At 60.4% G+C, this 51,509-nt stretch carries 48 protein-coding genes and 1 pseudogene (1 of these 49 running past the window's edge); 21 read left to right on the forward strand and 28 right to left on the reverse strand.

Annotation, left to right across the window (positions count from 1 at the left end; genetic code table 11):
* A protein-coding gene (locus tag JQF37_RS22580) for an EAL domain-containing protein (protein ID WP_130208004.1) crosses the window boundary here: on the forward strand, positions 1 to 1,534 show its 3' portion. It extends 80 nt beyond the left edge of the window; only the last 1,534 of its 1,614 coding nucleotides appear in the window; its start codon lies beyond the left edge, outside the window; it ends in the stop codon at positions 1,532 to 1,534.
* Positions 1,535 to 1,540: 6 nt separating this feature from the next.
* Here the strand turns inward: JQF37_RS22580 and JQF37_RS22585 are convergent, their stop codons facing one another.
* Together JQF37_RS22585 and algB are read right to left on the reverse strand one after the other, a co-directional pair.
* Entirely contained in the window at positions 1,541 to 3,331 is a 1,791-nt protein-coding gene (locus tag JQF37_RS22585; protein WP_130208006.1) for a KinB sensor domain-containing domain, read from the reverse strand.
* Between the two features lie 10 nt (positions 3,332 to 3,341).
* On the reverse strand, positions 3,342 to 4,688 hold the full coding sequence (gene algB, locus JQF37_RS22590) for a sigma-54-dependent response regulator transcription factor AlgB (protein ID WP_130208008.1): 1,347 nt from the start codon (positions 4,686 to 4,688) through the stop codon (positions 3,342 to 3,344).
* A gap of 381 nt (positions 4,689 to 5,069) precedes the next feature.
* Between algB and JQF37_RS22595 the strand changes: the two genes are divergently transcribed.
* The 5 genes and pseudogenes from JQF37_RS22595 to JQF37_RS31855 form a co-directional block, all read left to right on the forward strand.
* Entirely contained in the window at positions 5,070 to 5,357 is a 288-nt protein-coding gene (locus JQF37_RS22595) for a hypothetical protein (protein WP_130208010.1), read from the forward strand.
* Between the two features lie 72 nt (positions 5,358 to 5,429).
* A complete protein-coding gene (locus JQF37_RS22600) occupies positions 5,430 to 5,594 on the forward strand; it encodes a DUF1328 domain-containing protein (RefSeq protein ID WP_003170804.1) in 165 nt (54 codons plus the stop codon).
* A gap of 865 nt (positions 5,595 to 6,459) precedes the next feature.
* Positions 6,460 to 7,791, forward strand: coding sequence for a glutamate/aspartate:proton symporter GltP (gene gltP / locus JQF37_RS22605; protein ID WP_130208012.1), 1,332 nt, complete (start codon positions 6,460 to 6,462; stop codon positions 7,789 to 7,791).
* A 226-nt stretch (positions 7,792 to 8,017) separates the two neighbouring features.
* The gene (locus tag JQF37_RS22610; protein WP_130208014.1) at positions 8,018 to 9,247 is read left to right on the forward strand and encodes a spore maturation protein; all 1,230 of its coding nucleotides are present in this window, start codon (positions 8,018 to 8,020) and stop codon (positions 9,245 to 9,247) included.
* A pseudogene (locus tag JQF37_RS31855) lies at positions 9,232 to 9,354 on the forward strand (outer membrane lipoprotein carrier protein LolA); the annotation flags it as partial. The gene JQF37_RS22610 and the pseudogene JQF37_RS31855, both read left to right, overlap by 16 nt.
* Before the next feature lie 20 nt (positions 9,355 to 9,374).
* On the opposite strand, the gene JQF37_RS22615 reads toward JQF37_RS31855, so the two are convergent.
* The 9 genes from JQF37_RS22615 to JQF37_RS22655 form a co-directional block, all read right to left on the reverse strand.
* On the reverse strand, positions 9,375 to 10,001 hold the full coding sequence (locus JQF37_RS22615) for an ABC-type transport auxiliary lipoprotein family protein (RefSeq protein ID WP_130208018.1): 627 nt from the start codon (positions 9,999 to 10,001) through the stop codon (positions 9,375 to 9,377).
* Positions 9,998 to 10,936: an MlaD family protein gene (locus JQF37_RS22620; protein WP_130208020.1), complete on the reverse strand. Its 939-nt coding sequence runs from the start codon at positions 10,934 to 10,936 to the stop codon at positions 9,998 to 10,000. The genes JQF37_RS22615 and JQF37_RS22620 overlap by 4 nt, the downstream gene beginning before the upstream one ends.
* Position 10,937: 1 nt before the next feature.
* The gene (locus tag JQF37_RS22625) at positions 10,938 to 11,741 is read right to left on the reverse strand and encodes an ATP-binding cassette domain-containing protein (protein WP_130208022.1); all 804 of its coding nucleotides are present in this window, start codon (positions 11,739 to 11,741) and stop codon (positions 10,938 to 10,940) included.
* Positions 11,738 to 12,886 carry an ABC transporter permease gene (locus JQF37_RS22630; RefSeq protein ID WP_130208024.1) on the reverse strand — a complete coding sequence of 383 codons (1,149 nt, stop codon included), beginning with the start codon at positions 12,884 to 12,886 and terminating at the stop codon, positions 11,738 to 11,740. Before JQF37_RS22630 ends, JQF37_RS22625 begins: the two co-directional genes overlap by 4 nt.
* A 54-nt stretch (positions 12,887 to 12,940) precedes the next feature.
* The gene (locus JQF37_RS22635) at positions 12,941 to 13,969 is read right to left on the reverse strand and encodes a DUF5924 family protein (protein ID WP_103405354.1); all 1,029 of its coding nucleotides are present in this window, start codon (positions 13,967 to 13,969) and stop codon (positions 12,941 to 12,943) included.
* A gap of 111 nt (positions 13,970 to 14,080) precedes the next feature.
* Entirely contained in the window at positions 14,081 to 15,457 is a 1,377-nt protein-coding gene (locus JQF37_RS22640; RefSeq protein ID WP_130208026.1) for an insulinase family protein, read from the reverse strand.
* A gap of 102 nt (positions 15,458 to 15,559) precedes the next feature.
* A complete protein-coding gene (locus JQF37_RS22645; RefSeq protein ID WP_130208028.1) occupies positions 15,560 to 17,218 on the reverse strand; it encodes a Na/Pi cotransporter family protein in 1,659 nt (552 codons plus the stop codon).
* Positions 17,219 to 17,506: 288 nt separating this feature from the next.
* Positions 17,507 to 18,274, reverse strand: coding sequence for a TerC family protein (locus tag JQF37_RS22650; protein WP_130208030.1), 768 nt, complete (start codon positions 18,272 to 18,274; stop codon positions 17,507 to 17,509).
* A gap of 85 nt (positions 18,275 to 18,359) precedes the next feature.
* Positions 18,360 to 19,667: a CitMHS family transporter gene (locus JQF37_RS22655; protein WP_130208032.1), complete on the reverse strand. Its 1,308-nt coding sequence runs from the start codon at positions 19,665 to 19,667 to the stop codon at positions 18,360 to 18,362.
* Between the two features lie 322 nt (positions 19,668 to 19,989).
* On the opposite strand from JQF37_RS22655, the gene JQF37_RS22660 reads away from it, so the two are divergent.
* Positions 19,990 to 20,391 (forward strand): GFA family protein, encoded by a 402-nt coding sequence (locus tag JQF37_RS22660; protein WP_130208034.1) that lies wholly within the window; start codon positions 19,990 to 19,992, stop codon positions 20,389 to 20,391.
* Here the strand turns inward: JQF37_RS22660 and JQF37_RS22665 are convergent, their stop codons facing one another.
* Positions 20,392 to 20,718 carry a DOPA 4,5-dioxygenase family protein gene (locus tag JQF37_RS22665; protein ID WP_130208036.1) on the reverse strand — a complete coding sequence of 109 codons (327 nt, stop codon included), beginning with the start codon at positions 20,716 to 20,718 and terminating at the stop codon, positions 20,392 to 20,394.
* 84 nt (positions 20,719 to 20,802) lie between these two features.
* On the opposite strand from JQF37_RS22665, the gene JQF37_RS22670 reads away from it, so the two are divergent.
* A complete protein-coding gene (locus JQF37_RS22670; protein WP_130208038.1) occupies positions 20,803 to 21,465 on the forward strand; it encodes an NAD(P)H-binding protein in 663 nt (220 codons plus the stop codon).
* Here the strand turns inward: JQF37_RS22670 and JQF37_RS22675 are convergent.
* Positions 21,462 to 22,412: a LysR family transcriptional regulator gene (locus tag JQF37_RS22675; protein WP_130208040.1), complete on the reverse strand. Its 951-nt coding sequence runs from the start codon at positions 22,410 to 22,412 to the stop codon at positions 21,462 to 21,464. The genes JQF37_RS22670 and JQF37_RS22675 overlap by 4 nt on opposite strands.
* A gap of 114 nt (positions 22,413 to 22,526) precedes the next feature.
* On the opposite strand from JQF37_RS22675, the gene betC reads away from it, so the two are divergent.
* From betC to JQF37_RS22690, 3 genes are all read left to right on the forward strand, one after another.
* Positions 22,527 to 24,041: a choline-sulfatase gene (gene betC / locus JQF37_RS22680; protein WP_130208042.1), complete on the forward strand. Its 1,515-nt coding sequence runs from the start codon at positions 22,527 to 22,529 to the stop codon at positions 24,039 to 24,041.
* 16 nt (positions 24,042 to 24,057) lie between these two features.
* Complete coding sequence (gene choX, locus JQF37_RS22685) at positions 24,058 to 24,978, forward strand: choline ABC transporter substrate-binding protein (RefSeq protein WP_130208044.1); 921 nt, start codon at positions 24,058 to 24,060, stop codon at positions 24,976 to 24,978.
* A gap of 107 nt (positions 24,979 to 25,085) precedes the next feature.
* Entirely contained in the window at positions 25,086 to 26,654 is a 1,569-nt protein-coding gene (locus JQF37_RS22690) for a SulP family inorganic anion transporter (protein ID WP_130208046.1), read from the forward strand.
* A gap of 63 nt (positions 26,655 to 26,717) precedes the next feature.
* Here JQF37_RS22690 and aroE read toward each other — a convergent pair whose 3' ends face one another.
* Both aroE and hemF read right to left on the reverse strand, forming a co-directional pair.
* Positions 26,718 to 27,539 carry a shikimate dehydrogenase gene (aroE, locus tag JQF37_RS22695; protein ID WP_130208048.1) on the reverse strand — a complete coding sequence of 274 codons (822 nt, stop codon included), beginning with the start codon at positions 27,537 to 27,539 and terminating at the stop codon, positions 26,718 to 26,720.
* A 13-nt stretch (positions 27,540 to 27,552) separates the two neighbouring features.
* Positions 27,553 to 28,467, reverse strand: a complete 915-nt coding sequence (gene hemF, locus JQF37_RS22700; RefSeq protein WP_047535713.1) for an oxygen-dependent coproporphyrinogen oxidase — start codon at positions 28,465 to 28,467, stop codon at positions 27,553 to 27,555.
* A 166-nt stretch (positions 28,468 to 28,633) separates the two neighbouring features.
* On the opposite strand from hemF, the gene JQF37_RS22705 reads away from it, so the two are divergent.
* Positions 28,634 to 29,611 carry an NADPH:quinone reductase gene (locus JQF37_RS22705; RefSeq protein WP_130208050.1) on the forward strand — a complete coding sequence of 326 codons (978 nt, stop codon included), beginning with the start codon at positions 28,634 to 28,636 and terminating at the stop codon, positions 29,609 to 29,611.
* Positions 29,612 to 29,740: 129 nt separating this feature from the next.
* Here JQF37_RS22705 and JQF37_RS22710 read toward each other — a convergent pair whose 3' ends face one another.
* From JQF37_RS22710 to JQF37_RS22720, 3 genes are all read right to left on the reverse strand, one after another.
* Complete coding sequence (locus JQF37_RS22710) at positions 29,741 to 30,298, reverse strand: L-threonylcarbamoyladenylate synthase (RefSeq protein ID WP_047535709.1); 558 nt, start codon at positions 30,296 to 30,298, stop codon at positions 29,741 to 29,743.
* 54 nt (positions 30,299 to 30,352) lie between these two features.
* Positions 30,353 to 31,459: a DNA-processing protein DprA gene (gene dprA / locus JQF37_RS22715; RefSeq protein WP_130208052.1), complete on the reverse strand. Its 1,107-nt coding sequence runs from the start codon at positions 31,457 to 31,459 to the stop codon at positions 30,353 to 30,355.
* A gap of 80 nt (positions 31,460 to 31,539) precedes the next feature.
* Complete coding sequence (locus JQF37_RS22720; protein WP_130208054.1) at positions 31,540 to 32,565, reverse strand: LysM domain-containing protein; 1,026 nt, start codon at positions 32,563 to 32,565, stop codon at positions 31,540 to 31,542.
* 171 nt (positions 32,566 to 32,736) lie between these two features.
* Between JQF37_RS22720 and def the strand changes: the two genes are divergently transcribed.
* The 5 genes from def to JQF37_RS22745 all read left to right on the forward strand — a co-directional run bounded on the left by def (position 32,737) and on the right by JQF37_RS22745 (position 37,453).
* Positions 32,737 to 33,243, forward strand: a complete 507-nt coding sequence (gene def / locus JQF37_RS22725; protein ID WP_090326993.1) for a peptide deformylase — start codon at positions 32,737 to 32,739, stop codon at positions 33,241 to 33,243.
* A 70-nt stretch (positions 33,244 to 33,313) separates the two neighbouring features.
* Complete coding sequence (gene fmt / locus JQF37_RS22730; protein WP_130208056.1) at positions 33,314 to 34,273, forward strand: methionyl-tRNA formyltransferase; 960 nt, start codon at positions 33,314 to 33,316, stop codon at positions 34,271 to 34,273.
* Positions 34,270 to 35,580 carry a 16S rRNA (cytosine(967)-C(5))-methyltransferase RsmB gene (rsmB, locus tag JQF37_RS22735; RefSeq protein WP_130208058.1) on the forward strand — a complete coding sequence of 437 codons (1,311 nt, stop codon included), beginning with the start codon at positions 34,270 to 34,272 and terminating at the stop codon, positions 35,578 to 35,580. The genes fmt and rsmB overlap by 4 nt, the downstream gene beginning before the upstream one ends.
* Before the next feature lie 21 nt (positions 35,581 to 35,601).
* On the forward strand, positions 35,602 to 36,975 hold the full coding sequence (gene trkA, locus JQF37_RS22740) for a Trk system potassium transporter TrkA (RefSeq protein WP_130208060.1): 1,374 nt from the start codon (positions 35,602 to 35,604) through the stop codon (positions 36,973 to 36,975).
* Positions 36,976 to 37,135: 160 nt separating this feature from the next.
* On the forward strand, positions 37,136 to 37,453 hold the full coding sequence (locus JQF37_RS22745; RefSeq protein WP_161793959.1) for a tetratricopeptide repeat protein: 318 nt from the start codon (positions 37,136 to 37,138) through the stop codon (positions 37,451 to 37,453).
* Here JQF37_RS22745 and JQF37_RS22750 read toward each other — a convergent pair whose 3' ends face one another.
* The 3 genes from JQF37_RS22750 to tag all read right to left on the reverse strand — a co-directional run bounded on the left by JQF37_RS22750 (position 37,454) and on the right by tag (position 39,354).
* Positions 37,454 to 37,693: a PilZ domain-containing protein gene (locus tag JQF37_RS22750; protein WP_130208062.1), complete on the reverse strand. Its 240-nt coding sequence runs from the start codon at positions 37,691 to 37,693 to the stop codon at positions 37,454 to 37,456.
* A gap of 175 nt (positions 37,694 to 37,868) precedes the next feature.
* Entirely contained in the window at positions 37,869 to 38,756 is an 888-nt protein-coding gene (locus tag JQF37_RS22755; RefSeq protein WP_047535688.1) for a lysophospholipid acyltransferase, read from the reverse strand.
* Positions 38,757 to 38,796: 40 nt separating this feature from the next.
* Positions 38,797 to 39,354, reverse strand: coding sequence for a DNA-3-methyladenine glycosylase I (tag, locus tag JQF37_RS22760; RefSeq protein WP_130208063.1), 558 nt, complete (start codon positions 39,352 to 39,354; stop codon positions 38,797 to 38,799).
* An 80-nt stretch (positions 39,355 to 39,434) separates the two neighbouring features.
* On the opposite strand from tag, the gene glyQ reads away from it, so the two are divergent.
* The 4 genes from glyQ (at position 39,435) to JQF37_RS22780 (ending at position 43,856) form a co-directional block, all read left to right on the forward strand.
* A complete protein-coding gene (glyQ, locus tag JQF37_RS22765) occupies positions 39,435 to 40,388 on the forward strand; it encodes a glycine--tRNA ligase subunit alpha (RefSeq protein ID WP_003213601.1) in 954 nt (317 codons plus the stop codon).
* Positions 40,385 to 42,439, forward strand: coding sequence for a glycine--tRNA ligase subunit beta (gene glyS / locus JQF37_RS22770; protein ID WP_130208064.1), 2,055 nt, complete (start codon positions 40,385 to 40,387; stop codon positions 42,437 to 42,439). The genes glyQ and glyS overlap by 4 nt, the downstream gene beginning before the upstream one ends.
* Before the next feature lie 6 nt (positions 42,440 to 42,445).
* Positions 42,446 to 42,985: a D-glycero-beta-D-manno-heptose 1,7-bisphosphate 7-phosphatase gene (gmhB, locus tag JQF37_RS22775; protein ID WP_130208066.1), complete on the forward strand. Its 540-nt coding sequence runs from the start codon at positions 42,446 to 42,448 to the stop codon at positions 42,983 to 42,985.
* Between the two features lie 91 nt (positions 42,986 to 43,076).
* Positions 43,077 to 43,856 carry a lysophospholipid acyltransferase family protein gene (locus JQF37_RS22780; RefSeq protein ID WP_130208068.1) on the forward strand — a complete coding sequence of 260 codons (780 nt, stop codon included), beginning with the start codon at positions 43,077 to 43,079 and terminating at the stop codon, positions 43,854 to 43,856.
* 190 nt (positions 43,857 to 44,046) lie between these two features.
* On the opposite strand, the gene JQF37_RS22785 is transcribed toward JQF37_RS22780, so the two are convergent.
* The 7 genes from JQF37_RS22785 to JQF37_RS22815 all read right to left on the reverse strand — a co-directional run bounded on the left by JQF37_RS22785 (position 44,047) and on the right by JQF37_RS22815 (position 51,162).
* Positions 44,047 to 45,018 (reverse strand): oligopeptide/dipeptide ABC transporter ATP-binding protein, encoded by a 972-nt coding sequence (locus JQF37_RS22785; protein WP_130208070.1) that lies wholly within the window; start codon positions 45,016 to 45,018, stop codon positions 44,047 to 44,049.
* Positions 45,018 to 46,001, reverse strand: a complete 984-nt coding sequence (locus JQF37_RS22790) for an ABC transporter ATP-binding protein (RefSeq protein ID WP_130208072.1) — start codon at positions 45,999 to 46,001, stop codon at positions 45,018 to 45,020. The genes JQF37_RS22785 and JQF37_RS22790 overlap by 1 nt, the downstream gene beginning before the upstream one ends.
* Positions 46,002 to 46,003: 2 nt before the next feature.
* Complete coding sequence (gene ddpC / locus JQF37_RS22795; RefSeq protein WP_047535662.1) at positions 46,004 to 46,885, reverse strand: D,D-dipeptide ABC transporter permease; 882 nt, start codon at positions 46,883 to 46,885, stop codon at positions 46,004 to 46,006.
* A 1-nt stretch (position 46,886) separates the two neighbouring features.
* On the reverse strand, positions 46,887 to 47,903 hold the full coding sequence (locus JQF37_RS22800; RefSeq protein WP_130208074.1) for an ABC transporter permease: 1,017 nt from the start codon (positions 47,901 to 47,903) through the stop codon (positions 46,887 to 46,889).
* A 74-nt stretch (positions 47,904 to 47,977) separates the two neighbouring features.
* Positions 47,978 to 49,558: an ABC transporter substrate-binding protein gene (locus tag JQF37_RS22805; protein ID WP_103406888.1), complete on the reverse strand. Its 1,581-nt coding sequence runs from the start codon at positions 49,556 to 49,558 to the stop codon at positions 47,978 to 47,980.
* Between the two features lie 153 nt (positions 49,559 to 49,711).
* Positions 49,712 to 50,272 carry a D-alanyl-D-alanine dipeptidase gene (gene ddpX / locus JQF37_RS22810; protein ID WP_047535651.1) on the reverse strand — a complete coding sequence of 187 codons (561 nt, stop codon included), beginning with the start codon at positions 50,270 to 50,272 and terminating at the stop codon, positions 49,712 to 49,714.
* Between the two features lie 29 nt (positions 50,273 to 50,301).
* On the reverse strand, positions 50,302 to 51,162 hold the full coding sequence (locus JQF37_RS22815; protein ID WP_130208076.1) for a MurR/RpiR family transcriptional regulator: 861 nt from the start codon (positions 51,160 to 51,162) through the stop codon (positions 50,302 to 50,304).
* Between the last annotated feature and the right edge of the window lie 347 nt (positions 51,163 to 51,509).

A 51,509-nucleotide genomic window follows, 5' to 3' on the forward strand; every position in this document is an offset into this window, starting at 1 on the left:
TTCACTGCTGTTGGCCGGCAGCTACTTCGTGGCCATCCAGCAGGTCGAACAAAACGAAAGTCAGGAAATGAATGCTCAGGGCGAACGTTTCCTCGCCCGCCTGGAGCAACTTTTCGGGCAATTGCGCGAAAGCCTCGATGACCTGGAAGCGCAGCCATTGCGAACCTGCAATGACGAGATGATCGCGACCCTGCAGCAAGTCAGCTTCAATTACCGCTTTGTGTATGAAGCCGCCTATATGGACGCGGAGCGGATCTGCTCGAACCGCCCACGCCAGGAAGGTTTGTCACTGACCCGGCCACCGGACATCAAGGGGCCCACCTACAGTTACTGGCTGAACACCACCACGGAACCCGATGAAAACCGTGCGGCGCTGATGCTCGGCCGTGGCAATTTTCGTGTGGCCACGTCTCGCGGCCACCTGACCGACATGGTCGACCTGTCACCGGGCAGCAGTTTGTTGGTGGTTCTCGATCATGGCACCCGGGCGATTCCGGTGTTGGGTGACTCACAGGTCTGGTCGCTGACCGAACCTTGGCCACTCAATAGCCGCGACGCACTGCAAGTCACGCAGTACCGTTTGATTTACCGCATGCCCACCGCCAACCCGGAATTCCAACTGGTGCTGATCAGCCCCCGCACCAGCACCCATATACCGCCGATGTGGTGGTGGTTGTTACCGGTCAGTCTGGTGCTGGCTGCCTTTGTCGGCTTCCTGGTGTTCCTGCTGGTACGCCAGCGACAGTCGCTGGATGCGGAACTGACGGGGGCCATTCGCCGCGGCGAGCTGCAAGTGTTGTATCAGCCGATTTTCGATCTCGACAGTCGCAACTGCGTCGGGGCCGAGGCCTTGCTGCGTTGGCGCAGGCCGGACGGCAGCCTGACCAGTCCCGACCTGTTCATCCCCATGGCCGAGAACACCGGCCAGATCCGGCAGATGACCGACTTCGTCCTGCAACGCCTGCTTGAGCAGCTCGGGCAAGTGCTGCGGGCCAATCCGCAGCTCTACATCTCGGTCAACCTGGCGGCGTGTGATGTCATGATCCCGCGCATCGGCCAAGTGATGGCACGCCTGCTCACCTTGCACCGGGTCGCGGCCAAGCAAATTGCCTTCGAAGTCACAGAACGCGGACTGATCGACGTCGAGGTGGCGCGGGAAAACCTGCAAGCCTTGCGGGACGTCGGGCATCAGGTGTTGATCGATGACTTCGGCACCGGCTATTGCAGCCTTGCCTACCTGCAAACCCTGCCCGTGGATTGCCTGAAAATTGACAAGGCCTTCATTGATGCACTGGGTCATGACGCGGCGAGCAGCGGCGTGGCCCCGCACATCATCCACATGGCTCAGTCACTGCACTTGAAAGTCATCGCCGAGGGCATCGAGCATGAATCCCAGGCCGCGTTGCTGAGCAGTGAGGGCGTGAAGTTCGGCCAGGGCTGGTTGTTCGCCCATGCGCTGAGTGCAGTACAACTCATCGAACTGATTACCCGGGGTCGCCGGGTGAACAAGCGACGCCTGGATGACGAGGCCTGAAAGCCGCTACACCGCCAGCGCCATATAGAACTGAGTGCCCTGCCCCGGCCGCGAATAAACCCCCATCCGCCCACCATGCAGCTGCACGATTTCCTTGCACAACGCCAAGCCGAGCCCCGCTCCGCCTTTTTTTCGACCCACCTGCACAAAGGGCTCGAAAATACGCCCTTGCTGCCCGTAGGCGATGCCTTCTCCATTATCTTCGACACTGATAATGACCCGCTCGCCATGGCGCCGGGCCTGCAAACGGATGAGCCCACCACGGGCGGTGTGGCGAAGCGCATTGTCGATCAGGTTATCGAGCACACGGTCCAGTTGCGGCTGGTCCGCCTGCAAGTGCGGCAATGGCCCCTGCATCTCCACCAACAACTCAATGCCCTTCTGCTCGGCGCCTTCGGCAAATCGTAACTGCGCCTGCTCCAACAGATCCTCGATGGAACAGGGCGCCAGCGTCAGCTTTTGCAGGCCATTCTGGTAACGGGAAAAATTCAGCAGGTCGTTGATCAACTGCATCAGCCGCTGCATCTCTTCATTCACCGTGTCCAGCAGATCGGCCTCACGGGATTCCGGGGGGAAATGCGTGCGCTCGCGGAACAGGCCGAACGCCATGTGCATGCCGGTGACCGGGGTGCGCAACTCATGGGAGGCGCGCAACACGAACTCGCTGCGTACCCGCTCGAAAGCGCGCTGCTCGGTGACGTCATGCAACACCATCACCGCGCCGAGAATATGGCCCTGGGTGTGGCTGACCGGCGTCAGGCTATAGGTCAACAGGCGCGACTCGCCATCGACCTCGACACTCAAGTCCTCCGGCGCCCGCTCCAGCGTGCCGCCACGCAGCACCAGTTGCAGCTGCTCATCGAGCTCGGGACGCTCCAGTGCGGTGCCCAGCCCCTGGCCGAGGCGATCGGTGTCCCAACCCAACTGACGCTGCGCCACCGGGTTGAGGTGCTCCAGGCGCCCTTGGCGATCAATCATCAGCAAGCCGTCATCGATGCTGTCGAGCACGGCTTGCAACCGCTGCTGGCCCGCCAGCAACTCATCGACATTAGTGGCCTGATGTTCACGCAGCGCCTCGGCCATGATCCCGAAACGCTTGGTCAACTGGTTCAACTCCACCGCCGAGGAAATCGGCAGCGTGACGTCGAATTTGCCTTGGCCAATATTGTCCGCCGCCTGCGCCAAGGCTTCGATGGGCTCCCCGAAACGCCGGGCGATGGCATGAGCCGTCACGAAACCAATGATCAGCACCGCAAGCCCGACCAACCCCAGCAACCCGGCGATCAGCAGCGCACGCTCACGGGACGAACGCTCCGTCGCGCTGATGTTATCCAGCGCCTGCTTGTGCTCATTGAGCAAACCCGTTCGCAGCGCATTGAATTTTTCAGTGAGTTCCTCGTTGCCACTCAGCACATGCGTCGGTTCATCGGCCGCTTCATACGCCTGGATGAAGCTCAAGTAGTCAGCCTTGGCCTTTCTGAAGCCGTGCTCACTGCCTTCGACCGGCGGCTCTTGGGCAATGCCTTGATCCAGAAGCTCAAGGTAATGCTGCTTGGAAGCCTCAAGGGCCGCGGCGTCATGGTTTTCACTGAGCATGATGATCAGTTGATCGCCCAGGGTCTGGCGCAATTTGAGGCCCAGGTCCAGGGTGCTGAAGTTGTTGCGCACCAGGGCTTCCTGGCTCCCGGCCATTTGCATCACGCTGACCAGCCCGAGCAGGAGCCCGAGCAGCGCCACCGTGATCAGTGCGGAAATGCTGAGGAACAGCCGGGTCCGCAACTTCATGGCCAGTTTCATCGGCGGCGACTCATAAGTTGTACTGTTTGCGCTTGCGGTACAGCGTCGAAGCGTCGATGCCCAAGGTTTTCGCCGCTTGATCCAGCGTACCGGCAGTGGCCAGGACGGCTCCGATGTGGGCCTTTTCCAATTCATCCAGGCTCAACGCCGCGCCGATACGTGGCGCATTATTGACCGGCGTGTCGGCCATCCCCAGGTGAACGATCTCGACCAGCTCCTGCGGGCAGATAATGCTCGCTCGCTCCACCACGTTACGCAGCTCGCGAATGTTCCCCGGCCAGCGATAGCTCAACAGCGCTTCACGCGCCTCATCACTGAATCCCCGGGCCGGACGCGCGTACTCCTTGACGAACCGCGCCAGGAACCGGTCGGCCAGGGTCAAAATGTCTTCTCGGCGTTCGCGCAGCGGCGGCAAGTGCAAGGTGATGACGTTCAGACGATAGAGCAGGTCTTCCCGGAAACGGCCATCGCGGACCATGTCTTCGAGGTTCTGGTTGGTGGCCGCGAGAATGCGGACATCGGCGCGGCGGGTGACCGGATCGCCGACACGCTCGTATTCCTTGTCCTGGATGAATCGCAGCAACTTGGGTTGCAAAATCAAGGGAAAATCGCCGATCTCATCAAGAAACAGCGTGCCGCCGTCTGCCTGATTGACACGCCCCAAGGTGCTTTCGCTGGCCCCGGTGAACGCGCCACGGCTGTGACCGAACAACTCGCTTTCCATGAGTTCGGCGGTCAGCGACGGACAATTGATGGTGATGCAGGATTTTTTCGCCCGTTTGCTCCAGCCGTGAATCGCCTGGGACAGCTCGCCTTTACCGGTGCCGGATTCGCCGAGAATCAAAATATTGGCATCGGTCACCGCCACCTGGCGGGCGGTTTCGAGCACCACCTTCATCGCCGGACTGTGGGAATCCAGGCCGCCCTTGGTTTTGCGCACCTCGCCTTCCAGGGCTTCCAGACGCGCCGACAATTGCCGTACTTCCAACTGTTTGGCGGTTGCCAGGCGCAATTGATCGGGGCTGCAGGGTTTGACCAGATAATCGGCAGCACCGGCCTGAATAGCATCCACGGCAGTGTCCACGGCCGAATGCGCGGTGACGATCACCACGCGCATCCAGGGTGCCTGAATCCGCATCTGCGCCAGCACATCCAGACCGTTGTCTTCACCCAGACGCAAATCGAGGAAGCACAGGTCGAAGACCTGACGTTGCAACAACGCGTCGGCCTGCGCAGCACTGTTGGCGGTCGCCACGCTATAGCCCTCGTCTTCCAGGCAATAGCGAAAGGTACGCAGGATGGCAGACTCATCATCCACCAGAAGAATACGACCTTGGTGCTCAGTGGCGGATTCCATTTTCCTACGCTCCTTAATGAATGATCTTGGTTAGTCCCGGAAAAATCGGGCAAGTTGCATGGTTTATTCTGATGCATTCCTTCCATGGCAGGTTAGCTCTCTCCTGACACGATGCCTTGTGTCCATGTCTGACACCTGCGCCCTACTCTCAATTCAAAAATAATGCGACATCGCTCAAATCGATCGTGCATTACGCACGACGGCGCAAAGGGCCATCGTGCAGGATGCGTCCGCAGCCCTTTGCGCTAATTACTTAACAGATTGATTTATAAAGAGTTTTACATATAAAAAAGCTGGCATGCAGGCTGCAACAACCTGAGTAACGCAGGGCAACAACAAACGCCCTCAACGAAATGACCCCAGCGTGGGAGGAGCCTCAGGATGAATTGCCAACGTGCCGCCCAATTGCGTTTCTCGCCACTGCATCTTCAGCAAGGTCTGTTCGCCGTGCTCGCGCTGCTGATCACGCTGATCGCCGGCCAGCAGTTCCTGCGCTGGGAGCAGAACCAACAGCAGGAAGCGTCGCGCGTTTCCTTTCAACATCCGACACAGACTCACTTCAGCGCCGCCAGCAGCGGCATGAGCGACAACACCTCCATACGAATGATGGATGTCGATCAGGCTCGGCCAGACGATGAGAGGCCTCGTCAGGAGCGCTGGGTGTTCTAGGTTCACACCTTTGGCGCGATCGCCGCGCCGAAACGAGCAACACCTCTAAATAGAAGCGTAAGGAGAATCACCATGTTGAGCTGGGCAATCACATTCTTGATCATTGCCATTGTCGCTGCCGTACTGGGCTTCGGTGGTATCGCGGGCACCGCCACGGGTATCGCCAAGATTCTCTTTGTCGTGTTCCTGGTGATGTTCATTGCTTCCTTCTTCTTTGGCCGTCGCGGTCGAGGCTAAGCATGAACGTTGGGTTAAAGACACTGGCAGCCGCCCTGCTACCGGGCGGCAGCGCCATGGCCATGGTCTTCCAATGACGGGCAGACGCGGGTCAACCAGCAATGGAATGCCGACTGAAAAAAGATCACGTTGGTATTGAGGCATCGATACCGAATTTGAAATATGAAAGGGGCTAAATGCCTCTTCCACTGCGCCCACCTGAGGAAGGTCGGCGCATGACCAAGGGGTCGGGACGTTCTGCCTGTTTCAGGGGCGGAGTGACCTACGGGTACATGGAGTGCCTGCGCAAGGGCCGGGTCAGGTAAAAGCTGCGACGCAAGTTCGCCGGTCAAGCATGGCTCGACGGACTTGCGGAGAGCTTGCACGCTCAAAGCATCGAGCCAGAGCGACGCATTTGTTTAGCCCCCTCCCGCCGAAAATCCCCCTCTTCTCCCCTCAAGTACTTTTACCGGTTGCTCGCGACTGACCGTATATCGAGAAAAATGGCCATTTTTCGCTTGTCGGTTTTCCCTGAACCTCGCGGGATTTTCCCGAAATTTGTCGTCTATTCTATTGCTCAATAAATAATCAATCTGCGCTGTGATGGCCGGTTCACGGCACTTATGCCTGCCGAAATGTCACATTCGAACCGATTGGGACGCGGGTTTCAGTAAAAAAACCTCATGCCGATTCGGCATAGGGTAGGCGTTTACGGCATTAGACGTCGCTTCCTTGCATCGGAATAGTTGCGCCTTTTTTCGCCTGCCAGAGAGCCATTAACAAGCGCTCCGGGGCTCCTTATACGGGGGCGGATGCACAGACTTTTTCGCCACAAGCGACCCGGTTCATGCATCCGCTCGAGTCAAACTGAAGTAAGGGTAAAGATATGAAGAAGGCAAAGCTTAGCCTCGCCTGGCAGATCCTCATCGGTCTGGTATTGGGGATAGCAATCGGTGCACTGCTCAACCATTTCAGTGCCGAGAAAGCCTGGTGGATCAGCAACGTCCTGCAACCGGCAGGCGATATCTTTATCCGACTGATCAAGATGATTGTGATCCCGATCGTGATCTCCTCGTTGATCGTCGGCATCGCGGGCGTCGGCGACGCGAAGAAACTCGGGCGCATCGGCCTGAAGACCATCGTCTACTTCGAAATCGTCACCACCATCGCCATTGTGGTCGGCCTGCTGTTGGCCAACCTGTTCCATCCGGGCTCGGGCATCGACATGAGCACCCTGGGGACCGTGGACATCTCCAAGTACCAGGCGACCGCAGCCGAGGTTCAGCATGAACACGCGTTCATCGAAACCATCCTCAACCTGATTCCGTCGAACATCTTCGCGGCCATGGCCCGCGGTGAAATGCTGCCGATCATCTTCTTCTCCGTGCTGTTCGGTCTTGGTCTGTCGAGCCTGCAAGCGGACCTGCGCGAACCGCTGGTGAAGATGTTCCAGGGCGTATCGGAAAGCATGTTCAAGGTCACTCACATGATCATGAACTACGCCCCGATCGGCGTTTTCGCACTGATCGCGGTGACCGTGGCCAACTTCGGTTTCGCCTCGCTGCTGCCACTGGCGAAACTGGTGATCCTGGTTTACGTCGCCATCGCCTTCTTCGCCTTCGTGGTGCTGGGGCTGATCGCTCGCCTGTTCGGCTTCTCCGTGATCAAGCTGATGCGCATCTTCAAGGACGAGCTGGTACTGGCCTACTCCACCGCCTCCTCCGAAACCGTGCTGCCACGCGTCATCGAGAAGATGGAAGCCTACGGCGCACCGAAGGCCATTTGCAGCTTCGTGGTGCCAACCGGTTACTCCTTCAACCTTGACGGTTCGACCCTGTACCAGAGCATCGCGGCAATCTTCATTGCCCAGCTGTACGGCATCGACCTGTCGATCAGCCAGCAACTGCTGCTGGTCCTGACCCTGATGGTGACCTCCAAAGGCATCGCCGGTGTACCGGGCGTGTCCTTCGTGGTGCTGCTGGCCACCCTGGGCAGTGTGGGTATTCCACTGGAAGGCCTGGCGTTCATCGCCGGTGTCGACCGCGTCATGGACATGGCCCGTACGGCCCTGAACGTGATTGGCAATGCCTTGGCCGTGCTGGTCATCGCGCGTTGGGAAGGCATGTACGACGACGCCAAGGGCCAGCGCTACTGGAACTCCCTGCCGCACTGGCGCAGCAAAGAAAAGCTGCCGGCTGGCGAGATTTCCCGTCACTGACGCATGCCCCCTGTAAGAGCAGTCGGTCGACGCTCGATTGCTCGCGATGGCAACAGGAGCACCGCGCTCATCCAGAATGCCCGCGTCATCGTTGACGTTCATCGCGAGCAGGCTCGCTCCTACAGGGGTCCGCGCATGCCGTATTAAACAAACCCCGGAGAATTCCGGGGTTTGTCGTTTCTGGCCACCCCGCTATCATTCGCGCATCTTTTGGGGGATTTAACTGATGCTAAACGGCCTTTGGCTTGGCTTCTTCATCGTGGCAGCCGTGTCGGCGCTGGCGCAGTGGTTGATCGGCGGTAACGCCGGGATTTTCGCAGCGATGGTGGAAAGCATATTCGCCATGGCCAAGTTATCGGTCGAAGTCATGGTCTTGCTGTTCGGCACGCTGACCCTCTGGCTGGGCTTCCTGCGAATCGCCGAAAAAGCCGGGATCGTCGAATGGCTGGCCAGGGCCCTTGGCCCGCTGTTTCTACGCTTGATGCCGGAAGTCCCGCCCGGCCACCCCGCCATCGGCCTTATCACCCTCAACTTCGCCGCCAACGGCCTGGGCCTGGACAATGCCGCCACCCCAATCGGCCTCAAGGCCATGAAAGCCCTGCAGGAGCTCAACCCCAGCGCAACGGTCGCCAGTAACGCGCAGATCCTGTTCCTGGTGCTCAACGCCTCTTCCCTGACCCTGCTGCCGGTGACGATCTTCATGTACCGCGCCCAGCAAGGCGCGCCCGACCCGACGCTGGTGTTCCTGCCGATTCTGTTGGCCACCAGTTGCTCGACCATCGTCGGCTTTCTATCCGTGGCGTTCATGCAGCGCCTGCGCGTCTGGGACCCGGTGGTGCTGGCCTATCTGATCCCCGGCGCCCTCGCCCTCGGTGGCTTCATGGCGCTGCTGGCGACGCTATCGGCCACTGCGCTGGCCGGTCTGTCGTCGATCCTCGGCAACCTGACGCTATTCGGGCTGATCATGGTGTTTCTGGTGATCGGCGCATTGCGCAAAGTGAAGGTTTACGAGGCATTCGTCGAAGGCGCTAAAGAAGGCTTCGACGTGGCGAAAAACCTGCTGCCGTATCTGGTGGCGATGCTGTGTGCCGTGGGGGTTTTGCGCGCATCCGGGGCCCTGGATTTCGGTCTCGACGGGATTCGTCATCTGGTGCAATGGGCGGGCCTCGACACCCGTTTTGTCGATGCGCTGCCAACCGCGATGGTCAAGCCGTTCTCTGGCAGCGCCGCCCGGGCGATGCTGATCGAAACCATGAAGACCTCCGGCGTGGACAGCTTCCCGGCGCTGGTCGCGGCGACGGTTCAAGGCAGTACTGAAACGACGTTCTATGTGCTGGCGGTGTACTTCGGCTCGGTCGGCATCCAGCGCGCGCGGCATGCGGTGGGGTGTGCATTGCTGGCGGAGCTGGCGGGGGTCCTGGGCGCCATTGGCGTTTGCTACTGGTTCTTCGGGTAACGGAGCCCCCCGTAGGAGCGAGCCTGCTCGCGATGATCGTGAACGATGACACGGGGCACCTGACACCCCTCGGTGCTCTCAGGTTCATCGCGAGCAGGCTCGCGCCTGCAAAGGGTCTGTGTAGACGTCAAAGTCGCGCTGGCGGCGCGAGTTTCTGCCCTTGCTCGACCGCCCAACCCACCACTTGCGCCGTCAACAGATCATTGGCCTGACCGAACCCGGCCACTACCGCCGGTACCTTCACATCGCTCAGCGGCTGGCGCACTTCAAAGCGCTTACTGGCGAGGATTCGCTGGTCGGCGCCACGCACCAGCAAGGCATCCAGGCGCACCACCACGCTGGCGCTGGTGCCCTGATACTCGGTCTGGAATGCCTGCAGACTGCCGCCCAGCTCCAGGTCTGCCTGGAAATTGCTGTCGTCGGTGCTCAGCAGCGTCACGCGGCCATCACGCTGAAACCCGTCGAGCAGACGATTACGCAACAGCACCGGTGCCGGATCGCTCCAGCGCGAAGCCTTGTAGCTGATGATCACATTGCCCTGGGGGATCACCGCAATGTTCGGGCTGTTCAACGCTTCGCTGGCCTGGGGTTTGTTCAGGCGCAACGACCAGCGCTGCGGCGCCCCATGGCTGGTTGCCGTGCTGGATTGGGCCGAAGGCAATCGATAGACATCAAACGGCTCGGACTTGGGCAGGATCGAGCACGAACTGATCAGCGTGAAGCTGGCGAGGAGGGCAAGACGGGTCAGCTTCATGGGGTAAATTCCTTGTTCTTGTCACTGCCCAGCAGGTAGCCGCTGGGGTTGGCCTCCAGACGCTGGGAGATGGCACGCAGCGAGCTCAGGGTTTCACGCAACTCCCGCACAGCCGGGGCCAGGCCATTGAGGCCCTGCATGCCGCTATTGAGCGAGTCCTGATTGGTGGCCAGCAGTTTGTTGATGGTCGCGCTGCTCTGTTCCAGCGACTTCATCGCCTGCTCGGCGCTGCCGAACATCTGCTTGCCCTGATCATTGAGCAAGCCATTGGCGTTGCGCATCAGCGCCGACGTCTGCTCCATCATGGTGCTGGCCTGCTTGCCGACCGATGCCAGTTGCTTGATCGCCTGACCCAGGTCGCCACGCTGATCAGCGATGGTGCCGGTGGTTTGTTCCAGATGCTCCAGGGTCTTGCTGATGCGCTCGATGTTTTCTTCGGAAAACATCTGATTGGCGTTGTGCATCAGCATGTTCACCCCGGACATCAGGTCATTGCTGTCGTTCAGCAAACGGGCGATGGGCGAGGGTGCCGCGATGATGGTCGGCAATTTACCGTCCTTGCCCTTTAACGCCGGGCTTTGCGGCGTGCCGCCACTGAGCTGGATGATCGATGTTCCGGTAACGCCGGTCAGCGCCAGTTTGGCCTGGGTATCCTCCTTGATCGGGGTATCGCCACCCAGGCGAATCCGCGCCAACACCCGGCGCGGGTCTTTCGGGTCCAGTCGCAGCGACACCACGTCGCCGACCTTGATCCCGCTGTACTGCACGGAACTGCCCTTGGACAGGCCGCTGACCGCCTCGTTGAACACCACTTCGTAATCCTTGAACTCGGTGTCGACGCTGGACTTGGCCAGCCACAGGCCGAAGAGCAGGGCGCCCGTCACCACAATCACGGTGAACAGGCCGATCAATACATGATGGGCTCGGGTTTCCATGTCAGACCTCGTTGAACTGTTTAGCGGCACTCAACGCCGCGCGGCCGCGAGGGCCATGGAAGTATTCGTGAATCCACGCGTCGTCGGTTTCCGAAACCTTGTCGATGGCGTCCGCCACCAGCACCTTCTTCTGCGCCAGCACCGCGACCCGGTCCGTGATGGTGTAGAGCGTGTCGAGGTCGTGAGTCACCAGGAACACGCTCAGGCCCAAGGCATCGCGCAGGGTCAGGATCAGTTGATCGAAGGCCGCGGCACCGATCGGATCGAGGCCGGCGGTGGGTTCGTCGAGAAACAGGATGTCCGGGTCCAGCGCCAAGGCCCGCGCCAGCGCCGCACGTTTGATCATGCCGCCGGACAGGGAGGCGGGGTATTTGTCCGCCGCCGACAGCGGCAACCCGGCCAACGCCAGTTTCACCGCCGCCAGGTGCTCGGCATCATTGCGGCTCAGGCCGGCGTGTTCGATCAGGGGCAGGGCGACGTTCTCGGTCACGGTCAGCGAAGAGAACAACGCGCCTTTCTGGAACAACACGCCGAAACGCCGTTCGACCATCGAGCGCTCGTGCTCGGGCAGGGTCGGCAGGTTCTTGCCAAAGACTTTCACCACGCCCTCGCTGGGCTGGCGCAAACCGACAATGCTGCGCAGCAGCACCGACTTGCCGCTGCCGGAACCGCCGACGACGGCAAGGATCTCGCCCTTGTACAAATCCAGATCGAGGTTCTCGTGCACACTCTGGCGACCAAAACGATTGCACAGCCCGCGGACTTCGATCACCGCCTCGGCAGGCGCTCGGGGTAAACGGCTCACCAGCTCATCTCCATGAAAAACAGCGCGGCCACGGCGTCGAGCACGATCACCACGAAGATCGATTGCACCACGCTCGATGTCGTGTGCGCGCCGACAGACTCGGCGCTGCCGCTGACCTTGAAGCCCTCCAGGCAACCAATGGCGGCGATCAGGAACGCGAAGATCGGCGCTTTGACGATCCCCACCAAAAAGTGCTGAACACCGATGTCCGATTGCAACAGCGATAAAAACATCGCCGGCGAAATATCCAGCGTCACCGCGCAGACCACACCACCGCCGACAATCCCCGACAGCATCGCCAGAAAGGTCAGCATCGGCAGCGAGACCAGCAGCGCCAGGACCCTCGGCACCACCAGCAACTCCATTGGATCGAGGCCCAGCGTGCGAATCGCGTCGATTTCTTCGTTGGCCTTCATCGAGCCAATCTGCGCGGTGAACGCACTGGCGGTGCGCCCGGCCATCAGAATCGCGGTGAGCAACACGGCGAATTCGCGCAGGAAAGAAAACGCCACCAGGTCCACGGTGAACACCGTGGCGCCGAATTTGGCCAGCACTGTCGCCCCGAGAAATGCCACCACGGCGCCCACCAGAAAAGTCAGCAGGGCAACGATGGGCGCCGCGTCGAGGCCGGTCTGCTCGATGTGCGCCACCATCGGCGTGATGCGCCAGCGCTTGGGGCGAAACAGGTTGCGGGCGATGGTTTCCAGAATCAGGCCGACGAAACCGAGCAACTGCAGGGTGTCTTGCCAGACCGCATCCACGGCACGGCCGATGCGGGTCAGGAGTTGAACGCCAACGCTGATTTCCGGTTCCTTGATCGGCACACAGAAATCCGTCAGCGAGTGGTAGACCGTTTGCAACAACGCGCGGTCGGCAGAAGAAATGGTGCAATCGGGGTGTTCGGCTGAGCGGCTCAGGCGCTCGGAGCCCAACAGTTCAACCAACAACGAAGCACCTGCCGTATCGAGGGCACCGAGGCCGTTGAGGTCGATGCGGGTGCTGTCGTCGTATCGACCGTCGAGCTTTTCGCTCAGCAGTTTGAGGTCGGCGTAATGGGCGAGCGTCCAGTCCCCTGTGACCCGTATCTGGGGCGGGGTGCGCGAGGTATCCAGTTGGGCATTGCCCGCCGCAGTGTTGCTGGTCATAAGCTCCGTGCTTTTTCGGCTGTTACGCTGACCTACGTAATAGCACGAACCGAATTACTTTTCTTTGATCGCTGTGCTGTCGGTGACCTTGAAGCGCAGCACGCCGATCAATTGGCCGTCCTCGGTCAACACCCGAACCTGCCAGTTGCCTGCGGGGTTGCCGGGGAAGTTCTGCTTGTGGGTCCAGGCGCGGTAGCCTTCCTTGCGACCGCCGTGAATATCCAGAGGGATGCGGTCGACTTCTTTACCGTTGAACTGCCAGACGTGATAAATGCGCTCATCCAGGCCACGGGGGGCGTTGATCGCGGTGTAGGCGTACAGACCGCCGCCTCGAATCTGCTCGGCGCTGACCTCTTCCAGGCTGTCACCGGGTGTGCGGTCCTGCAATTGCATGCTGATGGCCACGTCGGTCATCCACAGGGTCGCTGGCGGCACCCACGACCGCAGCACCCAGCCGACGCCGCCGATCCCCACGGTAATGCTCAGAATCGCCAAGGCGTTACGCAGGGTCCGAATCGGGAAAATCGAAGCGAGGCTCGGGAATGACAGTACGACGGCGGTGCCCAGCGCCAGTTTGAAACTCTGGGACGTGGTCAGGTGCATGATCACGGGGAGGGCGGTGAGCAGGGTGGCGAACAGCGTCAGGGTATGCAGCGCCAGGAACGCCCATCGCCGTGGTGCCAGCCATTTGTAATAGAGCGGATCGGTGATGGAAATCAGCGCCGCAATCCCCAGCAGCCCGGTGAACAATAATTGGCCGCTGTTCCAGGTGGTGGTGATGAAAAAGAACGGCAGGACGAAAAACAGGCTTTCCTGGTGGATCATCTGCGTCGCATAACGCAGCAGGGGCTGGGGAATTTCCCGCTTGAAGACCTTGGTGAACAGTTTGGTCAGGCTGTTTTCCAGCATCAGCCAGACCCAGCTCACCAGCATGATCGTGGTAATCCAGCTCGCCAGACCTTGTTGACGGTCCACCAGGATGAAGCTGCAAACGCCGGAGATAAAACCGCCGAGCGCAATGACCCCGGGGTAGCGCTTCATCAGTTCGAGGATGCGCTGGATAAAAAGGGTCAGGGTCGGCATTCGGCGGTTCACAGTAGTCGTAGGAAAAATCCCCGACAGGTTACCGCCGGCAGGGCAGTGTGGCGAGAGGCCACTGACTTCCATAGGCGCCGGCTGCCAACGGGGGATCAGTTATCGGTTGCGATGAAAGCGCCAAGCCGCCAGGCTCAATAACAGCAGGCCCAACACCCCGCCGATCACCCACAGCACCTGGTCATAACTCAACAACGGCTTCTCGATCCGCAGATACCCGGGTTGCATCAGCAACTCGCGCATCGCCTTGTTGGCTTCCTCCAGCGTCACGCCTTGCAGCTCGCGGGCCGGGTCGACGAAACGTCCGTCCTCATAGTCCCCAAGGGCGCCCCAATAGTAATCGGCCAACGCGCTGTTGCCTTGCACGGCCCAGGCCTGGCGGGCGATGGCGGCCTGTTTGAGGCGGTTGAAGGTCTCGGCATTGAGACCGTCCTTGAGCAAACCGGCTTTCAGTTCATCCAGCACCTGTTGCGCCTCGGCCACGTCGCCGCGCTCCAGATCGGCATTCAGGCTCATGAAACCCACGCCACCGAAGACCTCGCGCTCGGCCCATGGGCCATAGGACAGGCCGTGTGCCAGGCGCAGGTCACGATAAAGCGCCCAATCGAGATAGTCCTTGAGCAGGTCGAAGGTTTCATCGTGCTCATCCTCCAGCACCGGCTCCGGCACCAGCCAGTGCAGTTTGGCGCCGCCACCGACAAAACCATGGATCAGGTTTCGCTCATGGGCAGCGCTGGCCTGGATCTGTGGCAGAGGCGGGTGGTCGGTGGGATTGATCGCTTCGAGCGCGCCGTAAGCCCGCTCCAGATAGGCTGGCAGCAAACGGTCCAGATCGCCGACGACGATCAGCGTCATGTTGTTCGGCGCGTACCAGTCCTTGCGCACCTTCTCCAGTTGTTCATGGGTCAGGTAGTCAACTTCTGCCCGCTCCTGGCATTTGAGGCCCAGCTCCACTGCCAGTTGGTTGCTGGCGGTGTGGCCCAGGTCCTGGCGATCCAGCCAGCGCTGCAGGTGAGAGTAGTGACCACCGTCTTCGCGCTCGACCACCTGCTTGGCGGCGTTGATGGCGTTGTCGTCGAAACGGGTCTGGGTCAGCAGCGCCAGCAGCAGGTCGAGTACCTGGCGCTGGTTTTTCGCCGGGGCCTCGATCACGAACGTGGTGTCGGCATTGCTGGTGTAGGCGTTCCATTCACCACCCAACGCCTGCATGCGCTCTTCGAGGCCACCTTCACCGCTGGCGTCGATGCCGCTGAACAACAAGTGTTCAAGCAGGTGTGGCAGTTCCTTATCGGCGCAGCTGAAGTCATCCAGGCCGACGCCCACCACCAGCCGAATCGCCACATGACCGCGTTCCACACCGGGTTTGAGCAGCAATTGCAGACCGTTGCGCAGGGAATAACCCTCGACCTGGAAGCGATCCAGGGCAAACGAAGGGAGTGAGCCAAGCAACAGACAGGCGAACAACAGACAACGCATAACAAGCTTCCCGGCAACCAATCGGAGATCCGTTTCGTCCTTGCCCGCGAAGACGGCCTTGGAACTGAATCAATGCTACTGACTGACCACACTGCCAGACGTTCAAGGCGAATGTGTTATGTCGGTCAAATCGTCGACAGCCAGCGCACCGGTTTCGGACGTTTCCAACACCACATAGGCACTGCTGCAGAACAGTGAGTTCAGACGCTTCATATCGGCGATCAGCTCCAGGTGCAGCGAACTGGTCTCGATACTCTGCACAATCTTACGTTGCAAACGGCTGACATGCGCATGGGCCATGCGGCGTTCCTGAGCGCGAAAGCGACGTTTCTCGCGCAATAACTGGCGGGCACTTTCTTTGTCGGCACTGAGGAACACTGACAATCCCAGGCGCAGGTTGGAGATCAACTGGCTGTGCAACCCTGCCAACTCTTCCACGCCCACTTCGGAAAACGACCGACGCTGGGACGTTTTCTGCTGTTGCACCTTGCGCAGCATGCGTTCGATCAAGTCGCTGGCGAGCTTGAGGTTGATCGCCAGCTCGATAATTTCCGCCCAGCGCCGACTGTCCTGATCGCTGAGGTCTTCCCGGGGCATTTGCGCCAGATACAGTTTGATCGCGCTGTAGAGCGCCTCGACGTCATCGGTCAGACGTCGCACTTCCTGGGTCACGGCCGTTTGCTTGCCGTGCAGCACATCGAGCATCGCTTCCAGCATGTTGTCGATCAGATCCCCCATGCGCAGGGTTTCCCGGGCCGCGTTGGCCAGCGCCAGGCTTGGCGTGACCAACGCCGTCGGATCCAGGTGCCGGGGCTTGGCCATGCCGTTGGTTTGCGGGCGCTCCGGCAGTACCCACGCACAGAACCTGGCCATCGGCCCGACGCTGGGCAACAGGATCAGGCAGCGCGCAGTGTTGTAGAGCAGGTGGAAACCAATGACCATTTCCTGCGGGCTGAAGTCCAGGCTATCGATCCAGTGCGCCAGCGGGTCGAGCACAGGAATGATCAGCAACAGGCCGATCAGCTTGTACAACAGGCTGCCCAGCGCCACCTGGCGACCGGCGGCGTTCTGCATGCTGGTGCTGAGGAACGCGAGAACGCCGCTGCCAATGTTGGCGCCGATCACCAGGCCGATGGCCACCGGCAGGCTGATCACGCTGGCGCCGGCCAGGGTTGCGGTCAACAGGACCGCCGCCAGGCTCGAGTAGGAAATCATCGCGAACAGCGCGCCGACCAGGGCATCGAGCAGGATATCGCCGGTCAGCGAGGCGAAGATCACCTTCACCCCTTGGGCGTGAGTGATGGGTGCAGCGGCTTCGACGATCAATTGCAGCGCCAGAATGATCAAACCCAGGCCAATGGCCACACGGCCCATCTGACCCAACCGGGTCTGTTTGCGCGACAGGAAAAAAATCACCCCGAGAAAGATCAGCAGCGGCGACAGCCATGACAGATCGAAGGTCAGCACCCGCGCCATCAGCGCCGTGCCGACATCGGCGCCCAGCATGGTCGCCAGCGCCGGGGTCAGCGCCATCAGGCCCTGACCGACAAACGAGGTGACGAGCATGGCGGTGGCGTTGCTGCTCTGGACCATGGCCGTCACCACGATCCCCGCGATGAACGCCAGCCCGCGCCTGGACATGTTCTGGCCAATCACGTGGCGCAGGTTGGAACCGTAGACCCGCAGGATGCCGGTTCGGACGATATGCGTGCCCCAGATCAACAGGGCCACGGCAGATAATAAATTGAGCAGGGTGAGCATACAGGCCCCCTGTGGTGGTAGCGCCCCAAAGGAGCAAGTTGACGGTGCCGCGCTTTTTTCTACGTTCTGTAGTTAAGCTGTAGTTGGCTAACGGTCCGGGCGCCAGCATCGCACAGCTAAAGTAGCGATTGAAACAAAACTGTCATGAGACCCTGGCCCTCCGGCTACCCAAAACAAATGTGGGAGCGAGCCTGCTCGCGATGGGGCCCTCACATTCAACATTGATGTTGACGGATGGACCGCTATCGCGAGCAAGCTCGCTCCCACAGGGTGTTGCGTATTACCGGGTTACTGGCCCGGAATGTCCTTGCGCAGTTTCACCGGGTCTCGCTGCTTTTTCTTTTTCGCAATTGCGGTGCGCATCTTGATGTTGATCGCTTCCACCGCCAGCGAGAACGCCATGGCGAAGTAGACGTAGCCTTTTGGCACGTGCACGTCGAAGGATTCGGCAATCAGCACCGTACCGACCACCAACAGGAACGACAGCGCCAGCATTTTCAGCGAAGGGTGCTTGTCGATGAAATCGCTGATGGTGCCGGAAGCCCACATCATCACCAATACGGCCACGATGATGGCCGCGACCATGACCGGTACGTGGGAGACCATGCCGACTGCGGTGATCACCGAGTCCAGGGAGAACACGATGTCGATGATCGCGATCTGGATAATGGTGTAGAGGAAGTTGCCGCCCGCGCCACTCGGCTCGTCGTTGGTTTCGTCCTCACCTTCCAGCGCGTGGTACATCTCCTGCGAGCTTTTCCACAACAGGAACAGGCCACCGAAGAACAGGATCAGGTCTCGCCCGGAAATACCCTGGCCGAACACGACGAACAGGTCGGCGGTGAGGCGCATGACCCAGGTGATCGACAGCAACAACAGAATCCGCGTGATCATGGCCAGCGCCAGCCCGAAAATCCGGGTGCGCTGCTGCATGTGCTTGGGCATGCGGCTGACCAGGATCGAAATCATGATGATGTTATCGATGCCCAGGACGATTTCCAGGGCGGTCAGGGTAAAGAAGGCAACCCAGATTTCAGGGTTGGTCAGCCATTCCATGTGTATTCCTTTGAGCGAGTGTTAAACCACAAAGGGCCCGGGCTTCAAACAGCGAAGCCTGGACCCGATGCGGTGAGTCTTGGGCTTATAGAGTGCTGAACAGCGGGAAAATCCCCATCAGCAATGCGGCAACCAGTATGCACATGCACACCAAAACTGCCCACTTCAGCGTGAAACGCTGGTGGTCACCGAAATCGATACCGGCCAGGGCCACCAACAGGTAGGTCGATGGTACCAGCGGGCTCAGCAAGTGGACGGGCTGACCGACGATCGAGGCACGTGCCATTTCTACTGGTGTAATACCGTAGTGGCTGGCGGCTTCGGCAAGTACCGGTAATACGCCGTAATAAAATGCATCGTTCGACATGAAGAACGTGAACGGCATGCTCACCAACGCCGTGATCACCGCCAGGTACGGGCCGAGGAAATCAGGGATCACCGCCAACAGGCTTTTCGACATGGCATCGACCATACCGGTGCCCGACAGAATACCGGTGAAGATACCAGCGGCAAAGATCAGCCCGACCACTGCCAGCACGCTGCCGGCATGGGCCGCGACACGATCTTTCTGCTGTTGCAGGCACGGATAGTTGACGATCATCGCAATACTGAACGCCACCATGAACAGCACCGGTAGCGGCAGCAAACCGGCAATCAGGGTGCACATCAACGCCAGGGTCAGGGCGCCGTTGAACCAGATCAGGTTCGGACGACGGGCATCCGGGAACTGCGAAACAGTGATTTCACTGTGGTCGATTTCATCACCAACCAGGTGCAGCTCACCCAGACGCGCCCGTTCACGCTTGCCGTAGAAGTAGGCAATCACGAGGATCGCCAGCACACCGGCAGCCATCGCCGGAATCATCGGCACGAAGATCGCCGACGGGTCCACATGCAACGCACTGGCCGCGCGGGCGGTCGGGCCACCCCACGGGGTCATGTTCATCACGCCACCGGCGAGGATGATCAGGCCGGCCATGATCCGCGGGCTCATGCCGATGCGGCTGTAGAGCGGCAGCATGGCGGCCACGCAGATCATATAAGTGGTCGCGCCGTCACCATCGAGGGAGACGACGAGCGCCAGTACGGCGGTGCCGACCGAAACTTTCAACGGGTCGCCCTTGACCAGTTTGAGGATCTTGCGCACGGCCGGGTCGAACAGACCCGAGTCGATCATCAGGGCGAAGTACAGAATGGCGAACATCAGCATCACGCCGGTCGGCGCGAGCTTGGTGATGCCTTCGAGCATCATCGGGCCGATTTTCGGGCCGAAACCACCGAACAGGGCGAAGACGATCGGAATGATGATCAGGGCAATCAGCGCGGACAGGCGCTTGGTCATGATCAGGAACATGAACGTGATGACCATGGCGAAGCCAAGGAAAGTCAGCATGGGAATACTCCAGGCATAGCGCGGCTAGGGAAAGGGCGGATCGGGCGGGATCAGCGCAGAACGGCAAGCACGAGGCGTACGGACGGAGTTAGAGCGAAGCGGCGGATAGAAGAGGACATCAGGATCACCATTGTTGTTGTTAAATGGGCCGGGCGAGCAATCGAACACTCGTGTTGGCCAACCGGTCTGTTGCCGGCAGTGGGGGCGATCCTAATCGGGGAAGCTTTCAGCCAGCTTTCGCCGATGAAAGCTTTGACCGGATGTATAACCGGTCGTCGGACAGGTTTTGAGCCCATCGATTCGGGCCCGGGAGAAAAACGAGATGAATGCGCTTCACACCGGCGGTTGCCACTGCGGACAACTGCGCTACCAATTCAGTGGGCCATTGCGCGATATCGCCCACTGCCATTGCTCGATTTGCCGTCGGGTCAGCGGCGGCATCGTGACGACCTGGATCACAGTGCCGGCGTCCGCCTTTCAATGGTTGGCCGGAACACCGATGCGGTACGACTCTTCAGCCACCTGCGCACGATACTTCTGCGGCCACTGCGGCGCGCAACTGGCGCTGGTGACCCACTTGAGCCCTGCGAGCATCGACGTGACCATCGCCACCCTCGACCATCCCGAACAGGCGCCGGCCGAGCGCCACATCTGGACCGACAACCGCTTGCCCTGGCTGCACCTGGATGAGCATTTGCCGGGCGAGCCCGAAGAAAGCATCTGATCAAAAAACAGACAGGTCCAATGGGCGAATCGCGCCCATCCAGATGGCGTGCTCGCTGTGATCCAGCAGATCGTCGCCGGTGTCCGGGTGCATGAACACCACCAGCCCCTTGCGGTTGAGCGCCAGCCACGGCAATACATCGCCGATGAGCTCAGGTCCGAAGGCCAACTGGCAACTCCAGTCCGGATGCGGGCCGACCAAGCGCTCGTGGACGCGGCCCATCTGCAGCGGGAACAGCCGTGCTGCCTGCTCACACAACGCCCGTGCCTGATCGATGGTGCTGGCATCGAAGTAAACATGGGCGTGATAGCCCTTGATCCGTTGCATGTGAATCCCTCCAAAACCCAGTCGAACCCTCACCGTTTCCCACAGGTCACACGCCGTATACACAGGAAACAACGGAGCCTGGCCATGAAAAATGCTGAAACACCGGTGGTGAAAGTGGTGCTATATGGTGCCATGAGTAGCTTCGGCAGCGCGCTGATGGCTGAAATGTTGCGCCGCCAACATGAAGTGATCGCCATTCTCGATGACCTGACCGCCCTCGCGCCACGTCCGGGCTTGCGCACCAAGACGGGCGACCTGTTTGAGGCCGAGCGGGTCAAGCAAAGCGTGGCGGGCAGCTCGGCTGTTGTCTGTTTACTGGACGCGCCGGGATTACCCTTCAACAGCGAACATGTGGAAAAGACCTTCGTGCCAGGCCCGGTCGAGCAGGTGCTGGCGGTGGATGCGTTGATCGATGGCATGCAGGCGGCGGGCGTTGCACGGTTGTTTCTGGTGGGGGACTTCGAGGTGCTGGACGATCCCGAGATTGACGACGTCCTGCAACGCCACGCAGCCGAGGAAATGCGTGAAGCACTGCAAAGCAGTGCCTTGCAGTGGACACTGGTGAACGCACCGCGTGGGGTGCCGGGCTTGACCATCGAACATTTCAGTCAGGTCAGCAGCCGCCTCGAGCCGGGCCTGGCAGAGCCATTGAATCGTCTGGCCCGGACTGCCGTGGGGATCGCCGATGAATTGCGTTTAAACCTGCACATCGGCGAGCACGTCCACTTCATCGCGACTGAACCCTAAACCGCGATAGAAGGCAGCGCCAGACCATTGAGCGATTGCGCACTGCGGGCCTGCTCGGCCATCAACCAGTCGACAAACTGTTGAATCAATGCCCCACGCCGCTTGCGTTGCGGCAGGACCACGTAATAGCCCAGCCTGGAAATCACCGTCTCGGCGATGGGGCGGCACAACAGGCCTTGCGCCAACAAGTTATCCACAAGGTGGCGCCAGCCGATGGCCACGCCCTGACCGCCAATCGCGGCCTGTATCAACAGGGTGTAGTTGTCGAAGCGCAACTGGCCCGGCGCCGGCGGAGAGGTGATGCCCAACTCGCGAAACACGCCGCTCCAGTCGAACCAGTTACTGCTGTTTTCACCGCGAAGGTGCAGCAAGGGAAACTCCAGCAGCGACTGGGCAGGCAAGGGCAGGGATCGCTCACTCAACAACTGCGGACTGCACACCGGGAACACTTCTTCACTGAACAGCCAATGGCTTTCGCCCTGTTTGAAGCGGCCATCACCGAACAGCACCGCCACGTCGATATCGGTACGTAGCATGTTATGACTGCGCTCACTGGTCACCAGGCTGACGTCCAGTTGCGGATGGGCCGCGTGAAAGCGGTGCAGGCGCGGCATCAGCCAATAGGCCGCGAATGCGAAATCGGTGGCGACTTGCAGCACCTCATGCTGTTGTTGTGCGCTGATAGCGCTTAACCCGGCATCGATTTGCTGCAAACCGAGCTGAACTTGCTCGAAAAGAACCATCCCGGCCTCGGTCAGTTCGATACCGCGATAGATGCGGTCGAACAGACGGGTCGCCAGTTGTTCTTCCAACCGTTTGATCTGCTGGCTGATGGCCGGTTGCGTGGTGCCGAGTTCAACGGCTGCGGCGGTGAAACTGCGTTGGCGGGCCGCGGACTCGAACGCGCGAAGCAAATCCAGGGACAGGTCACCCAGGGCGTCATACATAAGCTGTGCTTATCCTAGTCATTGCCGTGCATGGGCTTTACCGCAATGTGCATGGGTTACATGCTCGATCGCAGCACTCTCGCATAAACATCCACTATGGAATGCCGCGATCACATGAAGCGCAAGAACATTCTTTTCATCATGGCCGATCAGATGGCCGCGCCAATGTTGCCGTTCTACGGTCCTTCGCCGATCAAACTGCCTAATCTCAGTCGCCTCGCCGCCCAAGGCGTGGTATTCGACGCCGCTTACTGCAACAGCCCACTTTGCGCGCCATCGCGCTTCACCCTGGTCAGCGGCCAGTTGCCCAGCAAGATCGGCGCCTACGACAACGCGGCGGATTTCCCGGCCGATGTACCGACCTATGCCCACTACCTGCGTCGCCTCGGCTACCGCACCGCGCTATCGGGCAAGATGCATTTCTGCGGCCCGGACCAACTGCATGGCTATGAAGAACGCCTGACCAGCGACATCTATCCGGCCGACTACGGCTGGGCGGTGAACTGGGATGAGCCAGACGTGCGCCCGTCCTGGTATCACAACATGTCTTCGGTGCTGCAAGCCGGCCCCTGCGTACGCACCAATCAACTCGATTTCGACGAAGAAGTGGTGTTCAAGGCCCAGCAGTATCTGTTCGATCACATCCGCGAAGACGGCGACCAGCCGTTCTGCCTGACCGTTTCGATGACTCACCCCCATGACCCGTACACCATTCCCAAGGCATTCTGGGATCTGTACGACGATGCCGATATCCCCTTGCCTGTGACGCCGGATCAACACGAACTCGACCCGCATTCACAACGTTTGCTCAAGGTCTACGACCTGTGGAACAAGCCGCTGCCTGTGGATAAGATCCGTGACGCCCGCCGCGCCTATTTCGGCGCGTGCAGCTATATCGACAGTAACGTCGGCAAACTCCTGCAAACACTCGACGATACCGGGCTTATCGACGACACCATCATCGTGTTCTCCGGCGACCACGGTGACATGCTCGGCGAGCGTGGCCTCTGGTACAAAATGCACTGGTATGAAATGGCGGCCCGCGTGCCCCTGTTGATAAGTGCCCCTGGGCAATTCGGCGCCGGCCGGGTCAGCGCCTCGGTGTCCACTGCCGACCTGCTGCCGACCTTCGTCGAACTGGCGGGCGGTTCGCCGGAACCGGGCTTGCCGCTGGATGGCCGCTCACTGGTTCCGCACCTGCAAGGGCAGGGCGGTCACGACGAAGTGTTCGGCGAGTACATGGCCGAAGGCACCATCAGCCCATTGATGATGATTCGCCGCGGCGCCTACAAATTCATCTACAGCGAAGACGACCCTTGCCTGCTCTTCGATGTGCACAATGACCCACACGAATTGGAAGAACTCAGCCAGTCACCGCAACATCGCCAGCTGTTCGACGATTTTCTCGCCGAAGCGCGGGCTCGATGGGACATTCCCGCGATCCACCAACAAGTGCTCGCGAGCCAGCGACGCCGGCGTTTCGTCGCCGATGCGCTGACCATCGGCAAGCTGAAGAGCTGGGATCACCAGCCACTGGTGGACGCCAGTCAGCAATACATGCGCAACCACATCGACCTTGATGATCTGGAGCGTAAAGCACGTTATCCACAACCCTGCCAAAACCAATAATGTTAAGGGGAAGTCCATGCAAAGGTTATCCACAGTACTGACGGTCGGGCTCCTGGCTCTGGGCAGCGCTTCGGCGTTTGCCGATCAGAGCTGCGACACGGTGAAAATGGCCGATCCTGGCTGGAGCGACATCGCCGCGACCAACGCCATCACCGGGTTTCTGCTGGACGGCATGGGCTACAAGGCCAAGGTCGACACGCTTGCGGTGCCGATCACCTACGGTGGGCTCAAGGATGGCCAGGTCGATGTGTTCCTGGGTAACTGGATGCCGGCGCAGCAGGGCTTCTACGACAAATTCGTCGCCACCGGCGATGTCACGCAACTGGCGAAGAACCTCGACGGCACCGAATTCACCCTCGCCGTCCCGGACTACGTGTGGGATGCGGGTGTGCATAACTTTTCCGACCTGAACAAGTTCGCCGACAAGTTCGACAAGAAGATCTACGGCATCGGCTCCGGCGCGCCAGCGAACGCCTCGTTGCAGGAAATCATCAAGAAGAACGACTTCGACATGGGTCAGTGGAAACTGGTCGAATCCAGCGAACAGGCCATGCTCGCCGAAGTGACTCGCGCAGTGAAAAAACAGAAGTTCGTGACCTTCCTCGGCTGGACCCCGCACCCGATGAACGTGCAGTTGAAAATGCACTACCTCAAGGGCGGCGAGAAATACTTTGGCGACACCGGCAGCGTCCACACCCTGACCCGCAAAGGTTATGCACAGGCCTGTCCGAACGTTGGCAAGCTGCTGACCAACCTGAGTTTCACCCAGGAGATGGAAAACAGCATCATGGCCGAGGTGGTGAACAAGAAAGTCAGCAATGCCGACGCGGCCAAGGCATGGATCAAGGCCAACCCGGCGGTGCTGGACAAGTGGCTTGATGGCGTGAAGACCGTGGACGGCAAGGATGCATTACCGGCGGTGAAAGCCAAGCTCTGACAATACCTGTGTGGCGAGGGCGCTTGCCCCTCGCCACAGCAAGCACCGTCGCCACATAAATTTTGTCGCCCTGCTACCCTTGCGAAAATTCCCGACCGAGAGGCTCCATGGCCCTTCCCAGCCGCCACTCACTCTTTCCGTTCCTCACCTGGTTACCCCGGCAAACCCGCGCCAGCGTTGGTCGCGATCTGATTGTCGGTCTCAGTGGCGCGATTCTCGCGTTACCACAATCCATTGCCTACGCGCTGATTGCCGGCCTGCCACCGGAATACGGTCTGTACGCGGCGATCATCCCGGTGCTGATTGCCTGTCTGTGGGGTTCGTCGTGGCATTTGATCTGCGGCCCTACGGCGGCCATCTCCATCGTCCTGTACGCCAGCGTCAGTCCTCTGGCCGTTCCCGCGACGCAGGACTACGTCACTTTGATCTTGCTGCTGACATTCCTGGCCGGGATTTTCCAATGGCTGCTGGGTTTGTTGCGGTTCGGCGCATTGGTGAATTTCGTCTCGCACTCGGTGGTGCTGGGTTTCACGCTGGGTGCGGCTGTGGTGATCGCCGTCGGCCAGTTGCCCAACCTGTTGGGGCTGGACTTGCCGAGCCAGGCCACTGCCCTGGACAGCTTCATCAATTTATTCAGGCATCTCGACAAGGTGGACAAACCGTCGCTCGTGCTGGGTCTGGCCACCGTCGTGATCGGCGCGATCCTGAAACGGTTGTTGCCGCGCTGGCCGACCCTGTTGATCACCCTGATGCTGGGCGCGCTGCTGGTTTGGCTCTGGCCCGCGATGTTCGGTCATGTGCAACGGGTCAGCGCCTTCACCGGCAAGTTACCGCCGTTCAGCCCGTTGCCGCTGGACCTCGACCTGGTCCTGCGCCTGCTGCCCAGTGCCGTGGCCGTGGGCATGCTCGGGTTGGTGACCAGCCTGTCGATCGCCCGCTCGCTGTCCGCACGTTCACAGCAGTTGCTCGATGCCAATCAGGAAGTACGCGCCCAAGGCTTGTCGAACATTGTCGGGGCCTTTTTCTCCGGATCGCTGTCAGCCGGTTCGTTCACCCGCTCAGGCCTGAGCTATGACGCAGGCGCTTGTTCGCCGTTGGCGGGAGTTTTTTCGGCGTTGTGGGTGGCGCTGTTCGCGATCTTCGGCGCCAGCCTGATCGCGCACATTCCAATCCCGGCCATGGCCGGCAGCATCCTGTTGATCGCCTGGGGATTGGTCGACCATCGCGGCATTCGCGCCTTGCTGCGGGTCAGCCGTGCCGAGTTCGTGGTGATGGCGCTGACCTGTGTCGCGACCTTGCTCCTGGAATTGCAGACGGCGATCTATGCCGGCGTGCTGGCGTCGTTGTTCTTCTACCTCAAACGCACCTCACAGCCGCGGGTTCAACATATACGCAATGGCGACGAAGACATTCTGCGGGTCGGCGGGTCGATCTTTTTCGGCGCCAGCCATTACCTGCAAGTGCGCCTGCAACTGATGCACGGCGCGCGGGTGGTGATCGAGGCGCAGCAGATCAACTTCATCGACTATTCGGGCGTGGAAATGCTGCATCAGGAAGCGCGGCGACTGCTGCGCCAGAATCGCAGCCTGACCCTGCGACAAGCGCGGCCGCAGGTGGTGGAAGAGCTACGCAAGCTCGAAGGCGCGGAGAAATGCCCGATTCGGTTTGAAGACTGAAACACTGCACGGGAAGCACACTGAACCCTGTGGCGAGAGAGCTTGCTCCCTCGCCACAACGGCCTAGAGGGCCAACTGCCGGCGCAGCTCGGCCAGCACCGGCGCCGTATCCGGACGCACGCCGCGCCACAGGAAAAAAGCCTCCGCCGCTTGTTCGGCGAGCATACCCAAGCCATCCATCGCCACCGCTGCACCGTGTTCGCTGGCCCAGCGGCAGAACGAGGTCGGTTCCTTGCCGTACATCATGTCGTAGCACACCGTTTTGCCCGGCTCGATCAGGCTGCTGGCAATCGGCGGGACTTCGCCCGAGAGGCTGGCGGACGTTGCGTTGATAATCAGGTCCACCGATTCCTGCAACCAGTCATAACCGCTGGCCGATACCGGGCCCAGGTCGCAGAACAGTTCCGCCAGCAACTCGGCCTTGTCCACGGTACGGTTGGCGATGATCACCGACGCCGGTTGCTCCGCCAACAAAGGCTCCAATGCGCCGCGCACCGCACCGCCAGCACCGAGCAGCAGGATGCGTTTGTCCTTGAGGCTGAACCCGGCATTGACCGTCAGGTCGCGCACGAGGCCGGCACCGTCGGTGTTATCGCCCAGCAGACTGCCGTCGGCCAGTTTGCTCAGGGTATTCACCGCCCCGGCCCGTCGTGCCCGCGCCGTCAGGCTATCGGCCAGTAGGTAGGCTTCTTCCTTGAACGGCACTGTGACATTGGCCCCACGACCCTCGAGGAAAAACGCCCGGGCACAGCCGGAAAAATCGTCGAGCGGCGCCAGCGAGGCGCTGTAGTCGAGTTTCTGCCCGGTCTGCTCGGCAAACAGGCGATGGATCAATGGCGACTTGCTGTGACCAATCGGGTTGCCGAATACGACGTAACGGTCCATCAGGATTCCTCGTTCAGGCCTTGGCCAACCAATCGCGGTCTTGCAGGAAGTATTCAGTCAGGCGTGCTTCTTCGCTGCCCGGTTCGGCTTTCCAGTCATAACCCCAGCGCACTTGCGGCGGCAGGGACATGAGGATCGACTCGGTACGCCCGCCCGATTGCAGGCCGAACAAGGTGCCACGGTCGTAAACCAGGTTGAACTCGACGTAACGCCCGCGGCGGAACTCCTGGAACTCTCGCTGTTTGGCGGTGAACGCATCGTTCTTGCGCCGTTGCACGATCGGCAGATAAGCCTCGATATAGGCGTCGCCGATGGCGCGCATGAAGGCGAAACTGGTGTCGAAGTCCCACTCGTTCAGGTCATCGAAAAACAAGCCGCCGATGCCACGTGGCTCGTGGCGATGCTTGATGTGGAAGTAGCTGTCGCACCAGGCCTTGTAGCGCGAATAGACCTCCGGACCGAACGGCGCGCAGGCTTGCTCGGCAATGCGGTGCCAGTGCACGCAGTCTTCTTCATTGCCGTAGTAAGGGGTCAGGTCGAAGCCGCCGCCGAACCACCAGACCGGCTCTTCACCTTCTTTTTCGGCGATGAAAAACCGCACGTTGGCGTGGGAGGTCGGCACGTGCGGGTTGTGCGGGTGGATCACCAGGGACACGCCCAGGGCTTCGAACCCGCGCCCGGCCAGTTCTGGCCGATGGGCACTGGCGGACGGGGGCAGGCCGCTGCCGAAAACGTGGGAAAAATTGACGCCGCCCTTTTCGATGACTGCGCCGTTTTCGATCACCCGCGTACGTCCGCCTCCACCGGCAGGCCGGTTCCAGGCGTCTTCAACGAAGCGCGTGCCGCCGTCTTCGGCTTCCAGCGCAGCGCAAATGCGGTCTTGCAGGTCGAGCAGGTAGGCTTTTACGGCCTCGGTGCGGGTAGTCATGGCATCACCTTGGATCGGGCAAAGCTACGCGGCGCTCCATTGGAGCTCAGCCTGCGCAAATGGGCGCGTAGCATACCACCGCCGATGCGCTCGTCGCAGTTGACGAAGATCAAGCTTAGGAGTCCGATAGGACGCTTTGGCAGAAAACGAACTCAGGAGAGTGCAGATGGCAAAGCGTATCCAGTTTCGCGCCCATGGCGGCCCCGAAGTGCTCGAGTATGTGGATTACCAACCCGCCGAGCCCGGCCCGCAGCAGGTCCGCGTGAGCAACAAGGCCATCGGCCTGAACTTCATCGATACCTATTACCGCAGCGGCCTCTATTCGCCGCCGTCCCTGCCATCGGGTGTGGGTTCCGAAGGGGCAGGCGTGGTCGAAGCCGTCGGCAGCGAAGTGACCCGGTTCAAGGTCGGTGATCGCGTGGCCTATGGAAGCGGGCCATTGGGCGCCTACAGTGACGTGCATGTATTGCCCGAAGCCAACCTGGTGCATCTGCCGGACGCCATCAGCTTCGAACAGGCGGCCGGGGTCATGCTCAAAGGCCTGACCGTGCAATACCTGTTGCGTCAGACCTATGAACTCAAGGGCGGCGAAACCATCCTGTTCCACGCCGCTGCCGGTGGCGTGGGCTCCCTGGCGTGCCAATGGGCCAAGGCACTGGGCGTTAAGTTGATCGGCACCGTGAGTTCAGCGGAAAAAGCCGCGCTGGCCAAGGCCAACGGCGCCTGGGCGACCATCGACTACAGCCATGAAAACGTCGCACAGCGCGTACTGGAATTGACTGACGGCAAAAAGGTCTCGGTGGTGTACGACGGCGTCGGCAAGGACACCTGGCTGACCTCGCTCGACAGCGTGGCGCCCCGGGGGCTGGTGGTGAGTTTCGGCAATGCGTCCGGTGCGGTGGACGGGGTGAACCTGGGGATTCTGGCGGCGAAGGGTTCGCTGTACGTGACCCGCCCGACACTGGCGACCTACGCCAACAACGCCGAGAACCTGCAGCGCATGGCCGACGAGCTGTTCGAGATGATCATCAGCGGCAAGCTGAAGGTCGATATCAGCCAGCGTTATCCACTGGCTGAAGCAGCGAAGGCGCAGACCGAGTTGTCGGCGCGGCGCACGACGGGGTCGGTTGTTCTGCTGCCTTAAGATTTTCAGCGACTGGCAGGGCCTCATCGCTGGCAAGCCAGCTCCCACAGGTTTCGGTGGTGAATACAAATACTGTGAACACCCGAAATCACTGTGGGTGCTGGCTTGCCGGCGAACGATGACGCGACGTCAACCCGCGCGCATCACCTGGCCGGTCGCCAAATCGCGAATCACACTCGGATTCTTGCGCCCGCCGAGATTCCCGCCCAGCACCAGATCAAGCTGTCCACGGAAATACTGCTCCACGCGAATCCGCGTGCGCGCCGCCGGCCGGCCCTGAGGGTTGGCGGACGTCGATACCAGCGGCCCGACCAGTGAGCACAAGTCCCGCACCAGCGGGTGATCGCTGACCCGCAGGGCCACGGTTTCATGCACGCCGGTAATCCACTGCGGCAACATGTTCTGATGCGGTACCAGCCAGGTGTTCGGCCCAGGCCAGGTGCTGGCCATGCGATCCATCCACAGCTCAGGGAAGTCTTCGAAGAGGAAGTCGAACTGACGGATGTTGTCGGCGACCAGAATCAGGCCCTTATCCACAGACCGGCCCTTGAGCAGCAACAGCCGCTCCACGGCCTCTTCGTCCCACGGGTCGCAACCCAGGCCCCAGACTGCTTCGGTTGGGTAGGCAATCACCGCCCCGGCGCGAATTGCTTGCGCGGCTTGTTGCACACGCCAACTGTTGACCATGAAAAACACTCCAGAATAAGGCTCTGCGCAGTTTACCGATCTTGTTTATAAAACCTAGCTCACTCGTGCAAACCAGCGGCCGTTTTCGCAAACCGCACGCCCCTCCATCTCCAGTTCCGTCAACGCCCCCAGCACTTTGGGCAAAGCCCAGCCGCAGGCATCGGCCAGTGCCTCACTGGAGAGCGGCGCGGCGTGAAGCAGGGTCAGCAACGGGTGAGGCGCCGCCGTCGCGGGCGCTTCCGTGGAAAACGGCAGCTGCTGCCAGCCGCGCAGGGCTTCGAGGATATGCTCGATAGTTTCCACCAGCACGGCGCCGTCGCGGATCAGTTGATGGCAACCGCGGGCGCCGGGGTGATGGATCGACCCGGGAATCGCATACACCTCGCGCCCCTGTTCCGCCGCGAGCCTCGCGGTAATCAACGAACCGCTGGCCACACTGGCCTCCACCACCAGCACGCCGAGGGACAAACCGCTGATGATCCGGTTGCGTCGCGGGAAGTTGCTGGCGGTCGGACCGGCATCCAGCGGGAACTCCGAAAGCACCGCACTACCCGAGGCGATCATCGCGTCGGCCAATCGTCGATTGCGCTGTGGATAAAACTTTTCAAGACCCGTGCCAAGCACGCCGACCGTTTGCCCGCCAATGTCCAACGCCGCCTGATGAGCGGCCGCGTCGATGCCTAGGGCCAGACCGCTGGTAATGACAAAACCGGCGCCGGCCAGGCTGCGGGAAAACGCTGCGGCGGTGTCCATGCCCGGTCGTGATGCACGACGACTGCCGACCATCGCCAACTGCGGTTTTTCCAGAATGCCGGGGGTGCCGGCGACGAATAACAGCGGCGGTGCGTCGCTTATTTGTGCCAGCAGTGAAGGATAGTCAGGCTGGTCCCACATCAGTAAATGCTGGCCCGGACGCTCTAGCCAGGCCAAAGCGTGGCTGGCGCCATCGCGGATTTCAGCGCATCGCCTGGCCTCGGAACAGGCCAGTGGCAAGCCCAGCGCACGCCAGGCACTGGCGGGCGCGCTGATGGCTTTGGACGCCGAACCGAACGCTTCCAGCAGTTTCCTGAAACGCGCCGGCCCCAGTTCTGGTAGACGGTGCAGACGTAAACGAGCTTCCAGTTCCGCAGGGGAAACCGGTGCAGGGGCAGGCATCGACATGGATCATCCTTGACCGTTATGAGCATCCATACAAACGGGAATAAGCTGTGGATAACTCTGTTGGTAACTTGTGAAGCACCTTACGGATTTCGTACCTTGTCCATCACGGCCAACGAGCGCGATGCCTTGAGTACCAGCCCGTAGCTGAGCTTGTCGTAGGTGCGGAAAACCATCAGCAGTCCGGCACGCTCATCGGGGATTTTCAGGGGTTGGCCGGTGATCCGGTCGCGCACGGTTTCGCCGGTCTTCATCACCTCCAGGACATTGCCTTCGGCCAAACCGTCGCGCTGGCCCTTGTTCAGGGTGACCACGTCGAGCGCGCCAACCTGGGTGACGCCGCGCGGGACATCGATGATCAAGCCGTTGATTTCGTTTTTCGGGGCACTGGGCATGAAGGTCGTGTTGATCGAGCGTTCTTCACCGCTGAACAAGCGGTCGCCGAGGCGCACCTCCTGAGTCGTGCGCTGCAGCGCCAGCGTGGCGACGTCGCCTTCGGTGGCGAGGATTTCGCCGCTGCCGATGTCATCGGCGTTGATCCCCAGAAATGCCTGGGTCAGCGGATCGGTGTAGACCTTGCCCTGACGGAAGATGCCGTAGACCGGCTGTGCCGGGTCGAATTGGCCGCGAGCGAAGATGTGATCGCCACTACCACTGAGCACCCGCTCGGCGTCCCCGGCCACGATGTAGGGCGCCTGGTCGAAATCCTCGACCTTGTCGACGATGCGGTTGCTCAGCAGAAAGCTTTTGATCGACCTCAGAGGAATGCTCGGAATGGCTTCCGCCACCGGGCTGCTGCGCACCCTTGGCGAGAGCTTGAGGGTGCCTCGGGACGCACCGCGATCGAGGGTCAACCGTGGCTGGCCATTGACGTAGACGAGCGACAGCGAATCGCCGGGATAAATAAGGTCGGGATTTTCGATCCGGGGATTGGCCTGCCAGAGCTCCGTCCACTGCCACGGCTCACGAAGGAATTTTGCCGAGATGTCCCAGAGCGTGTCCCCTGCGACCACTGTGTAAGTCTGTGGAAAACCTTCCCTGAGCTGCACTTGCCCATGCGCCCAGCCTGCCGAGGCCAGAAGGAGCAAGGCGAGTAGTGATTTCCTCATGCGGTGAATCCCTTTATTATGTGCGTTCGCGTGAAACGCCAGAGCCGTCAGTGGCTCGCTCCCGGCTTGCTTATAAAAAGAAGGGAGCTACGTTTTACATAGATAGCCTGCATCTTCGGACTCGCCAGGCCATCGATCCGACCTTACTTCACACGTGCAGTCATCAAGCTTATGGCCATTTTAAACATCCTCGAATTCCCTGATCCGCGCCTGCGCACTATCGCCAAACCAGTGGCCGTAGTGGACGACGAAGTGCGTCAGTTGGTCGATGACATGTTTGAAACAATGTATGAAGCGCCGGGCATCGGCCTCGCCGCGACCCAGGTCAACGTGCACAAACGTATCGTCGTGATGGACCTCTCCGAAGACCGCACCGAACCGCGCGTGTTCATCAACCCGGAGCTCGAGCCCCTGACCGACGACATGGGTCAGTATCAGGAAGGCTGCCTGTCGGTGCCGGGTTTCTACGAAAACGTCGATCGCCCACAACGGGTCAAGGTCAAGGCTTTGGACCGCGATGGACAACCTTACGAACTGATCGCCGAAGAACTGCTCGCGGTGTGCATCCAACACGAATGCGACCACCTGAACGGCAAATTGTTCGTCGATTACCTGTCGACGCTCAAACGCGACCGGATCAAGAAGAAGCTGGAAAAGCTCCATCGCCAGAACGCTTGATGCCCTCCTTCAAAGGCTTGCTGCGGCAAGCCTTTTTCTTTTCAAGATGCTTTGCAATAGAGAGCCCTTCATGACTGAGCCACTGCGCATCGTCTTTGCCGGCACCCCGGAATTCGCCGCTGAACACCTCAAGGCCCTGTTGAACAGCCCTTATGAGATCGTTGCGGTCTACACCCAACCGGATCGCCCGGCAGGTCGTGGCCAGAAGCTGATGCCGAGCCCGGTCAAGCAGCTTGCTCTGGAACACAACCTCCCGGTGCTGCAACCGCCAACACTGCGCAACGAAGACGCCCAGGCTGAACTGGCCGCACTGAAACCGGACTTGATGGTGGTGGTCGCCTACGGCCTGATCCTGCCGCAAGTGGTGCTGGATATTCCGCGCCTGGGCTGCATCAACAGCCATGCCTCGCTGCTGCCGCGCTGGCGCGGTGCGGCGCCGATCCAGCGCGCCGTGCAAGCGGGCGACGCCGAGAGCGGCGTGACCGTGATGCGCATGGAAGCGGGGCTCGACACCGGGCCGATGCTGCTCAAGGTCATCACACCGATCAGCGCCGAAGACACCGGCGGCAGCCTGCATGATCGCCTGGCCGAAATGGGCCCGCCTGCGGTGATTCAAGCCATTGCCGGCCTCGCTGCCGGCACGCTGGAAGGCGAAGTGCAGGACGACAGCCTTGCCACTTACGCGCACAAGCTGAACAAGGACGAAGCCCGCATCGACTGGACCCGTCCGGCGATTGAGCTGGAACGCCTGGTCCGTGCTTTCAACCCGTGGCCGATCACCCACAGCACCTTGAACGGCGAAGCGCTGAAAGTGTTGGCCGCGAGCCTCGCGCAAGGGAAGGGCACACCGGGTGAAATCCTTAGCACCAGCAAGGACGGGCTGATCGTTGCCTGTGGCGAGCAGGCGCTGTGCCTGACCCGCCTGCAATTGCCCGGCGGCAAAGCGCTGAACTTCAGCGACTTGTTCAACAGCCGTCGTGAGAAATTCGCGGTGGGCACCGTCCTCGGTCAAACGGCGGACGCTCAATGAACCCGCGTCTGGCCGCCGCCAAGGCACTGGCTGCTGTTCTCAGCGGCAAAGCCTCTCTAAACAGTTCGCTGCCTACGCAAATGGACAAGGTCGAAGACCGCGATCGTGGTTTCACCCAGGACCTGGCGTTCGGCACCGCACGCTGGCAGCCGCGGTTGTCGGCACTGGCGGCCAAACTGTTGCAGAAGCCTTTCAAGGCAGCGGACGCCGATGTTGAAGCCTTGCTGCTGGTCGGCCTCTACCAGTTGCTCTACACCCGCGTGCCGGCCCACGCCGCCATCGGTGAAACCGTCGGTTGCGCCGACAAGCTGAAAAAACCCTGGGCCAAAGCCTTGCTCAACGCCGTACTGCGTCGCGCCCAGCGGGAAAGCGAAGCGCTGCTGGCGGAGCTGGAACGCGACCCGGTGGTGCGTACCGCTCATCCGCGCTGGCTGCAAAAATCCCTGAAAGCGTTCTGGCCTGAACAATGGGAAGCCATTTGCGCGGCGAACAACGCGCACCCGCCGATGATCCTGCGCGTCAATCGACGCCATCACACCCGCGATGCCTACCTCGGCTTGCTCAGCGAGGCCGACATCGCCGCCCGTGCATGCGTTTACAGCCGCGATGGCATCATCCTCGACGCCGCCACCGACGTGCGCAGCCTGCCCGGTTTCGCCGACGGCTGGATCAGCGTGCAGGACGAGGCGGCGCAACTGGCCGCCGATCTGCTTGACCTGGCGCCCGGTCAACGGGTGCTGGACGCCTGCTGTGCGCCGGGGGGCAAAACCTGCCACATTCTCGAAGCCGAGCCGGCATTGGCAGGCGTGGTGGCCGTGGATCTGGAAGCCAAACGCCTGGTACGCGTGCGTGAAAACCTCGAACGCCTGGGCCTGAGCGCCGAGCTGATCGCCGCCGACGGTCGCGACACCGCTACCTGGTGGGACGGCAAGCCGTTCCAGCGCATCCTGCTGGACGCCCCATGCTCGGCCACCGGCGTGATTCGCCGGCACCCGGATATCAAACTCACCCGCCAGCCCGATGACATCGCCGCCCTGGCTGTGCTGCAAGGCGAACTGCTGGACGCTCTGTGGAAAACCCTGGAGGTCGGCGGCATTTTGCTCTACGCCACCTGCTCCACGCTGCCGACCGAGAACACCGAAGTCATCGAAGCATTCCTTGCGCGCACGCCGGGCGCCCGTGAACTGGACCTCGCGACGGCAGCCGGGATCAAGCAACCCCATGGTCGCCAATTGCTCGCACAGGAAGACGGCCACGACGGCTTCTATTACGCCAAGCTGATCAAGATCGCCGCCGCGCGCGGTTAACGGATTCAATGGAGTGACTGGATGAAAATCATCATCCTCGGTGCAGGGCAAGTCGGCGGTTCGCTGGCGGAGCATTTGGCCAGCGAGGCCAACGACATCACGGTGGTCGACACCGACGGCGAGCGCCTGCGCGATCTCGGCGACCGGCTGGACATCCGCACGGTTCAGGGTCGCGGCTCACTGCCGACGGTACTGCGCCAGGCTGGAGCGGACGACGCCGACATGCTGGTGGCCGTGACCAACAGTGACGAGACCAACATGGTCGCCTGCCAGGTGGCCCACACCCTGTTCCACACCCCCACCAAAATCGCTCGCGTGCGCGAAGCGGCGTACCTCACGCGCTCCGAACTGTTCGATAACGAAGCGATTCCGGTGGACGTGCTGATCAGCCCGGAACAAGTGGTCACCAACTACATCAAACGCCTGATCCAGCATCCGGGTGCGTTGCAGGTGATCGACTTCGCCGAGGGCAAGGCGCAACTGGTCGCGGTGCGGGCCTACTACGGCGGACCGCTGGTGGGTCAGCAATTGCGGCAGTTGCGCGAGCACATGCCGAATGTCGAAACCCGCGTGGCGGCCATTTTCCGTCGTGACCGGCCGATCCTGCCCCAGGGCGATACGGTGATCGAAGCGGACGACGAAGTGTTTTTCATCGCCGCCAAAGCGAACATTCGCGCGGTGATGAGTGAAATGCGCCGTCTCGACGAGACCTACAAACGCATCGTCATCGCCGGCGGCGGGCAGATCGGCGAGCGCCTGGCCGAGGCCATCGAGAGCCGTTACCAGGTGAAAATCATCGAGATGAACCCGGCACGCTGCCGTCATCTCTCGGACACCCTCGACAGCACCGTCGTGCTGCAGGGCAGTGCCTCCGACCGCGACTTGTTGATAGAAGAAAACATCGCCGATGCGGACATCTTCCTGGCCCTGACCAATGACGACGAAGCCAACATCATGTCGTCGCTGCTGGCCAAACGCCTGGGCGCGAAGAAGGTGATGACCATCATCAATAACCCGGCCTACGTCGACTTGATTCAGGGCGGCGACATCGACATCGCCATCAGTCCGCAACTGGCGACCATCGGCACCTTGCTGGCCCACGTGCGCCGCGGCGACATCGTCAGCGTGCACTCACTGCGTCGGGGCGCGGCGGAAGCCATCGAGGCCATTGCCCACGGTGATGCGAAATCGAGCAAGGTCATCGGCAAAGCCATCGAGAACATCGGCCTGCCGCCGGGCACGACCATCGGCGCGATCATCCGCGACGAAGAAGTGATCATTGCCCACGACGACACGGTGATCGAAACTGGCGACCACGTGATTCTGTTCCTTGTGGATAAAAAGCATATTCGGGATGTGGAGAAGCTGTTCCATGTGGGACTCAGTTTCTTCTGATCGGCATTTTGCAGTGGCCTGACTGGCCTCTTCGCGGGCAAGCCCGCTCCCACAGGAATCCAGGCGTACACAACCTGTGTGTTCGCCGCAAAACACTGTGGGAGCGGGCTTGCCCGCGAGAACACATAAATATCCCTGAATAATCTCAACAAGGAATTCACTGATGATCGAATCCCTGGAAAAAATGCTCGCCAAGGGTGTGGATAACTCATTGCTGCGCTTCGGCCTGGGCAAGGGCTATCTGGATCTGGGGGAGAACGCGAAGGCTGTGGAGCATTTTCAGCGTTGCGTCGAGATTGATCCGAAGTATTCGGCCGCGTGGAAGCTATTGGGCAAGGCCCATCAGGCCCTGGAGAACTATCCCGCCGCAAGACAGGCCTGGGAGCAAGGCCTGGAGGCCGCCAAAGCCCATGGCGATAAACAGGCAGAAAAGGAAATGACGGTCTTCCTGAAAAAGCTCGATCGTCAGGCGCACTGATCAGAGATAACGCAAATCAATGCCTTCGGCATCCACTTGCACCACTTCCATGCGTACACGCGGCGCGCCGGCCGGCAAGCCCTGTACCTGTCCGTAAACCACCGCGCCCCTGTGCAGAGCCGACAACGCCGGATGTTTGACGTAGACACCCGTGGCCGACAGATTGCGCGTCTGGCCCAGGCATTCGCCAAAGCTGTCGTGACTGATCTTGATGCGAAATGATTTGCGGTGTTTGGACATCTACTGCGCCCTTATGAACGTACTGTGGATAACTTGTAGGAGCGAGCCGGCTCCGGGCGGCGGTCTGACGATGGACCTGAGGACACCACGGGGAATCAGACTTCCCGCGTCATCGTTCACGACCATCGCGAGCAGGCTCGCTCCTACAAGTTATCCACAGACTGTGCCAATTGTTTCAATACCAGCGCTCTTCGCCGGGCGGACGCTTCTTGAAGCGCTTCATGCTCCACATGTACTGGCTTGGATACGCCCGCACATAACGCTCGACCACCTTGCTCATGGCGGCACAGGATTCTTCGGTGTCAGTGCTGTACATGGCCTCTGGCGCGGCTTCGAGGATCACTTTATAGCCTGAACCGTCGGGCAGGCGCAGGGCGTGCAGAAAGACGCCGACCGCTTTGCCGCCCGCGAGCATGTTCGGTACGAATTTGCTGGTCAGTGCCTGAGTGGCGAAGAACGGCACGAAGATCCCGGCGGATTCGGCCGGTTCCGGGTCGGCGGGAATGCCCACTGCACCACCTTTGCGCACTTCCTTGATGACGCTGAGGATGCCTTCCTTGGTGGAGGCGGCCACTTTGTTGCCCAGTTGTACCCGCTGCTTGCGCAACAATTCATCCACCGCCTTCAATTTGGGCGGACGGTAGAAAATGATCGGTTTGCACTGGCTGCAATAGAAGTGGTTGAGCACTTCCCAGTTGCCCAGATGGCTGGTGATGCCGACCACGCCCTTGCCGGAGGCGAGTGCATCCTTCAGAACGTCGAGCCCCTCGACTTCACGCACCAGGTCGATGGAGCGCTGGGCCGGCCAGATCCAGGCGCAGGCGCTTTCGGTCAGTGACTTGCCGATGTCTTTCAGGCTCTGGCCGACCAGACGCTCACGTTCGGCGGGGTCCATCTCCGGAAAGCATTTGGACAGGTTGATCCGCACCACGTCGCGGGAACGGTTAGGGGTTTTCCACATCACCCAGCCAATCGCCGAGCCGACAGCCTGCACCGCCCGCCACGGGAGCAGGGCAAACAGCCGCAGAGCGCCTACCAGCAAGGCGCCTTTAAACTTATCCACAGGTCACTCCTGATCTTGTGCTGTGCGCGAGGCGGCTATTCTAACCGCCGTTCGCCAGCAGCGCGTAGCGGTCGCAATCGCGCGTGTGGTCCATGACCATGCCCGAAGCCTGCATCAGGGCGTAGCAAATGGTCGGGCCAACGAAGGTGAAGCCGGCCTTTTTCAGGCCTTTGCTCATCGCCACCGCCTCGGACGTGATGGCCGGGACTTCGGTGCGATCCTTGAAATGATTGATCTTTACGGCGCCGCCGACGAACGACCAGAGAAACTCGACAGGGTCTTCCAGCGCCAGCCAGGCCTGGGCATTGCGCCGGGCCGCGTTGAGTTTGAGGCGATTGCGGATAATGCCCGGATCGAGCATCAAATCATCGATTTCGGCGTCGCTCATCTGCGCCACGCGCTGCACGTCAAAGCCGTACATCACTCGGCGATAGTGCTCGCGTTTGCGCAAAACGGTGATCCAGGAAAGCCCGGCCTGGAACCCTTCGAGCAAAAGCAACTCGAACAATCCCTGCGCATCGCGTAGCGGCGTGCCCCACTCCTGATCGTGATAAGCCATGTACAGCGGATCTTCGGAACACCAAAAGCAGCGTGGCATAAGGCTCCAGGGGGCGTGCGCAGCAATGAATCGGGTATACTCCCGCTCTTTAAATCGCAGCCCAAGAAACAGGTGAATTCGTGAGCCAGCCTACGCCAGCCGTGCGTACCTTCCAAGACTTGATCCTCGCCCTCCAGCAATACTGGGCCGAGCAAGGTTGTGTGGTACTTCAGCCCTACGATATGGAAGTAGGCGCCGGCACTTTCCACACCGCAACATTCCTGCGCGCCATTGGCCCGGAAACCTGGAACGCCGCCTATGTGCAGCCAAGTCGCCGCCCGACTGACGGCCGCTATGGTGAAAACCCGAACCGTCTGCAGCACTACTACCAGTTCCAGGTGGTCCTGAAGCCGAACCCGGACAACTTCCAGGAGCTGTACCTGGGCTCCCTCAAGCACGTGGGCCTGGACCCATTGGTGCACGACATCCGCTTCGTCGAAGACAACTGGGAATCGCCGACCCTCGGTGCCTGGGGCCTGGGCTGGGAAGTCTGGCTCAACGGCATGGAAGTGACGCAGTTCACTTACTTCCAGCAAGCGGGCGGCATCGAGTGCTACCCGGTGACGGGCGAGATCACTTACGGCCTCGAACGTCTGGCCATGTACCTGCAAGGCGTGGACTCGGTCTACGACCTGGTCTGGGCTGACGGTCCGTTCGGCAAGGTGACCTACGGCGACGTGTTCCACCAGAACGAAGTGGAGCAGTCGACCTACAACTTCGAACACGCCAACGTCGAGAAGCTGTTCGAACTGTTCGATTTCTATGAAAGCGAAGCCAAGCGCCTGATCGAACTCGACCAGCCGCTGCCGTTGCCGAGCTACGAAATGGTGTTGAAGGCGTCCCATACCTTCAACCTGCTGGATGCGCGCCGGGCAATCTCGGTGACCGCGCGTCAGCAATACATTCTGCGTGTGCGCACCCTGGCGCGTTCCGTCGCGCAAGCCTACCTGCTGGCTCGCGCCAAGCTGGGCTTCCCGATGGCAACCCCGGACCTGCGTGATGAAGTACTGGCCAAGCTGGAGGCTGCACAATGAGTGCTCTGGATTTTCTGGTTGAACTGGGCACTGAAGAACTGCCACCCAAAGCCCTGAACACCCTGGCCGAAGCGTTTCTGGCCGGTATCGACAAGGGCCTGCAAGCGGCCGGCCTGAACTACGAGACCAAAACCGTTTATGCCGCGCCGCGTCGCCTGGCCGTGCTGATCACCTCGCTGGCCACCCAGCAGCCGGATCGCAGCATCAACCTCGATGGCCCGCCACGTCAGGCCGCGTTCGATGCCGAAGGCAATCCGACCCAGGCGGCACTGGGCTTTGCCAAGAAGTGCGGCGTCGACCTGAGCGAAATCGATCAGAGCGGCCCGAAACTGCGCTACAGCCAAAACATCGCCGGCAAGCCGACCGCGAGCCTGCTGCCGACCATCGTCGAAGATTCCCTGAATGACCTGCCGATTCCCAAGCGCATGCGCTGGGGTGCTCGCAAGGAAGAATTCGTTCGCCCGACCCAATGGCTGGTCATGCTGCTCGGTGACCAGGTCATCGACTGCACCATCCTCGCCCAGAAGGCCGGCCGCGATTCCCGTGGTCACCGCTTCCACCATCCGGAAAGCGTGCGCATCGGTTCGCCGTCCAGCTACCTGGCTGACCTGCGTGCCGCTTATGTATTGGCTGACGCCAACGAGCGTCGCGACATCATCAGCAAGCGCACCGAAGAGCTGGCCACCCGTCAGGAAGGCACGGCGATCGTGCCGCCGGACCTGCTCGACGAAGTGACCGCGCTGGTTGAATGGCCGGTGCCGCTGGTGTGCTCGTTCGAAGAGCGTTTCCTCGACGTACCGCAAGAAGCCCTGATCACCACCATGCAGGACAACCAGAAGTATTTCTGCCTGCTGGATGCCGACGGCAAGTTGCTGCCACGTTTCATCACTGTGGCCAACATCGAGAGCAAGGACCCGCAGCAGATCATCGCCGGTAACGAGAAAGTGGTTCGTCCACGCCTGACCGACGCCGAGTTCTTCTTCAAGCAAGACAAGAAGCAGAAACTCGAAGACTTCAACCTGCGCCTGCAAAACGTGGTGTTCCAGGAAAAACTCGGCAGCGTCTATGACAAGGCCGAACGCGTTTCCAAACTGGCCGCGTTCATCGCTCAGCGCATCGGCGGCAACGCCGCGTGGGCGGCTCGCGCCGGCCTGCTGTCCAAGTGCGACCTGGCGACCGAAATGGTCGGCGAGTTCCCGGAAATGCAAGGTGTCGCCGGCTACTATTACGCCCTCAACGATGGCGAGCCGGAAGACGTTGCACTGGCACTGAACGAGCAATACATGCCGCGCGGTGCCGGCGCCGAGCTGCCGACCACCCTGACCGGTGCGGCCGTGGCCATCGCTGACAAGCTGGATACCCTGGTCGGTATTTTCGGCATCGGCATGCTGCCTACCGGCAGTAAAGATCCGTACGCCTTGCGCCGTGCCGCATTGGGTGTGTTGCGCATCCTGATCGACAAGAAACTCGACCTCGACTTGAACGACGCCGTGGCTTTCGCCGTGAATGCGTTCGGTGCCAAGGTCAAGGCTGCCGGCCTGAACGACACGGTGCTGGAGTTCATCTTCGACCGTCTGCGTGCCCGTTACGAGGACGAAGGCGTCGACGTTGCGACCTACCTGTCGGTGCGTGCCCTGAAGCCGGGTTCCGCCCTGGACTTCGACCAGCGCGTACAAGCGGTAGAGGCCTTCCGCAAGTTGCCGGAAGCCGCTGCCCTCGCTGCCGTGAACAAACGCGTTTCGAATCTGCTGAGCAAGGTGGAAGGCTCCGTGCCGACCGTCGTGGAAGCCAAGTTCTTCGACAATGCCAACGAGTTCTCCCTGTACTCGGCGATCCAGCAGGCAGACCAGGCGGTTCAGCCAATGGCCGCAGCGCGTCAGTACAGCGAATCCCTGGCACGCCTGGCCGCCTTGCGCGAGCCGGTGGATGCGTTCTTCGAAGCCGTGATGGTCAACGCGGAAGACGCGAAAGTTCGCGCCAACCGTTATGCGTTGCTGGCGCGTCTGCGCGGCCTGTTCCTCGGCGTCGCCGATATTTCGTTGCTGGGGTAAGACTGTTTGAAACTGCTGATACTCGATCGGGACGGGGTGATCAACTACGACTCCGACGCTTACATCAAGTCAGTGGAGGAGTGGATACCGCTCCCCGGGGCGATCGAGGCCATCGCGCAGTTGAGCAAGGCCGGCTGGACGGTAGCGGTTGCTACCAACCAGTCCGGCATCGCTCGCGGCTATTACGACATCGCCACCCTGGACGCCATGCACGAGCGTTTGCGCTCGCTGGTGGCGGAGCAGGGCGGTGAAGTCGGCCTGATCGTCTACTGCCCGCACGGGCCGGACGATGGCTGTGATTGCCGCAAGCCAAAACCCGGGATGTTGAAAAACATCGCCGCACATTACAACGTATCGCTGACTAATCTATGGTTCGTCGGCGACAGTCTCGGTGACCTGGAAGCTGCCAAAGCCGTCGATTCTCAGCCAGTTTTGGTAAAGACCGGAAAAGGCGTGAAGACTTTGGGCAAGACCCTTCCGGTAGGCACATTGATTTTTGACGATCTGGCGGCGATAGCCGCAGAACTTATCCACACATGCCCTTGAGTAAGTGTGCGCTTCGATTGGTCCTGACCAGGGATGAAAGGGAAGTGCGCTTTATATAGGACGGGCAGTTCCCGCAACGGTAAACGTCACCATGTCGATATTGCAGGCCATCAGAACCTTCCTCTTTTACCTGCTGCTGGGCACCAGTTCGTTGCTGTGGTGCAGCCTGAGCTTTTTTGTCGCGCCGTTTTTGCCATTCAAGGCGCGTTATCGCTTCATCAACGTTTACTGGTGCCGCTGCGCCTTGTGGCTGAGCAAGGTATTCCTGGGTATCCGTTACGAAGTGAAAGGCGCCGAGAACGTGCCCGACCAACCCTGCGTGATTCAATCGAACCATCAGAGCACCTGGGAAACATTCTTTCTCTCGGCCTACTTCGAGCCGTTGAGCCAGGTGCTCAAGCGCTCGTTGCTGTTTGTCCCTTTTTTCGGCTGGGCCATGGCCATGTTGCGACCGATTGCAATCGACCGTGACAACCCGAAAGCCGCGCTCAAGCAAGTGGCAAAGAGGGGCGATGAGCTGCTCAAGGATGGCGTCTGGGTGCTGATTTTTCCTGAAGGCACGCGGGTCCCTTACGGCACCATCGGGAAGTTCTCTCGCGGCGGTACCGCACTGGCGGTCAACGCCGCACTTCCGGTGCTGCCTATTGCCCACAACGCCGGCAAGTTCTGGCCAAAAACCGGCTGGGCGAAGAAGCAAGGTGTCATTACCGTGATCATCGGCAAGCCGATGCATGCCGAGGGTAGCGGGCCGCGCGCCATTGCCGAGCTCAACGATCGGGTTCAGGCCTGGAACGAGCAGATGCAACGGGAAATGGGATCACTTCCACCCGCCCCACAAGCCCCGGTGGCCAGCGATCAAGTGGCTGTCTGAATTCTGTGGATAACCTGTGTGCCGTTTTGCTCAAACAGGCCGCATTTTTATGCTAAGACTATGATTTAACTATATATTTCTTATCTTCATAAAATTCGGAAAAATGTGCATAGGTTTTCCCGAAGGTCAAAAAACCGGCTAATAAAGCCGGTTTTTTTATGCGCCACAACAGGCTTCCGCCGACAGGAAATCAGCCCTGTAAATGACACCGCGCCCGCTGCCGCTCATCTCCCTGCAGGACCTGAGGTTTGTCACAGCCCACGGTGCACAGGCTGCACCGCTCTCGAAAGAAGCAGCCAGTCGGCAGATGACGGTTGCCCGGCAATTCGGTAGGCGCCGCCACCTGCTCTGCATGCAGCGCAACGCCCAGTCGTGGCACCGCTTCGAGTAACAGGCGGGTATAGGGATGGCGTGGCTGATCGAGCACCTGGGCAGCCTGGCCCAGCTCGACGATTTGCCCCAAATACATCACCGCTACCCGGTCTGCCATATGACGCACGACGGACACGTTATGGGAAATCAGGATGTAGGTCAGGTTGCGGGCGCGTTGCAGTTCTGCGAGCAGGTTGAGGATCTGCGCCTGAACCGAGATATCCAGCGCCGATGTGGGTTCGTCTAGCACGATAATATCCGGGTCGGAGGACAGGGCCCGGGCAATGGCAATCCGCTGACGCTGGCCGCCGGAGAACTGGTGGGGGAAGCGGTCCAGGTATTCCGGGCGGATACCGACCTGGGACGCGACCTTGGCTGCCACCTCGCGCATCTGTGCCCGATCGACATGACCCCGGGCGTACAGTGGCTCGGTGATGATCCGCCAGATCGGCAGACGCGGGTCGAGCGAAGACTGGGGGTCCTGGAACACAATCTGCACGTTGTTGCGGCCTTCGCTGCCGGTGCGACTGGCCCAGTTCAAATCGCCGCTGCTGGGCTCAATCAAGCCCATCAACAGCTGCGCCAATGTGCTTTTTCCACAGCCTGACTCACCCACGATCCCCAGGGTTTCGCCCGCCCGTACCTGAAGATCAATGCCATTCAGGGCATGAGCAAAGCCTCGCGGCCGACCCAGCCAGTCGTTACTGACGGGAAAACGCACACGAACATCGTTGAGTTGAAGAATCGGGGGAGCCATGTCGATAGCACTAGAAAGGACAGCATTGTTCATCACGAAAGCTCCTTGACGGGCAACCAGCAAGCGCTTTTACGTTGGTCGTTGATGGCATTGAGGGGCGGACGTTTGGCACAGACCGGCATGGCGTAAGAGCACCGCTCCTGAAACGTGCAGCCCTCGGGTAAAGAGGCGAGGTTGGGGACTTGCCCGGGAATGGTCAGCAACGGCTGGCCCGGTTCCACCATTTCCGGAAGGCCGCTGAGCAGCCCACGGGTATAGGGGTGTTGCGGGTTGTTCATCACGTCGACGGTGCGGCCTTCTTCGACCACAGCGCCGGTGTACATGACATACACCCGGTCACAGAACTGCGACACCAATGCCATGTCATGGGTGATGAGCAAAATGGCAGTCCCCCGTTGCCTGGCCTTTTCTCGCAGCAGCAACAGCACCTGGCGTTGCACCGTCACGTCGAGCGCGGTGGTCGGCTCGTCGGCGATCAAGAGTTGCGGTTCACAGGAGAACGCCAGCGCAATCATCACCCGTTGACGCATGCCCCCGGACAGTTCGAACGGGTAGCTCTCCAATACGTGCTCGGGGCTGGCGATGTGCATGTCGCGCAACAGGGCAATCGCCTTGAGTCGCGCCTGGGCAGCACTGATTTTCTGGTGATGGATGATCACATCGAGCATTTGTCGACCGATGCGCCGGGTCGGGTTCAGGGCGGTCATCGGCTCCTGGAAAATCATCGCCGCATCGCGTCCGCGAATCTGTAGCAGTTCCTTTTCAGGCGTTGTGAGCATGTCGCGGCCGAGCATGCTGAGGCTGCCCGCGGTAATGCGATAGCTGCGCTCGGGCAGCAGACGCATGCTGAGCATGGCCGTGACCGACTTGCCCGACCCGGACTCGCCCACCACGCCGACGATTTCGCCGGGATTGACGTGCAACGTCACGCCGTTCAAAGCTTTCACATTGTTTTTGTAAGCCGGGAATTCCAGGCTCAGATTGTCGATGGCCAGCACTGGGCTTGAAGTCTGCATCGTCATTTCCCCTGTTGCCGTGGGTCGAGCAGGTCGCGTACACCATCGCCCAGCAGGTTGAAACCGGTGGCGGTGATCAGAATCGCCATGCCTGGAAAGGTCGAATACCACCAGTTATCGAGGATGTAATTGCGCCCGGTGGCGACCATTGCGCCCCACTCGGCGGTTGGCTGCTGCGCGCCCAGGCCGATGAATCCAAGGGCCGAGGCCATGAGGATGGCGCTACCGATATCCAGGCTCAGTTGCACCAGCAAGGGCGGCATTGCGTTTCGCGCCACGTGCCAGTGCACCACGTGCCAGCGTCCGGCCCCGAACGTATGGGCGGCCTTGACGTACCCCATCTGTCGAATGCTCAAGGCCTGGCCACGGGCCAGTCGTACGTAGGATGGGATTCGCACCAGGGTAATGGCCAGCATGGCGTTGAACAGACTCGCGCCCAATGCGGCCGCCAATGCCATGATCAGCACCAGTGACGGGACCGAAAGCATGATGTCCATCAGGCGCATGATGAAGGCGTCGAAACGCCCACCGATCACCCCCGAAAAGCACCCTAGCAGCCCGCCGATGAAACAGGAGGCGAAAGCCACGAACAGGCCGACGCCCACCGACTGCTGGCTGCCGAACAGCACCCGGCTGAACAGGTCGCGACCCACTTCATCTGTGCCGAACCAATGGTCGGCGGATGGCGGCGCCAGGCGTTCGCCGAGGTTCAGTGCATTCGGGTCGTGGCTGGCGAGCCAGGGCGCGAAGATCATGCACAGCAATACGATAGAAGTGATCAGCAGGCCCGCCATGGTCAGCGGGCTCCGGCGGATCTGGTACGCCAGGTAGGCGAGTTTTTCAGCCCTGCGCGGGCCACGTGCCGCCGTCAGAGTCACAGACATTTCAATTCACCTCGCCGATGCGTGGGTCGATCACGCGATACAAAAGGTCGATAGCCATGTTCAACAGGACATAGATGAACGAAACCAGAATCGCGAAGCCCATCACCGCCGGGAAATCCAGCGACTGGATCGACTTGACCACATAGGCCCCCATGCCGGGCCAGGCAAATACGGTTTCGGTCAGTACCGCGCCGTACAACAAATCCCCCAGGGTCAACCCGAGAACGGTCACCGAAGGGATGAGAGCGTTGGGCAGGGCGTGACGCAGGATCACTGTCCACCGGGACAGGCCATAGGCGCGCGCGGTGCGGATGTAGTCCTCGCCCAATTGATCCAGCATGGCCGAGCGGATCTGCCGGGCGATAACCCCCAGGGTCACGAAGCCCAGCGTTGCGGCTGGAAGAATCAGGTGTTCGGCCGCATCGAGAAACAGTCGGACATCCCCCGCCAGCAGCGAGTCGATCAAATAAAAGCCCGTGATCGCCGGTGGCGGCGAGAGCCCTTCAGATAGCCGGCCACCACCGGGCAGCCAGCCCAGATGGCCGTAGAACAACACGATTGCACCCAGGCCGAGCCAGAAGGCCGGGGTGGAAATACCGGTGACCGCCAGGGTCCGGGCGATCTGATCGATCAGCCGGTTGTGGTAAACCGCTGACAACACGCCCAGCGGCACACCGACCAGAATCGCCAATGTCAGTGCGACCAGCGCCAGTTCGAGTGTGGCCGGGAAGAACGCTTGCAAGTCTTCCAGGACGGGACGGTTGGTGCGTATCGAGGTTCCCAGGTCCCCGTGCAACAGATCCATCAGGTAGCGACCGTATTGTTGATACAGCGGCAGATCCAATCCGAGTTGATGACGGATGCCGGCCACGAGAGCGTCGCTGGCGCGGTCGCCGGCGATCAATCGGGCAGGGTCGCCCGGGATCAGGTGGGAAATTGAAAAGGTAATCAGCGAAACACCGAACACGACCAACATCAAGCCGAGCAGGCGCTTGCGCAACAATGTCAGGAAGGCCATCTGGCACCTCAGTTACACGAGCGACGAAATCAGAAGCCGCGCCAGCCGCCGGGGGCTGGCGCGAAGGAGCATGTTTACTTGCTCATGCTTCCCAGGTTGAACACCTGTTCGAGCATGGGGTTGAACACGTAGCCCTTGACCGAATCACGCATCGGCAGGGAGTAGCTCTTCTGATAGAGGTAGGCATAGACGCTGTCGTCGAGCACCTTTTTCTGCGCAGTCTGGTAAAGCTCGACGCGCTTGGCGGTGTCGCTGACAGCGGCCGCTTCGCGAATCAGCTTGTCGACTTCCGGGTTGCTGTAGAACGAGCGGTTGCCTTGCAGGCCCTGCATCTTGGAGTCGAACCAGAAGTTCATGAACATGTACGGGTCAGCGAAGTCCGGGCTCCAGGTCCCCACCGCGATGTCGTAGTCGGCCTGGCCAACGCGTTCACGCAGGGTGGCGTTGGCGGTTTTCTCCAGTTTGAGGTTGATGCCCAAGGGTGCCAGGGCCGCCTGCAAGGTCAGGCCGATCGGTTCCCAGTTGGCGTCCTTGTCCGAGTACATGTAGTTCAGGTTGGTGATCTTCTGAGGGGCCTTGGCCAGGCTGTTCTTCGCGGCGGCCAGGTCCTGCTTCATCACTGGCAGCGAACTGTCGTAGCCCCACATGCCATCCGGGATCGGCCCGTTCAGCAATTTGGCCTTGTCCTTGAGAATGCCCTTGACGATGCCGTTGTAGTCCACCGCTTCGGTGATCGCGCGACGGGCGTTGACGTCCGTCAGAGGCCCCTTCTTGTTGTTCAGGTACAGGTAAGTGACGCGCAGCGAAGGAAAATCCTTGACCACTACGCCGGGCTTGCCGCCCAGTGCGCCCAATTGGTCTTCGGGCATGTCTTCGATGATATCCAGGTCCCCGCGCTCCAGTTGCAGCCGACGCACGGAGGGCTCCGCAATCGTCTTGAGGATCACGGTCTTGAACGCAGGCTTGGGACCGGCGAAGTAGGGGTTCGGCTCCATCGTGACGGACTGGCCCTTTTGCCAACTGGTCAGGCGGAAAGGACCGGAGCCTGCGGTGTGGCTGGACAGCCAGGCATTGGTTTCGGCGCCCTTGTTGGCCACCAGCGGGTTAACGATCGAGGCGCCGTTGTGGGCCAGGGTGAACAGGAAGGGGGCGAACGGCGTTTTCAGCGTAAAGCGGATAGTCTGCGGGTCGATCACCGCCACCACCATGTCCTCCGGGAATGCACCGGACGGCCCTTGCTTGAGGGTCATCAGGCGATCGAAGGAAAACTTCACGGCGGCGGCATCCACTGCGGTGCCGTCATCGAACTTGTTGCCGGGCTTGATCTTGAACTCCCAGACCAGGTTGTCGGGCGACACGGTCCAGCTTTCCGCCAGGTCCCCTGTCACTTCGGTGCTGCTCTTGTCACCGTCGGTTTTGTAGCTCACCAGACGCTGATAGGACGGGTAGGTGATGGTCCAGTCGTTGTTATCGAAGGTTACCGCCGGGTCGAGCGTTTGTGGGTCGGCGGGCTTGCCGATGACCAGAGTGTCCTGAGCCGTCGCTGCCGAAGCGGCTTGCCAGGCGCCCAGGCTCATCGCGCTGCACAGTAGGCCAAGCAGCAGCTTGCTGGTGCGTGGAGAGGTTTTTCGGGTCACGGTGTTCATTGGGGTCATGCCGGTTTCCTTAATCATTCGATGTATGGAAGTACGTCAGGTTTTTTATAAAAGCTATAACCGGGCAGTTGCAGGTGAAGCAGGTAACGCTTGTTGTTATTGCGCTGCGTTGGCTGCGAAACTCTGTGGTTTCGTTATTGGTTTGTTGCGGTTTTAGTTGTTCGAGAACGTGGTCTGGTTGTCTTCCAGCAAGGGGTAATCATCGGCATCCGGGAGTTCGTAATGCCACCACTCAGTGGGAATTGCGCAGAACCCGGACGCGAGCATGATTCCCAGCAACAGCAGACGATTGCGTTGCACGTGAACGGGAAGGTCGGGGTAGAACTGATGGGACTTCTCTTCCATGGTGTCGAAGGCGCTGCCCATATCCAGCGGCTGTCCATCGCTGCCCACCAGGGTCAAGTCCACTGCCACGCCACGGCTATGGTGGGAACCCAAATGGGGATCGCGCACGTAGTTACCGTCAGGCAATGCCTCCCACAATAGAAATTGGGCGAAAGGTGGACGGTAGGCGTCATAAATACGCAGTGTGTAACCGGCCAGCCGCGCCAGTTCACTGGCCTTGCCCAGGCAGTCGGCCGCTTGGCGATGCAGCAGGCAACGGGCACTCGGGTAAATCACCTTTCCAGCCAGATTGTCGGCACTGGCGTAGATCAGATCGATTTGCACCTGATATCGCTCGGCATCAATCTCTACAAGGGGGCTGTTGTTCACGCAAAAACTCCAGTTGGGATTGGATGGATCTAGCCTTCGAACTGGCCGAAAGCTTTTTGCAATTGTCGATTTTTGCTCAGGCGTTCATCGAGGCGGTCGCCGTACTTTTCCGCAACGGCCGACACCATCAGGTTCAACAGGCAGGCCAGCGGGGCAGGGGAGTCCCAGAACTGCCCGACATCGGTTTTGAGTTGCAGCAGATCCAGCGGGTAGTCACGTGCCCACGGGCATTGCAGATCGGTGATCAGGGCCAAGGGCAGGTTGTTATCGATGGCGGCGTCGCAGAAGGTCCGGGTCACGCTGGAATAGGCCCGGAAATCCGAAATGATTGCGTAAGGGTTGGCAAAGCCGGAATTCAGGGTTTCGGCGTAGATACCGGACAAGCCGTCGACGTAGTAGACCTTGGGCCGGATGTATTCGAGATGGCTATGAAACGCGGTGAGAATCCCGCGGGTCGACTGGATGCCGAGAATGAATACCGCATCGGCTTCGTAGATGCGCTGCACGATTTCAGCGAAGGCACTGCTGCGCGCCAGGCCATAGACGTGCCGGATGGCCTCGATCTCGCGACTCATGGAGCGGTCGAGTGCGTCTTCTCGAGTGCTTTCGGTGCGAAAGGCCCCGATGCGGTCAGTGATCAACCAGGACGCCGGCGCTTCGCCGCGCAGACTCTGTTTGACCTCATCGATGTTCTGATAACCCAGCGAACGGAAAAAACGCCCCACGGAAATGCCGGTGGTGGAAGCCTGCTGCGCGATGCTGTCGGCCGACTCGAACGGTAGCTGATCCGGGTTTCCCAACAGGTAACTGGCAATGCGTTTGCCAGTCGGGGTCAGGTTCGAAAACTCTTGCTCGAGCAACTGAAGGAAGCTGTTCTTTTCTGTAGACATGTCAGCGCACCGATCGAGGGATTGTTATTGCGATGTCATCATCGTTAAGCATGTTATATGTATAACATCTATCGTCAGGACAACACCACGTTTTTTTCAGACGCGTTACGCCGAATCCCGAATCCCGGAAAAGTCCGAAAAAAAACCAGCGCAATGCGCTGGTTTTTTGTTTGGCAAATTCTCGGGAGGGGAGAGCTCAGCGAGTGTTCGGCGACACTCGCTGCAGGGACAAAAACAAAACCCCTACCTGCATACGCAGATAGGGGTTTCGGAATTTAATCTTGACGATGACCTACTCTCACATGGGGAAACCCCACACTACCATCGGCGATGCATCGTTTCACTGC

It is taken from the genome of Pseudomonas sp. MIL9 (genome assembly GCF_016887925.1).
Classification (GTDB): Bacteria; Pseudomonadota; Gammaproteobacteria; order Pseudomonadales; family Pseudomonadaceae; genus Aquipseudomonas; species Aquipseudomonas mohnii.

Coding starts and splice junctions, on each gene's coding strand:
- gltP (WP_130208012.1), top strand. CDS start 6,460: ATGAAGAAGGCAAAGCTTAGCCTCGCCTGGCAGATCCTCATCGGTCTG.
- JQF37_RS22635 (WP_103405354.1), bottom strand. CDS start 13,969: ATGCCGACCCTGACCCTTTTTATCCAGCGCATCCTCGAACTGATGAAG.
- betC (WP_130208042.1), top strand. CDS start 22,527: ATGAAGCGCAAGAACATTCTTTTCATCATGGCCGATCAGATGGCCGCG.
- JQF37_RS22600 (WP_003170804.1), top strand. CDS start 5,430: ATGTTGAGCTGGGCAATCACATTCTTGATCATTGCCATTGTCGCTGCC.
- algB (WP_130208008.1), bottom strand. CDS start 4,688: ATGGAATCCGCCACTGAGCACCAAGGTCGTATTCTTCTGGTGGATGAT.
- JQF37_RS22790 (WP_130208072.1), bottom strand. CDS start 46,001: ATGCAGACTTCAAGCCCAGTGCTGGCCATCGACAATCTGAGCCTGGAA.
- JQF37_RS22705 (WP_130208050.1), top strand. CDS start 28,634: ATGGCAAAGCGTATCCAGTTTCGCGCCCATGGCGGCCCCGAAGTGCTC.
- JQF37_RS22815 (WP_130208076.1), bottom strand. CDS start 51,162: ATGTCTACAGAAAAGAACAGCTTCCTTCAGTTGCTCGAGCAAGAGTTT.
- JQF37_RS22690 (WP_130208046.1), top strand. CDS start 25,086: ATGGCCCTTCCCAGCCGCCACTCACTCTTTCCGTTCCTCACCTGGTTA.
- tag (WP_130208063.1), bottom strand. CDS start 39,354: ATGCCACGCTGCTTTTGGTGTTCCGAAGATCCGCTGTACATGGCTTAT.
- JQF37_RS22655 (WP_130208032.1), bottom strand. CDS start 19,667: ATGCTGACTTTCCTTGGCTTCGCCATGGTCATCACGTTCATGTTCCTG.
- JQF37_RS22780 (WP_130208068.1), top strand. CDS start 43,077: ATGTCGATATTGCAGGCCATCAGAACCTTCCTCTTTTACCTGCTGCTG.
- JQF37_RS22650 (WP_130208030.1), bottom strand. CDS start 18,274: ATGGAATGGCTGACCAACCCTGAAATCTGGGTTGCCTTCTTTACCCTG.
- rsmB (WP_130208058.1), top strand. CDS start 34,270: ATGAACCCGCGTCTGGCCGCCGCCAAGGCACTGGCTGCTGTTCTCAGC.
- ddpC (WP_047535662.1), bottom strand. CDS start 46,885: ATGTCTGTGACTCTGACGGCGGCACGTGGCCCGCGCAGGGCTGAAAAA.
- JQF37_RS22595 (WP_130208010.1), top strand. CDS start 5,070: ATGAATTGCCAACGTGCCGCCCAATTGCGTTTCTCGCCACTGCATCTT.
- trkA (WP_130208060.1), top strand. CDS start 35,602: ATGAAAATCATCATCCTCGGTGCAGGGCAAGTCGGCGGTTCGCTGGCG.
- JQF37_RS22630 (WP_130208024.1), bottom strand. CDS start 12,886: ATGACCAGCAACACTGCGGCGGGCAATGCCCAACTGGATACCTCGCGC.
- JQF37_RS22665 (WP_130208036.1), bottom strand. CDS start 20,718: ATGCAACGGATCAAGGGCTATCACGCCCATGTTTACTTCGATGCCAGC.
- JQF37_RS22675 (WP_130208040.1), bottom strand. CDS start 22,412: ATGTATGACGCCCTGGGTGACCTGTCCCTGGATTTGCTTCGCGCGTTC.
- dprA (WP_130208052.1), bottom strand. CDS start 31,459: ATGTCGATGCCTGCCCCTGCACCGGTTTCCCCTGCGGAACTGGAAGCT.
- def (WP_090326993.1), top strand. CDS start 32,737: ATGGCCATTTTAAACATCCTCGAATTCCCTGATCCGCGCCTGCGCACT.
- JQF37_RS22640 (WP_130208026.1), bottom strand. CDS start 15,457: ATGCGTTGTCTGTTGTTCGCCTGTCTGTTGCTTGGCTCACTCCCTTCG.
- aroE (WP_130208048.1), bottom strand. CDS start 27,539: ATGGACCGTTACGTCGTATTCGGCAACCCGATTGGTCACAGCAAGTCG.
- JQF37_RS22720 (WP_130208054.1), bottom strand. CDS start 32,565: ATGAGGAAATCACTACTCGCCTTGCTCCTTCTGGCCTCGGCAGGCTGG.
- JQF37_RS22670 (WP_130208038.1), top strand. CDS start 20,803: ATGAAAAATGCTGAAACACCGGTGGTGAAAGTGGTGCTATATGGTGCC.
- JQF37_RS22785 (WP_130208070.1), bottom strand. CDS start 45,018: ATGAACAATGCTGTCCTTTCTAGTGCTATCGACATGGCTCCCCCGATT.
- JQF37_RS22710 (WP_047535709.1), bottom strand. CDS start 30,298: ATGGTCAACAGTTGGCGTGTGCAACAAGCCGCGCAAGCAATTCGCGCC.
- JQF37_RS22585 (WP_130208006.1), bottom strand. CDS start 3,331: ATGAAACTGGCCATGAAGTTGCGGACCCGGCTGTTCCTCAGCATTTCC.
- JQF37_RS22615 (WP_130208018.1), bottom strand. CDS start 10,001: ATGAAGCTGACCCGTCTTGCCCTCCTCGCCAGCTTCACGCTGATCAGT.
- choX (WP_130208044.1), top strand. CDS start 24,058: ATGCAAAGGTTATCCACAGTACTGACGGTCGGGCTCCTGGCTCTGGGC.
- fmt (WP_130208056.1), top strand. CDS start 33,314: ATGACTGAGCCACTGCGCATCGTCTTTGCCGGCACCCCGGAATTCGCC.
- glyS (WP_130208064.1), top strand. CDS start 40,385: ATGAGTGCTCTGGATTTTCTGGTTGAACTGGGCACTGAAGAACTGCCA.
- hemF (WP_047535713.1), bottom strand. CDS start 28,467: ATGACTACCCGCACCGAGGCCGTAAAAGCCTACCTGCTCGACCTGCAA.
- JQF37_RS22660 (WP_130208034.1), top strand. CDS start 19,990: ATGAATGCGCTTCACACCGGCGGTTGCCACTGCGGACAACTGCGCTAC.
- JQF37_RS22645 (WP_130208028.1), bottom strand. CDS start 17,218: ATGCTCACCCTGCTCAATTTATTATCTGCCGTGGCCCTGTTGATCTGG.
- JQF37_RS22750 (WP_130208062.1), bottom strand. CDS start 37,693: ATGTCCAAACACCGCAAATCATTTCGCATCAAGATCAGTCACGACAGC.
- JQF37_RS22620 (WP_130208020.1), bottom strand. CDS start 10,936: ATGGAAACCCGAGCCCATCATGTATTGATCGGCCTGTTCACCGTGATT.
- JQF37_RS22610 (WP_130208014.1), top strand. CDS start 8,018: ATGCTAAACGGCCTTTGGCTTGGCTTCTTCATCGTGGCAGCCGTGTCG.
- JQF37_RS22805 (WP_103406888.1), bottom strand. CDS start 49,558: ATGACCCCAATGAACACCGTGACCCGAAAAACCTCTCCACGCACCAGC.
- JQF37_RS22800 (WP_130208074.1), bottom strand. CDS start 47,903: ATGGCCTTCCTGACATTGTTGCGCAAGCGCCTGCTCGGCTTGATGTTG.